This window comes from Actinomycetospora sp. TBRC 11914, assembly GCF_012933465.1.
Classification (GTDB): Bacteria; Actinomycetota; Actinomycetes; order Mycobacteriales; family Pseudonocardiaceae; genus Actinomycetospora.
Map to the genome: position 1 here is coordinate 168360 of NZ_JABBND010000002.1, position 54879 is coordinate 223238.

The 54879-nt window shown below is 74.8% G+C and carries 60 protein-coding genes and 1 tRNA gene (2 of these 61 running past the window's edge); 38 read left to right on the top strand and 23 right to left on the bottom strand.

Translation table 11 applies throughout. From position 1 onward, the window contains the following. Window positions 1-542, top strand: the 3' portion of a protein-coding gene (locus tag HH311_RS33160) for a helix-turn-helix transcriptional regulator (protein ID WP_169182857.1). The gene continues 487 nt to the left of window position 1, outside the view; the window shows 542 of its 1029 coding nt (coding positions 488-1029); its start codon lies beyond the left edge, outside the window; it ends in the stop codon at window positions 540-542. Window positions 543-547: 5 nt separating this feature from the next. Here the strand turns inward: HH311_RS33160 and HH311_RS06755 are convergent, their stop codons facing one another. Both HH311_RS06755 and HH311_RS33165 read right to left on the bottom strand, forming a co-directional pair. Continuing rightward, window positions 548-766 carry a three-helix bundle dimerization domain-containing protein gene (locus HH311_RS06755; protein ID WP_169182858.1) on the bottom strand — a complete coding sequence of 73 codons (219 nt, stop codon included), beginning with the start codon at window positions 764-766 and terminating at the stop codon, window positions 548-550. 111 nt (window positions 767-877) lie between these two features. Continuing rightward, window positions 878-1651 carry a helix-turn-helix transcriptional regulator gene (locus HH311_RS33165; RefSeq protein ID WP_169182859.1) on the bottom strand — a complete coding sequence of 258 codons (774 nt, stop codon included), beginning with the start codon at window positions 1649-1651 and terminating at the stop codon, window positions 878-880. A 334-nt stretch (window positions 1652-1985) separates the two neighbouring features. On the opposite strand from HH311_RS33165, the gene HH311_RS06765 reads away from it, so the two are divergent. Beyond that, on the top strand, window positions 1986-2513 hold the full coding sequence (locus tag HH311_RS06765) for a hypothetical protein (protein ID WP_169182860.1): 528 nt from the start codon (window positions 1986-1988) through the stop codon (window positions 2511-2513). 40 nt (window positions 2514-2553) lie between these two features. After that, the gene (locus HH311_RS06770) at window positions 2554-2760 is read left to right on the top strand and encodes a hypothetical protein (protein WP_169182861.1); all 207 of its coding nucleotides are present in this window, start codon (window positions 2554-2556) and stop codon (window positions 2758-2760) included. A gap of 19 nt (window positions 2761-2779) precedes the next feature. On the opposite strand, the gene HH311_RS06775 is transcribed toward HH311_RS06770, so the two are convergent. Genes HH311_RS06775 through HH311_RS06785 form a run of 3 tightly spaced genes read right to left on the bottom strand, consistent with a single transcriptional unit; the run spans window position 2780 to window position 5549 of the window. Further along, window positions 2780-3619 (bottom strand): NAD(P)-dependent oxidoreductase, encoded by an 840-nt coding sequence (locus HH311_RS06775; protein ID WP_169182862.1) that lies wholly within the window; start codon window positions 3617-3619, stop codon window positions 2780-2782. A gap of 27 nt (window positions 3620-3646) precedes the next feature. Further along, window positions 3647-4813, bottom strand: a complete 1167-nt coding sequence (locus HH311_RS06780; RefSeq protein ID WP_169182863.1) for a glycosyltransferase — start codon at window positions 4811-4813, stop codon at window positions 3647-3649. 16 nt (window positions 4814-4829) lie between these two features. Further along, window positions 4830-5549 carry a polysaccharide deacetylase family protein gene (locus tag HH311_RS06785; protein WP_169182864.1) on the bottom strand — a complete coding sequence of 240 codons (720 nt, stop codon included), beginning with the start codon at window positions 5547-5549 and terminating at the stop codon, window positions 4830-4832. A 265-nt stretch (window positions 5550-5814) separates the two neighbouring features. Here HH311_RS06785 and HH311_RS06790 point away from each other — a divergent pair, with 265 nt between their 5' ends. Then, window positions 5815-6621 (top strand): DUF2188 domain-containing protein, encoded by an 807-nt coding sequence (locus HH311_RS06790; RefSeq protein WP_169182865.1) that lies wholly within the window; start codon window positions 5815-5817, stop codon window positions 6619-6621. A gap of 52 nt (window positions 6622-6673) precedes the next feature. Then, entirely contained in the window at window positions 6674-7342 is a 669-nt protein-coding gene (locus HH311_RS06795) for a LysR substrate-binding domain-containing protein (protein ID WP_169182866.1), read from the top strand. A gap of 13 nt (window positions 7343-7355) precedes the next feature. Here HH311_RS06795 and HH311_RS06800 read toward each other — a convergent pair whose 3' ends face one another. Then, complete coding sequence (locus HH311_RS06800; RefSeq protein WP_169182867.1) at window positions 7356-8114, bottom strand: PaaI family thioesterase; 759 nt, start codon at window positions 8112-8114, stop codon at window positions 7356-7358. A gap of 217 nt (window positions 8115-8331) precedes the next feature. On the opposite strand from HH311_RS06800, the gene HH311_RS06805 reads away from it, so the two are divergent. Together HH311_RS06805 and HH311_RS06810 are read left to right on the top strand one after the other, a co-directional pair. After that, window positions 8332-9630: an MFS transporter gene (locus HH311_RS06805; protein ID WP_169182868.1), complete on the top strand. Its 1299-nt coding sequence runs from the start codon at window positions 8332-8334 to the stop codon at window positions 9628-9630. Between the two features lie 28 nt (window positions 9631-9658). Next, window positions 9659-10411, top strand: a complete 753-nt coding sequence (locus HH311_RS06810; RefSeq protein ID WP_169182869.1) for an enoyl-CoA hydratase/isomerase family protein — start codon at window positions 9659-9661, stop codon at window positions 10409-10411. Here the strand turns inward: HH311_RS06810 and HH311_RS06815 are convergent. Beyond that, window positions 10363-10914: a carboxymuconolactone decarboxylase family protein gene (locus tag HH311_RS06815; RefSeq protein WP_169182870.1), complete on the bottom strand. Its 552-nt coding sequence runs from the start codon at window positions 10912-10914 to the stop codon at window positions 10363-10365. The two genes, HH311_RS06810 and HH311_RS06815, sit on opposite strands and share 49 nt — an antisense overlap. Further along, window positions 10914-11717, bottom strand: a complete 804-nt coding sequence (locus HH311_RS06820; RefSeq protein WP_169182871.1) for an IclR family transcriptional regulator — start codon at window positions 11715-11717, stop codon at window positions 10914-10916. The genes HH311_RS06815 and HH311_RS06820 overlap by 1 nt, the downstream gene beginning before the upstream one ends. Before the next feature lie 286 nt (window positions 11718-12003). Here HH311_RS06820 and HH311_RS06825 point away from each other — a divergent pair, with 286 nt between their 5' ends. From HH311_RS06825 to HH311_RS06880, 12 genes are read left to right on the top strand one after another with little or no spacing between them, the layout of a single operon-like run. Further along, a complete protein-coding gene (locus HH311_RS06825; protein ID WP_169182872.1) occupies window positions 12004-12876 on the top strand; it encodes a xanthine dehydrogenase family protein subunit M in 873 nt (290 codons plus the stop codon). Continuing rightward, window positions 12873-13370, top strand: a complete 498-nt coding sequence (locus HH311_RS06830) for a (2Fe-2S)-binding protein (protein ID WP_169182873.1) — start codon at window positions 12873-12875, stop codon at window positions 13368-13370. The genes HH311_RS06825 and HH311_RS06830 overlap by 4 nt, the downstream gene beginning before the upstream one ends. After that, window positions 13367-15733, top strand: coding sequence for a xanthine dehydrogenase family protein molybdopterin-binding subunit (locus tag HH311_RS06835; protein WP_211189765.1), 2367 nt, complete (start codon window positions 13367-13369; stop codon window positions 15731-15733). Before HH311_RS06830 ends, HH311_RS06835 begins: the two co-directional genes overlap by 4 nt. A 16-nt stretch (window positions 15734-15749) precedes the next feature. Beyond that, on the top strand, window positions 15750-17255 hold the full coding sequence (locus HH311_RS06840) for a uracil-xanthine permease family protein (RefSeq protein ID WP_169182874.1): 1506 nt from the start codon (window positions 15750-15752) through the stop codon (window positions 17253-17255). Beyond that, window positions 17252-18001, top strand: coding sequence for an alpha/beta fold hydrolase (locus HH311_RS06845; protein WP_169182875.1), 750 nt, complete (start codon window positions 17252-17254; stop codon window positions 17999-18001). Before HH311_RS06840 ends, HH311_RS06845 begins: the two co-directional genes overlap by 4 nt. After that, window positions 17991-18758, top strand: coding sequence for an IclR family transcriptional regulator (locus HH311_RS06850; RefSeq protein ID WP_169182876.1), 768 nt, complete (start codon window positions 17991-17993; stop codon window positions 18756-18758). Before HH311_RS06845 ends, HH311_RS06850 begins: the two co-directional genes overlap by 11 nt. A gap of 25 nt (window positions 18759-18783) precedes the next feature. Next, the gene (locus HH311_RS06855) at window positions 18784-19968 is read left to right on the top strand and encodes a CaiB/BaiF CoA-transferase family protein (RefSeq protein ID WP_169182877.1); all 1185 of its coding nucleotides are present in this window, start codon (window positions 18784-18786) and stop codon (window positions 19966-19968) included. Beyond that, window positions 19965-20600 carry a UbiX family flavin prenyltransferase gene (locus tag HH311_RS06860; protein ID WP_169182878.1) on the top strand — a complete coding sequence of 212 codons (636 nt, stop codon included), beginning with the start codon at window positions 19965-19967 and terminating at the stop codon, window positions 20598-20600. Before HH311_RS06855 ends, HH311_RS06860 begins: the two co-directional genes overlap by 4 nt. Continuing rightward, entirely contained in the window at window positions 20587-21060 is a 474-nt protein-coding gene (locus HH311_RS06865) for a hypothetical protein (protein ID WP_169182879.1), read from the top strand. Before HH311_RS06860 ends, HH311_RS06865 begins: the two co-directional genes overlap by 14 nt. Continuing rightward, window positions 21057-22208 (top strand): thiolase C-terminal domain-containing protein, encoded by a 1152-nt coding sequence (locus HH311_RS06870; protein WP_169182880.1) that lies wholly within the window; start codon window positions 21057-21059, stop codon window positions 22206-22208. The genes HH311_RS06865 and HH311_RS06870 overlap by 4 nt, the downstream gene beginning before the upstream one ends. Next, the gene (locus HH311_RS06875) at window positions 22208-22627 is read left to right on the top strand and encodes a Zn-ribbon domain-containing OB-fold protein (RefSeq protein WP_169182881.1); all 420 of its coding nucleotides are present in this window, start codon (window positions 22208-22210) and stop codon (window positions 22625-22627) included. The genes HH311_RS06870 and HH311_RS06875 overlap by 1 nt, the downstream gene beginning before the upstream one ends. A 24-nt stretch (window positions 22628-22651) precedes the next feature. Next, window positions 22652-24118: a UbiD family decarboxylase gene (locus HH311_RS06880; RefSeq protein WP_169182882.1), complete on the top strand. Its 1467-nt coding sequence runs from the start codon at window positions 22652-22654 to the stop codon at window positions 24116-24118. 15 nt (window positions 24119-24133) lie between these two features. Here HH311_RS06880 and HH311_RS06885 read toward each other — a convergent pair whose 3' ends face one another. Then, on the bottom strand, window positions 24134-25351 hold the full coding sequence (locus HH311_RS06885) for a CdaR family transcriptional regulator (RefSeq protein WP_169182883.1): 1218 nt from the start codon (window positions 25349-25351) through the stop codon (window positions 24134-24136). 149 nt (window positions 25352-25500) lie between these two features. Between HH311_RS06885 and HH311_RS06890 the strand changes: the two genes are divergently transcribed. Next, window positions 25501-26838 (top strand): MFS transporter, encoded by a 1338-nt coding sequence (locus HH311_RS06890; protein ID WP_169182884.1) that lies wholly within the window; start codon window positions 25501-25503, stop codon window positions 26836-26838. Window positions 26839-26882: 44 nt separating this feature from the next. After that, window positions 26883-27677, top strand: coding sequence for an SDR family oxidoreductase (locus HH311_RS06895; RefSeq protein WP_169182885.1), 795 nt, complete (start codon window positions 26883-26885; stop codon window positions 27675-27677). 45 nt (window positions 27678-27722) lie between these two features. Here the strand turns inward: HH311_RS06895 and HH311_RS06900 are convergent, their stop codons facing one another. Genes HH311_RS06900 through HH311_RS06910 form a run of 3 tightly spaced genes read right to left on the bottom strand, consistent with a single transcriptional unit; the run spans window position 27723 to window position 29765 of the window. Beyond that, on the bottom strand, window positions 27723-28136 hold the full coding sequence (locus HH311_RS06900; RefSeq protein ID WP_169182886.1) for a hypothetical protein: 414 nt from the start codon (window positions 28134-28136) through the stop codon (window positions 27723-27725). A 37-nt stretch (window positions 28137-28173) separates the two neighbouring features. Continuing rightward, window positions 28174-28962, bottom strand: coding sequence for an SDR family oxidoreductase (locus HH311_RS06905; RefSeq protein WP_169182887.1), 789 nt, complete (start codon window positions 28960-28962; stop codon window positions 28174-28176). A gap of 5 nt (window positions 28963-28967) precedes the next feature. Then, window positions 28968-29765 (bottom strand): alpha/beta hydrolase, encoded by a 798-nt coding sequence (locus HH311_RS06910; RefSeq protein ID WP_169182888.1) that lies wholly within the window; start codon window positions 29763-29765, stop codon window positions 28968-28970. 141 nt (window positions 29766-29906) lie between these two features. Here HH311_RS06910 and HH311_RS06915 point away from each other — a divergent pair, with 141 nt between their 5' ends. From HH311_RS06915 to HH311_RS06925, 3 genes are all read left to right on the top strand, one after another. Beyond that, entirely contained in the window at window positions 29907-30425 is a 519-nt protein-coding gene (locus HH311_RS06915) for a TetR/AcrR family transcriptional regulator (protein WP_169182889.1), read from the top strand. Between the two features lie 35 nt (window positions 30426-30460). Further along, a complete protein-coding gene (locus HH311_RS06920) occupies window positions 30461-31204 on the top strand; it encodes an SDR family oxidoreductase (protein ID WP_169182890.1) in 744 nt (247 codons plus the stop codon). A 91-nt stretch (window positions 31205-31295) separates the two neighbouring features. Further along, the gene (locus HH311_RS06925; protein WP_169182891.1) at window positions 31296-32204 is read left to right on the top strand and encodes a slipin family protein; all 909 of its coding nucleotides are present in this window, start codon (window positions 31296-31298) and stop codon (window positions 32202-32204) included. Here HH311_RS06925 and HH311_RS06930 read toward each other — a convergent pair. The 3 genes from HH311_RS06930 to HH311_RS06940 all read right to left on the bottom strand — a co-directional run bounded on the left by HH311_RS06930 (window position 32149) and on the right by HH311_RS06940 (window position 34196). Then, window positions 32149-32343 carry a DUF1707 domain-containing protein gene (locus tag HH311_RS06930; protein ID WP_169182892.1) on the bottom strand — a complete coding sequence of 65 codons (195 nt, stop codon included), beginning with the start codon at window positions 32341-32343 and terminating at the stop codon, window positions 32149-32151. The genes HH311_RS06925 and HH311_RS06930 overlap by 56 nt on opposite strands. A gap of 106 nt (window positions 32344-32449) precedes the next feature. Then, window positions 32450-32605 (bottom strand): DUF6131 family protein, encoded by a 156-nt coding sequence (locus HH311_RS06935; protein ID WP_169182893.1) that lies wholly within the window; start codon window positions 32603-32605, stop codon window positions 32450-32452. 178 nt (window positions 32606-32783) lie between these two features. Continuing rightward, entirely contained in the window at window positions 32784-34196 is a 1413-nt protein-coding gene (locus HH311_RS06940; RefSeq protein ID WP_169182894.1) for a selenium-binding protein SBP56-related protein, read from the bottom strand. Window positions 34197-34416: 220 nt separating this feature from the next. Here HH311_RS06940 and HH311_RS06945 point away from each other — a divergent pair, with 220 nt between their 5' ends. Beyond that, complete coding sequence (locus tag HH311_RS06945; protein WP_211189766.1) at window positions 34417-35988, top strand: serine/threonine-protein kinase; 1572 nt, start codon at window positions 34417-34419, stop codon at window positions 35986-35988. Between the two features lie 11 nt (window positions 35989-35999). Here the strand turns inward: HH311_RS06945 and HH311_RS06950 are convergent, their stop codons facing one another. Continuing rightward, window positions 36000-36566 (bottom strand): hypothetical protein, encoded by a 567-nt coding sequence (locus tag HH311_RS06950; RefSeq protein ID WP_169182896.1) that lies wholly within the window; start codon window positions 36564-36566, stop codon window positions 36000-36002. 120 nt (window positions 36567-36686) lie between these two features. Here HH311_RS06950 and HH311_RS06955 point away from each other — a divergent pair, with 120 nt between their 5' ends. Together HH311_RS06955 and HH311_RS06960 are read left to right on the top strand one after the other, a co-directional pair. Beyond that, complete coding sequence (locus HH311_RS06955) at window positions 36687-37265, top strand: TetR/AcrR family transcriptional regulator (RefSeq protein WP_169182897.1); 579 nt, start codon at window positions 36687-36689, stop codon at window positions 37263-37265. A gap of 104 nt (window positions 37266-37369) precedes the next feature. Beyond that, window positions 37370-37669, top strand: coding sequence for a hypothetical protein (locus HH311_RS06960; RefSeq protein WP_169182898.1), 300 nt, complete (start codon window positions 37370-37372; stop codon window positions 37667-37669). Window positions 37670-37683: 14 nt separating this feature from the next. Here HH311_RS06960 and HH311_RS06965 read toward each other — a convergent pair whose 3' ends face one another. Next, window positions 37684-39657 carry a chloride channel protein gene (locus HH311_RS06965; RefSeq protein ID WP_169182899.1) on the bottom strand — a complete coding sequence of 658 codons (1974 nt, stop codon included), beginning with the start codon at window positions 39655-39657 and terminating at the stop codon, window positions 37684-37686. Next, complete coding sequence (locus tag HH311_RS06970; protein WP_169182900.1) at window positions 39654-40139, bottom strand: MarR family winged helix-turn-helix transcriptional regulator; 486 nt, start codon at window positions 40137-40139, stop codon at window positions 39654-39656. The genes HH311_RS06965 and HH311_RS06970 overlap by 4 nt, the downstream gene beginning before the upstream one ends. Before the next feature lie 134 nt (window positions 40140-40273). Between HH311_RS06970 and HH311_RS06975 the strand changes: the two genes are divergently transcribed. Continuing rightward, window positions 40274-41179 (top strand): universal stress protein, encoded by a 906-nt coding sequence (locus HH311_RS06975; RefSeq protein WP_169182901.1) that lies wholly within the window; start codon window positions 40274-40276, stop codon window positions 41177-41179. A 97-nt stretch (window positions 41180-41276) separates the two neighbouring features. Here HH311_RS06975 and HH311_RS06980 read toward each other — a convergent pair whose 3' ends face one another. Next, window positions 41277-41612, bottom strand: a complete 336-nt coding sequence (locus tag HH311_RS06980) for a hypothetical protein (RefSeq protein ID WP_169182902.1) — start codon at window positions 41610-41612, stop codon at window positions 41277-41279. Window positions 41613-41977: 365 nt separating this feature from the next. On the opposite strand from HH311_RS06980, the gene dhaK reads away from it, so the two are divergent. The 3 genes from dhaK to ptsP are packed head-to-tail and all read left to right on the top strand — an operon-like array spanning window position 41978 to window position 46064. Beyond that, window positions 41978-42979, top strand: coding sequence for a dihydroxyacetone kinase subunit DhaK (gene dhaK, locus HH311_RS06985; RefSeq protein WP_169182903.1), 1002 nt, complete (start codon window positions 41978-41980; stop codon window positions 42977-42979). Then, entirely contained in the window at window positions 42979-43626 is a 648-nt protein-coding gene (gene dhaL, locus HH311_RS06990) for a dihydroxyacetone kinase subunit DhaL (RefSeq protein ID WP_169182904.1), read from the top strand. The genes dhaK and dhaL overlap by 1 nt, the downstream gene beginning before the upstream one ends. Next, entirely contained in the window at window positions 43623-46064 is a 2442-nt protein-coding gene (gene ptsP / locus HH311_RS06995) for a phosphoenolpyruvate--protein phosphotransferase (RefSeq protein ID WP_169182905.1), read from the top strand. Before dhaL ends, ptsP begins: the two co-directional genes overlap by 4 nt. Window positions 46065-46105: 41 nt before the next feature. Here ptsP and HH311_RS07000 read toward each other — a convergent pair whose 3' ends face one another. Beyond that, window positions 46106-47359: a hypothetical protein gene (locus tag HH311_RS07000; RefSeq protein ID WP_169182906.1), complete on the bottom strand. Its 1254-nt coding sequence runs from the start codon at window positions 47357-47359 to the stop codon at window positions 46106-46108. 232 nt (window positions 47360-47591) lie between these two features. Here HH311_RS07000 and HH311_RS07005 point away from each other — a divergent pair, with 232 nt between their 5' ends. From HH311_RS07005 to HH311_RS07020, 4 genes are all read left to right on the top strand, one after another. Continuing rightward, window positions 47592-48587 carry a M12 family metallopeptidase gene (locus HH311_RS07005; RefSeq protein ID WP_169182907.1) on the top strand — a complete coding sequence of 332 codons (996 nt, stop codon included), beginning with the start codon at window positions 47592-47594 and terminating at the stop codon, window positions 48585-48587. A 15-nt stretch (window positions 48588-48602) separates the two neighbouring features. Beyond that, a complete protein-coding gene (locus HH311_RS07010; RefSeq protein ID WP_169182908.1) occupies window positions 48603-48917 on the top strand; it encodes a hypothetical protein in 315 nt (104 codons plus the stop codon). Window positions 48918-49024: 107 nt separating this feature from the next. Further along, window positions 49025-50221: a heme-binding protein gene (locus HH311_RS07015; protein ID WP_169182909.1), complete on the top strand. Its 1197-nt coding sequence runs from the start codon at window positions 49025-49027 to the stop codon at window positions 50219-50221. Window positions 50222-50355: 134 nt separating this feature from the next. Beyond that, window positions 50356-50778, top strand: a complete 423-nt coding sequence (locus HH311_RS07020) for a thioesterase family protein (protein ID WP_169182910.1) — start codon at window positions 50356-50358, stop codon at window positions 50776-50778. Window positions 50779-50802: 24 nt separating this feature from the next. Here HH311_RS07020 and HH311_RS07025 read toward each other — a convergent pair whose 3' ends face one another. The 3 genes from HH311_RS07025 to HH311_RS07035 form a co-directional block, all read right to left on the bottom strand. After that, window positions 50803-51465 (bottom strand): hypothetical protein, encoded by a 663-nt coding sequence (locus HH311_RS07025; protein WP_169182911.1) that lies wholly within the window; start codon window positions 51463-51465, stop codon window positions 50803-50805. 92 nt (window positions 51466-51557) lie between these two features. Continuing rightward, entirely contained in the window at window positions 51558-52061 is a 504-nt protein-coding gene (locus tag HH311_RS07030) for an N-acetyltransferase (protein WP_169182912.1), read from the bottom strand. Between the two features lie 224 nt (window positions 52062-52285). Then, window positions 52286-52359, bottom strand: a tRNA-Leu gene (locus HH311_RS07035). Window positions 52360-52449: 90 nt separating this feature from the next. On the opposite strand from HH311_RS07035, the gene HH311_RS07040 reads away from it, so the two are divergent. The 3 genes from HH311_RS07040 to HH311_RS07050 all read left to right on the top strand — a co-directional run. After that, entirely contained in the window at window positions 52450-53235 is a 786-nt protein-coding gene (locus HH311_RS07040) for a hypothetical protein (protein ID WP_211189767.1), read from the top strand. A gap of 180 nt (window positions 53236-53415) precedes the next feature. After that, window positions 53416-54060: an ANTAR domain-containing response regulator gene (locus HH311_RS07045; RefSeq protein WP_169182914.1), complete on the top strand. Its 645-nt coding sequence runs from the start codon at window positions 53416-53418 to the stop codon at window positions 54058-54060. 465 nt (window positions 54061-54525) lie between these two features. Continuing rightward, a protein-coding gene (locus tag HH311_RS07050; RefSeq protein ID WP_169182915.1) for a branched-chain amino acid ABC transporter substrate-binding protein crosses the window boundary here: on the top strand, window positions 54526-54879 show its 5' portion. The gene runs 855 nt beyond the window's last position; the window shows 354 of its 1209 coding nt (coding positions 1-354); the start codon lies at window positions 54526-54528; its stop codon lies off the right edge, out of view.

The following is a 54879-nucleotide window of genomic DNA, read 5'->3' on the forward strand; positions in this document are numbered from 1 at the left end:
ACGGCACCACGCCGGTCTCGGACCGGGTGGCCCGCCACTGGGCGTCGACCCTGCGCGACATCGCCCACGGCGTGCTGCTCGACGACGAGCTCCTCGGCCACCCGCTGGTCCGGGCCCAGACGATCCAGGCGGTGGCGCTCGCCGCGCTCGCCGTCTTCCCCAACACCGCCCTGGACGCGGCGACCGATCCGACGCGCGTCCCGGCCGGCCCCGCCGGCCCCACGCCGGTCCGCCGCGCGATCGCGTTCGTCGACGCCCACGCCCACGAGCCGGTCACCCTCAGCGACATCGCGAACGCCGCCCACGTCGGGCCGCGGGCGCTGCAGCTCGCCTTCCGCCGCCACCGCGACCAGACCCCGCTGGAGTACCTGCGCGAGGTCCGCCTGCACCGGGTCCGGAACGACCTGCACGACGGTGACCCGACGCAGGGGGACACCGTCGCCGCGATCGCCGCCCGCTGGGGCTTCACCCACCGCGGGCGGTTCTCCGTGGCCTACCGGCAGGCCTACGGGGAGAGCCCCGCACGCACACTGGACCGCTGAGCCCCTCAGCGCCGGGAGGCGTCCCGGCGCTCGAGGAGGCGCTGCCGCGCGAGACGCTCGACGAGCTCGGGGAGCGCGCCGGGCGGCGCGCCGGCCAGGTCCCGACGGCAGGCGGTGACCACGGGTTCGATCGGGGCGGGGGAGCGACCGGCGAACTCGGTGGTGAGCCGCTCGATCGCGGAGACCACGGACTCGTCGGTGACGGTGGGGGTGGCGGAAGGCATGGATCCTCGGGTCCTCGACGGCGTCTGCCGGCGAGCACCGTCGCCCGGCGGACGTGATCGCGACCAGGGCCGAACGTCCCGACGTGGCTCCCGGCGCCGGTGACGTCCGCGTCAGTCGGTCCCCCGCGGGGGCGGGGTGTCCAGGGTGTAGCGGGGGTGGCAGCCGAAGACCCGGCGGTACAGGCCGGCGAACCGGCCGGGGTGCGCGAACCCCCACCGGGCCGCGACCTCGGCCACCGTCCCTCCCTCCGCCGGGTCGGTGGCGGCCAGGTCGGCGTGGGCGCGTTCGAGCCGCACGCCGCGCAGGAAGCGGGTGGGGGTGGTGTCGCGCTCCGTCCGGAACACCTCCTGCAGCCGGCGGGCCCCCACGCCGGCCGCGGCACCGATGTCCTCGACGCCGATGTCCTCCGCGGCGTGGGCCACGACGAACGCGACGGCCCGTTCGACGACCTGCTCGGTCGAGGTCAGGGTGTCGTCCCCGTCCGCGTCGGGCCGCACGGACTCCTCTGCTCCTGACTCCGGCGCCGACGACGTCGAGGGCGTGCGGTCCGGGGGCCGGGCCCGCAGCTCGCGCGCCCGGCGCGCCATCGCGGCCGCCCGCGCCCGCACCTGGGTGAGCTCCTCGCGCAGTTCGCGGGCGCCGTGGGCGGCCAGCTGCGCGTAGGCGAGCCGGATCGCCCGGTTCTCCTCGGCACCCGCGGCGCTGCCCGCCAGGGCCGTGGTCGCCGCCCCGTCGACGTCGAGCACGTCCAGCGAGCGCTGGGCCTCGCGCAGCGCATCGCCGAGCTCCTCCAGGGCCGACTCGATGCCGCGCATCGGGTCGCCATGGGCGGTCCCGTCCGGCCGCGCGCCCGGAGCGGACGGCGGCGGATCGCCGGGCTGCACGATCGCACCCCTCCCGACCCGTTCGAGGAGCGTCGCCGACCTCGGCCGCGGGGTCGAGCCCGGCCGGCGCCGCGGCTCAGTCTCCGCCTCGGCCGGGTGGTGGGCAACGTCGGACGGTCGGCGGCGGATGACTGCCTCGTGACCATCGCGTCCGGTGCGCGGATTGGCTACCGTAGCCGTTCGCCGCGCAGTCGGGGAAAAGCGTGCCGGGGAGCGAGCGCCCGGTGCCGTGCGCGACCGGTCGGCGTCGGGGACATCGCGATCGGAGCGGGACGGTCATGCAGCAGGGCAGGCGTGCGGCGGGGCAGCCGCGCCGACGAGGGCCGGCACGGCGATGATCACGAGTCGTGACCTCGCCGTCGTCCCGCGGGAGGCGGCGCGCCGGCTCCTCGGCGCGGGTCGGCTCCTGCCGGACGGTCGGGTACGGGCCGACGCCGCCGACCGCTCCGCCGACACGTTGGTGCTCGTGCGGGAGGACCTGTCGCCGCGGCTCCGGCGGGTCGCCCACGAGCTCGTCGCGAACGGCCACGCGCTCGTCGTCGACGAGCGCGACGCGCCGCCGGTGTCCTGGGCGGTGGGCCACGGCCTGCGGCTGGGCGGCTACGCCGGGGCGCTGAACAGCAGCACGGTCCGCGCGGTCGTCGCGGCGGCCATCGACGACGGCTGCGCCGTCTTCCGGCTCGACGTCGAGCGGCTGGGCCTGTTCCTCGCCGGCTGGGTGGCCATCACCGCCGCCACCCACGTCTTCCGGCACGGCGGCGGCGTGCTGCAGGTGCAGGCGGGCCACCAGACCCGGGTGATGTCGCACGCCTGGGCCCCGGCCGTGCCCGATCAGCGCAACGTCGCCTTCGTCCCGGCGTGAGGTCGGCGTATCACCCGTCCGGGTGGCTCGTTATCGATCCGTGACCAACGAGGCCCGGCCGCGACACCCCGCACCGCAGCGACGGCCCGGGCCGGGCGTGCCGCGCATCGTCCTGACCGCGCTCGGTGTCTTCCTGCTCGCCCTGCTCCTGGTGACCGGCGCCGAGCTGGTGATCGGCCACCCGATGTCGGGCGGGCCCGTCGGGGAGACCACGATGACCGCCCTGTTCCTCGACCCCTCCAGCTGAGACCTCTCCCGCCGACAATCTAGGGACGGCGCCCCAGCTCGACGACCGCGGTGACGTCGGCGTCGGCCCAACCCTCGTCCGCGACGCGGCGGTAGGCGTCGCGCGCCCCCGCCGTGACCGGGAACGGGGCGCCGTCGGCGGCGAGCCCGAGCGCGTGCGTGAGGTCCTTCGCGCCGAGCGGGGTGGCGAACCAGCCGGCGTGCTCCGGGTCGACCAGGCCGTCGACCCGGTTGAGCAGTCCCGGCGGGAGCATGGGTGACCCGTGCAGCAGGTCGGTGAGCGCGTCGTCCCCGACGCCCGCCGCCCGTCCGAGGCGAACGGTCTCCGCCACCACGGCGAGCCCGGCGAGGAGCATCTGGTTGCTCAGCAGCTTGAGTACCGCCGCCCGCTCGGGGGCCGTGCCCGCGACCGTCGTCGTCGCGAACGCCGCCCACAGCGGGGTCAGCGCCTCGCGGGCGTCGTCGGGCCCTCCGACCATCCACCGCGCCTGCCCGGTCCGCACCGCCTGCGGCGCCCCGAGGATCGGCGCGGCCACGAAGCGGTCGCCGTAGGCCTCGGCGAGCTCGGCCTCGGTCGCCGGCGCCACGGTGGCGGTGTTGACGACGAGGCGGTCGGTCCAGGCCGCGCGCGGCCGACCGTCGGGTCGCGCGACCGCCGTGACGCTCGCGTCGTCGGCGAGGCTGAGGACGACGACGTCCGCCCCCACCGCGTCCGGGTCCCCGAGCACCCGCGCACGCGGCGCGAACGGCGCCGAGCGCTCCGTCGAGCGGTTCCAGACCTCGAGCTCGTGGCCCTCGTCGAGCAGCCGCTCGGCCAGGGCGCTGCCCATGCCGCCGAGCCCGATCACTGCGATGCGCATGCCTCCATCGTCCCCGCCGGACGGTGTTCACGACGGTGCCGTGCGGTCCTTCCACGGCGTGCCGCGCCCGAGGTGGTGGCGCCGCGCGGAGTCGACGGTCATGGCGGCGTAGAGCGCGGCGACCGCGGGCAGCGCGACGCCGCGCCAGCGGGAGAGCCCGTAGAGCCGCAGGACGGGGCCCTGCGTCACCGCCATGGCCGTCCACGCGCCGAGCCCGAGCAGCGCCGGCCGGGGCCGACGCCCGGCCAGCCCGGCGACCGCGGCGGCCGGCGGGACGAGGTAGACCAGACCGAGCCCGACGACGGTGCCCGCGAGCAGCGCCGGCGAGCGGCGCAGCTGCACGTAGGCGCTGCGGGCGACCATGTCCCAGAGGGAGCGGAGGTCGGGGTAGGCCCGGACGCTGCGCACCTCGGGGTCGGGACCGGCCACCCCGAGCCAGGTCCGTGCCCCGGCCCGCTTGACCAGCCGGCCGAGGGCGACGTCGTCGATCAAGGCTCCCCGGACGGCCGCCGGGCCGCCGGCGCGCTCGAGGGCGTCGCGGGCCACCAGCACGCACCCGCCCGCGGCCGCGGCGGTCCGCGACGACGGCCGCGCCACGCGCGGGAACGGGTAGAGCTGGGCGAAGAAGTAGACGAACGCCGGCACGAGCGCCCGCTCCCAGGCCGTCTCGGTGCGCAGCCGGGCCATCACCGACACCAGCTCGCGCCGGTCGGCCAGGGCGTGGGCCACCAGACGGCGCAGCGAGCCCGGGTGGTGGGCGATGTCGGCGTCGGTGAACAGCACCCACCCGCCGTCGTCGTGCCCCGGCGCCCGGAGGCCGTGGTGCAGGGCGTGGACCTTGCCGGCCCAGCCGGGCGGGGGCGGCGGCGCGGCGAGCAGGTGCAGCGGGACCCGGGCGGCGCACCCGTCCGCGACCGCCCGCGCCGTCGTCGTGGTGCCGTCGGTGCTGCCGTCGTCGACGAGCCACACCCCGAGCCGGCCGGGGTAGTCCTGGGCGAGCAGCGTCGGCAGCGTGCGGGGGAGCACCGCCGCCTCGTCGCGGGCGGGCACGACCACGGCCACCGGCGGCCACGCGCTCGGTTCCCGGGGGTGGGCGGGGAGCCGGCTGCCGAAGCGCCAGAAGCCCCCGTGCCCCGCCACCAGGTACGCCCACACGGCCGCCGCCCCCGCGGCCGCGACGTCGATTGCCCTCACCGGGGCAGTCCAGCACTCAGCCGGGGAGGACGAAGGAGTACCCCTGCGCGCGCAGCCACGGGATCAGTTGTGCGACCGCCTGCACGGTCTGGTCCCGGGGGCCGCCGCCGTCGTGGAGGAGGATGACCGACCCGGGACGCACGTGGGTCGCGACGGTGCGGACGATGGCCGCGGTCCCGGGGCGGCTCCAGTCGCGCGGGTCGACCGTCCAGCCGAGGGGCTGCATCCCGTCCCGGGCGGAGAGGCGCACGAGGTTCGGGGTCCAGTTGCCGTCGGGGGCGCGGAAGTAGTCGACGTCGGTCTTCCCCGCGGTGGCCAGGACGTCGCGGCTCGCCCGGAGCTGCTGGTCGATCACCGCCGGCGTGTGGGTCCCGACGGTCGGGTCGTGGGTGATGGTGTGGTCGCAGAGACGGTGCCCGCCGGCGACGACGCGGCGGACGAGCGCCGGTTGGGCGCGGGCCTGCTGGCCGATCTCGCAGAACGTCGCCGTGACGTGGTTGCGCGCGAGCAGCGCGAGGATCTGCGGGGTGTAGCGCGCCGTCGGGCCGTCGTCGAAGGTCAGCGCGACGACCTTCCCCGGGGCGCGGGTGGTGGTCAGCACGGTGGGGGTCACCCGGGGCCGGGCCGGCGCCGACCCCGTGCCGGCCCGCGCCGGGGGTGCGGCGACGCCGGCCGATGCTGCGCCCAGCCCCACGGTGAGGACGACGGCGACGGTCACCCCGAGCAGTACCCGCACTCCGGAGCGGGTGGACCCCACGCGCCGTCGGGGCCGGTCCGACCGCCGCTCGATGACTCCCCGTCGCGTCTCACCCGTCCCACCGGTCACAAGCGTCACACGGTAGGGCGAGCCGATCGCGGGGCAAGCGGGCGCGCCGGTCATCCGGCGCCGGGTGCGGGGCGCCGTGTCCCGCACCACCGAATCCGGGCGGAGACGGACGTGGAACCGGCGCCCGGGACGGGCAGCCCCCTCCGTTCCACCCCGACCGGCGAGGGAGCCCCCGATGTCCGACCGCCACGTGAAGCCCACCGACGAGGGCTGGGCCGTCACGGCCGCCGCCGACGACCACGTCACGGCGCGGACCGCCACCGAGGTCGAGGCGGTGGAGCGCGCGGTGAACATCGTGGCCGACCAGGGCGGTGGGCAGGTCGTCGTGCACGACGCCGAGGGTCAGGTCGTCGAGACCCACCACGTCGACGCCGGGACCGCCGACATCAGCCGCACCGCCGCCGAGATCGCGGAGAGCGCCGGTGTCGAGGGCGCCGTCGAGGCGGTGGAGGCCGTGGTCGGCGACGACGACGAGGGTGTCACCGACGCCGCCGAGGTCCTCGCCGCCGAGCAGGTCGGCCAGGCCCCGGAGTCCGAGACGGTCGGCGGGGCCGACCGGGCCCACGAGGCGGTGGGTGACACCGACGTGCCGGCCACGCTCGAGAACGCCTCCACCGCCCTCGCCGAGCGCACCGGCCACACCCCCGAGGCCGTCCACGCGGTGGGCGGGACCGACGACGCCGACGCGGTGCGCGAGGTCGGGGAGGACGTCGCGGCCGGGGCCGACCGGCTCGCCGGCGTCGGCGCGCGGATCGGTGACGAGGCCGAGGACGCGGCCGACGACCTCGGCCGCCGGGTCCACGACTACACCGAGGCGGCCGCCGCGCCGCTCGACCACCTCGCCCACGCGCTCAACCCGGTCCGCGTCTGCGGCCGTGTCGTCGGTGTCCTCGTCGCCGCCGGCACCTACCTGTTCGGCGTCGGCGCCTCCCGCGGCACCGCGGCCGCCCAGCAGGGCGCCCACCGCGTCGCCGGCCGTTGACCGACCCGTTCCCGACGATCCGATCCTCGTCCCGATCCCTAGGAGGGACCGCATGACCCGGCCCGACGCCACGTCGTACGCCTCGGCCACCGCCGTGGCGGTGGTGGCGAGCAGCATCCCCGGCGAGTTCCTGCTGCCCGACCTCGTCGAGGCGTTCACCGTCGAGCACCCGGAGCTGTCGGTCGACACCGTCGTCGCCGACTCGGCGGCGGTCTTCGCCGCCCTGCGCGACGGGAGCGCCGAGGTCGGGTTCTCGGGGGCGGAGCCCGACGGCGACGACCTCGACGCCGAGGTCGTCGCCGCCGACGAGATCGTCCTCGCGGTACCCCGCGGGCACGCGCTCGACGGACCGGGCCCCGTGACCGTCGACCAGCTGGCCGCGACGCCGCTGGTCGAGCGCGAGGAGGGCTCCGGCACCCGGCGCTCCTTCACCGACGCCCTCGCCGCGCGGGGCACCCCGTTGATCACCGACCAGGAGTGGACGGTCCGCGACTCCAACGAGGGGCTCATCGAGGCGGTGGCCGCGGGGGACGGGGTCGGCGTCGTCAGCTCGTGGGCCCTCGGGCGCCACGGGCGCGACGACGTCCGCGAGGTGCGGCTCGACGGCGACCCCCTCACCCGCTGCCTCTACCTCGTGCTCCGGCACGACGACTCCCTCGGCCCGGCGGCGACCACGTTCGTCGCGCTCGCGCGGGCCCGGGCGCGGCCCCATGGGGTCTGACGGGCCTGAACGGTCAGCGGAACGTCGACGCGGTGGCGCTGCAGCACAGCCGACCGTGCTCGTCCACCAGCTCGGCGCGCCCGACGCGGTGGCGCCGGCCGTCGTGGTCGACGGCGATGCGGCACAGGAGGGGCTCGTCGACCCGGGTCACCGGGCGGACGAAGCTGATCGCGAAGTCCTCGGGGACCATGTCGAAGGCGTAGGAGAGCCCGCGCGCCGCCAGGCCCGCCAGCGCTCCACCCTGGACGAAGCCGGCCGAGTTCAACGACGTCGAGTCGGGCCGGGCGAGCAGCGACGTGCCGCCGTGCGACGGCGGCTCACCGCGGTGGGGCATCAGCAGGCGCCACGGGATCGGGCGGGTGGTGCGGGTCGGGGTGCGTCGGGGGCGGACCTGCACCGCGTCGGCCCGCAGCCCGGCATGTCTCCCGACGCAGCGCGCGACCGGCCGGCCCTGCCGGTCGGTGACCATCGCCGAGCTCAGCCCGACGGCCGGTGAGGCCTGGTCGACCCGGGCGGTGGCGACGAGGTCCTCCCCGGACGAGGGCCGGCCGAGCAGGGCGACCCCCAGGCGCAGGGTCGCGACGTGGTCGCTGGCCGGCAGGGTGCTGAAGTAGGACAGCCCGAGCGCGAAGTCGGTGAGCACGAGCAGGGACTCGAGCAGGCCGTCGCCGCGCAGCGTCGGCATCCGGGCGGTGCAGCCGCCGTGCTCGACGGCGACGAGCTCGGCGTGCGTCGCGGCGTCGACCGGGGCGAGGGGGGTCCCGTCGCTCACGAGCCGGTCCATCACGGCGAGACCGCTCACCTCCTGCGTCACCACCGCGCGATCATCCCTCGCGCGACCAGATTGGGCGCTCCCGGGTGGGACCCTCGCGACCGCCCGACCGCTCCGGCTCCCTTGACGCGTGATCCGCGTGACACCTACCGTCTGTCCTCACAAGGGAACAACTGTTTCGTAGAACGGAACAGGTGCGGACGGCGAGGGAGCCGACATGACCGCCGAGGAACAACGCACACCACCCGTCACCACGGTCGCCGACGCCCCGCGGCCCGTCCCGGACCGCATGACCGGCTACCTGTGGCTGGTCCTCGCCTCGGCGTTCCTCGCCTGGATGTTCGACTCGATCGCGCTGAACGTCTTCAACCTGATCCTCACGCCCAGCATGTCGGAGCTGCTGCACACGCAGTCCCGGACCGTCATCGCGGGCGCCGGCGGGCTGATCGTCGCGATCAAGCTCGTGGCCTGGGGCATCGGCGGGACGTTCTTCGGGGTCCTCACCGACCGCTTCGGCCGGGCCCGGATCATGCTCGTCACGATCGTGATCTACGCGGTGTTCACCGGCCTGAGCGCCGCCGCCCAGAACTGGGGTCAGCTGGCCGTCTGCCAGGGACTCGCCGGCCTGGGGATCGGCGGTGAGTGGTCGGCGGGCGCGGCGCTCCTGGCCGAGAGCCTGCCCGAGCGGCTCCGCTCCCGCCTCATGATCGTCATGCAGCTGGCGTTCTCCGTCGGCTACTTCTTCGCCGCTCTGGTCAACCTCTGGGTCGGGGCGAACTGGCGCTGGGTGCTCGTCTGGTGCGCGGTGCCCGCCGTCGTCGTCATCGTCCTGCGACTGTTCGTCAAGGAGCCCGAGCGCTGGGTCCGGACGACGCGGGCCAGGACCCGGGCACTGGGCAGCTTGCGCCGGCTGTTCGAGCCCGACCTGCGGCGCCGCACCCTCGGCGGCCTGCTCAGCGCGATGTTCCTCATGGTCGGCTCCTTCGCCGCCACGACGTTCGGCCCGTCCTGGATCGTCGAGCTCCTCGGCCCGGGCGCGGCCGCGTCGGCCAGTCACTACGCGAGCTACTTCGCGATGCTGCTCAACGGCGGCGCCGCGCTCGGGTACGTCCTGCTGATCTGGATGACCGACGCGGTGGGGCGCCGCTGGTCCTACTTCGTGTTCGCCCTCGGCTCCCTCGTCACGGCGATCGCCATGTTCACGCTGGTGCACTCCGTCACGGCCGTGCTCGTCGTCGCGCCGATCGCGGGCTTCTTCATGCTGGGCGGCTTCGGGGTGTTCGCGGTCTACCTGCCAGAGCTCTTCCCGACCGAGGTCCGGGCGACCGGACAGGGGCTGTGCTTCAACTTCGCCCGCATCATCACCGGCGTCGGCACCCTGGCCACCGGGCTGCTGGTGGGCACGCTCGGCTCGTACCCCGCGGCGGGCCTCCTGGTCTCGCTCGCGTTCGGGATCGGGCTCTTCACCATCTGGATCGGCCCGGAGACCCGGGGGTGGGGGCTGCGGGACACGTGAGGACGACGACGAGGAGAGGCGGTAGTCGATGACGGGGCAGCTCGTGCGCTACGAGGTCGAGCAGCGGGTCGCGCGGATCCGGTTCACCCGGCCCGAGGAGGCCAACCGCATCACCAGCACGATGATGCGCGAGTTCGCCGACGCACTGGCCCGGGCGGGCGCCGACGGGGCCGATCTCCTGGTCCTCACCGCGGAGGGCCCGGACTTCTCGGTGGGGCGCGACCAGCACGAGGTGCTGCCCCCGGGCACGACCCCGATGGACAACATCGGCCTCATCGTGGAGGCGAACCGGCTCCTCACCGGTTTCCGGGGGGTGACGGTCTGTGCGGCGCAGGGGCGCGCGCTCGGCTTCGGGTGCGGGGTGGTGGTCCAGTGCGACCTCTCGCTGGTCGCCGACACCGCCCTGCTGGGGTTCGACGAGATCCACCACGGGCGGGCACCGTCGTTCGTGATGTCCTACCTCGAGGACTACGTCGGTCCGAAGCGGGCCCTCGACCTGGTCGTCACCGGGCGGCGCGTGTCGGCCGAGGAGGCGGAGCGCTGGGGCATGGTCTCTCGGATCGTGCCCGAGGACCTCCTCGCCGCCTCGACCGAGGCCCTCGTCGAGGGACTGCTGGGCTCACCGGGGGAACTGCTCGCACGCTGCAAGCGCTACCTGCGCGAGGTGCGCACGGTCGACCCGGCGGACCGCCTGGACCACGCGCTCGCGACGTTCCGGCCGCGCGTCGGGGGTCAGTCGGCCCAGCCGAACACCGCGAGCACGCCCGCCAGCAGCCGGTAGTAGCCGACCAGGACCACGAGCTCGAAGAGCTGGTCGGTGCCGAGCAGGCGCGTCGCGTCGTCCGCCACGTCGTCGGGCAGCGCGCCCTCGTCGAGCAGGGCGTGCGCGGCCCGGACGACGACCCGGTCCGCCGCGTCGGCGAGGCGGGGGCTCGGGGTGCGCAGGGAGTCGATCTCCTCCTGGGTCAGCCCGGCGGCCCGGCCGTGGCCGCTGTGGGTCCGCCATTCGTAGGCGCTGTCGCAGCGGTGGGCGACCGTCAACGTGGCGATCTCGCGCCGGCGCGCCGGGAGCACGCCGCGGTAGCGCAGCGCCGCGCCGAGCTCCTGCAGCGGGGTCCCGACGGCGGGCGCGAGGAGCATGGCGTCGAAGGGGCCCCGCAGCGACCCGTCGGGTCCGGCGAGCGCGCCGGAGGCGGCGCGCGGCCCGGAGACGACGGCGTCGTAGAGGCGGCGCTGCGCTTCATCGAGGTCCTCGCGGGTCAGCCGGGGGCGGGACGCCGCCATCAGCGCTCCCCGGCCGGTCCGCCGAGGCGGTAGCCGGCCGAGGTGAGCAGCCCTGACAGGTCCTCGGCGGCCGAGCGGAGTGCCTTGGCGTAGCGGTGCTCGTCGGCCTCGCGGAACCGGTTGTCGGGCATGGTCAGGCAGAGGTCGCCGGCGACGCGCCCGTCGGCGTCGTGGACGGGGACCGCCATGCCCACCGCGCCCGGCGTCCGTTGCCCGTGGGTCAGCGCGTACCCCTGCTCGCGCGCCCGGGCGCAGAACCCCTCGATCGCGTCGACGGTCGTCAGCGTGCCCGGCGTGACGGCGCGCAGTTCGGTGGCCGCGAGGAGCCGCGCGCGTTCCTCGGCGTCGAGGAAGGCGAGGATGCCGAGCCCGACCGCGCCGGCGACGAGCGGGCGCCACGTGTCGAGCTCGACGACGTAGCGCACCGGGTGCGTCGTCTGGACGGCGTCGGTCACCATGACCTCGCCGCGTGTCGGGTCGTAGATCCCCAGCATCGAGGTCTCGTCGACCTCGGCGGCGAGTCGCTCGAGCACCGGGCGCGCCGTGGAGCCGACGGAGAACCGCCCGGCCAGCCGGCCGAGGCGTACGAGCTCGAGGCCGCCGCGATAGGCCCCGTGCTCGTCGCGCCGGACCAGCGCCCGCTCCTCGAAGGTCTGCAGGAGCCGGTGCACGCTGCTCGGGGGCAGTCCTGTCGACCGCGCGATCTCCCGCACGCCGAGCGCGCGTCCGCCGCCGTGCTCGGCCAGCCAGGAGAGCAGGTCGAGCGCGCGGCCGACCGGGTCGCGGGCCTTGCTGGCGGTCATGGAGCCCCGTCCACGTCATCGGATCCCGGACTGGGTGTCCCGCCCAGCGGCTCACCTGTTCGGCTCAAGGAACGCTAGGCCGGGGTCGGGAATCGGTCAAGGACACCACGCCGCCGGCGTGGACGTGGGGATTCCGTGCTTGACACGGGTCACAACGGCGGACGAGCATCGGTTGCGTCAGCGAAACAGGTGTTTCGCTCGACGGAACACCGCTCTCGGCGGTGTCCGCCATCCACCAGGACGACCGGGCGCGGCGCGACGCTCCGCCCGCCCTCGGGAGGCACGTGTGAAGCCACCGGCGTTCGCGTACCACCGGCCGGAGACGGTCGGGGAGGCGCTGGACCTGCTCGCCGAGCTCGGGGAGGAGGCGAAGATCCTGGCGGGCGGGCAGAGCCTCGTCCCGCTGATGAACTTCCGGCTGGCCGTGCCGGCCCACGTCGTCGACGTCAACGGACTGACCGAGCTCACGCTGTCCGCCCAGAGGGGCGGGGTGCTGCGCCTCGGCGCCCTCACCCGCCACCGCGAGCTGGAGCGCTCGCCGCTGGTGGCCGGAGCCGCCCCGCTCCTGGCGGCCGCGGCGCCCTTCATCGGCCACCCGCAGATCCGCTCGATGGGCACCCTCGGCGGGAGCCTCTCGCACGCCGACCCGTCCGCGGAGCTCCCCGGCTGCGTCCTCGCCCTCGACGCGACCGTCGTCGCGGCCAGCGCCCGGGGCGAGCGCCGCATCCCCGCCGGCGAGTTCTTCGCGTCGCACTTCACGACCACCCTCGAGAGCGACGAGCTCCTGGTCGCCGTCGAGGTGCCGGTGCCGGCGGGGCGCGTCGGGTGCGCGTTCACCGAGGTGGCCGCCCGGCACGGCGACTTCGCGCTCGCCGGCGCCGCGGCCGTGGTCACGCTGGACGACGCCGGCGTGGTCACGGACGCCCGGGTGGTGTGTGCGGCCGTCGCCCCCACCCCGGTGCGCGTCGCCGCGGCGGAGAAGCTCCTGACGGCGGGCCTGCCCGGCGGGCTGACCGAGGTGGAGACGGCGGTGCAGGACTCCCTCGACCCGACCCCCGAGCTCAAGGTCTCGGCCCGGTACAAGCGGCGGACCGCGGGCGTGCTGGCCCGCCGGGCCGTCGAGGCCGCCCTGGCGGACGCGGAAGGACGCGCGGCATGACGACGAGCACCACGACCCACACCATCGACCTCACCGTCAACGGCATCCCGCGGCAGGTGACCGTCGAACCCCGCACCCTGCTGGCGGACACGTTGCGCACCCAGCTGCGGCTCACCGGCACCCACCTCGGCTGCGAGCACGGGGTCTGCGGCGCGTGCACCGTCCTGGTCGACGGCGAGCCCGCCCGCTCGTGCCTGCTGTTCACCGTCTCCCTCGTGGGGCGGTCGGTGGAGACGGTGGAGTCGCTCGAGGAGCCCGGCGGCCGGCTCAACCCCCTGCAGCAGAGCTTCCAGGACCACCACGGCCTGCAGTGCGGCTTCTGCACCCCCGGCATCCTCATGTCGCTGACCGCGCTGCTCCGCGACGAGCCGCACCCCGACGAGGGCCGGGTGCGCGACCAGGTGCAGGGCCACATCTGCCGCTGCACCGGCTACCAGCAGCTCGTCGACGCGGCGCTGGCCGTCTCCGACGAGGACGCGGAGGTGGCCCCGTGATCGGCCAGAGCACGAAGCGCCGGGAGGACCTGCGCCTGCTGCGGGGCCGCGGGCAGTACGTCGACGACCTCGACCTGCCCGGTGTGGCGTCCATGGCGGTGGTGCGGAGCACCCAGCCCCACGCCCGCATCCTCGGCATCGACACCGCCGAGGCGGCGGCCGCGCCCGGTGTCGTCGGGGTCTTCACCGCGGCGGACCTGGCCGAGATCAACCAGCCGTGGCCGGTGCACCTGTCCAACGCGGCGCTGCGCCCGAACGAGCAGCGGACCCTGCCGGTGGACAAGGTGCGCTACGTCGGCGAGCTGGTGGCCGTGGTCGTCGCGGAGACCCGCTACCAGGCCGAGGACGCGTGCGAGCTGGTCGCCGTCGACTACGAGCCGCTGCCGGGCTCCGGGCACCTGTCGGTGTCCCGCGACCTCCCGGTGCCCATCCACGAGGACCTCGGCGACAACGTGGCGGCGCACGCCGTGCAGACCACCGGCGACGTCGACGCCGCGCTGGCCGGGGCGCCCCGGGTGCTGCGCGAGACCTTCTCGATCAACCGGGGCGGCGGGCACTCGATGGAGGGCCGGGCCGTCGCCGCACGCTACGACCGCGCCCTGGGCCAGTTCCTCGTCTGGGACGCCACCCAGGTCCCGCACCAGGCGCGGGCGCTCATGGCCGAGCTCTACGGCGTGCCCCAGGACCGGGTCCGGGTGATCGCCCCGCCCGACGTCGGCGGTGGTTTCGGGCCGAAGGCGGGCAAGTACCCCGAGGAGATCCTCGTCCCCTGGCTCGCCAAGCTGCTCGACCGGCCGGTGAAGTTCGTCGAGGACCGCTACGAGCACTTCGTGTCCTGCACCCAGGAGCACCTCCAGCTCCACCGCGTCGAGGTCGCCTACGACGACGACGGGATGCTGCTGGGCCTGCGGGACGTCTTCGAGCACGACACCGGCGCCTACGCGAGCTCGTTGATCGTCCCGCTCATCGCCGGGACCACCGTGCCCGGCCCCTACCGCATCCCGGCCCTGCACATCGAGTTCACCTCGTGGTTCACGAACAAGGTGCCCTCCAGCGCCGTCCGCGGAGCGGGCCGCCCCCAGGGGGTGTTCGTGATGGAGCGGGTGATGGACCGCATCGCCGACGACCTCGGCCTCGACCCCGCCGAGGTCCGGGCCCGCAACCTCATCCCGGCCGACGCCTTCCCCTACCCGGTCGGGCTGACCTTCCGCGACGGGAGCCCGCTGACCTACGACAGCGGCAACTACCCGGGCCTGCTCGAGAAGGGCATGGCGGAGATCGACTACGCCGGCCAGCGCGAGCGGCAGGCGCAGCGCCGGCGCGAGGGCGCGCTGCGGGGGATCGGCGTCTCGGTCGCGGTGGAGGGCGTCGGGCTGGGCCCGTTCGAGGGCGCCACCGTCCGCATGGAGTCGACCGGGCGGGTGACCGTCGTCCTCGGCGCCCCGCCGCAGGGGCAGGGCTTCGAGACCACCTACGCGCAGATCTGCGCCGACGCCCTGGGCGTCGACCAGGACACCGTCGACGTCGTCACCGGCGACACCGGGACGATCGCCTACGGCGTGGGGACGTTCGCCAGCCGGGTGATGGCCACGGCCGGGCCGGCCACCGCCGCCGGGGCCCGGGAGGTGCGCGACAAGCTGTTCCGCTCGGTGGCCGCGGTGCTGGAGGCCTCGCCGGAGGACCTCGAGATCCGCGACGGCGCCGTGGCGGTCCGCGGCACCGACGTCGCGATGCCCCTCGCGCAGGCGGCGCGGATGTCGAACGTCGGTGCGCCTGGGGTCACCATGCCGGCCGGCACGGTCGCCGGGCTGACCGCCACCGCGTACTTCAACCCCGCGAGCGCGGGCTACTCCAGCAGCGTCCAGATCTGCGTGGTCGAGGTCGACGCGGAGACCGGCGAGGTCGAGATCGTCGACTGGGTGGTCGGCCACGACTGCGGCACCGTCATCAACCCGCTCCTCGTGGAGGGCCAGGTCCTCGGGGGCGTCGCCCACGGCCTGAGCAACGCGCTGTACGAGGAGTCGCTCTACACCGACGAGGGCGTCCCGGTCACCACGTCGTTCCTCGACTACCCGATCCCGTCGGCCCGCGAGCTGCCACGGATCCGGCTCTACGACCAGCAGACCCCGAGCCCGCTGAACCCGCTGGGGGTCAAGGGCGCCGGCGAGGCCGGGACGCTCGGGGTGCCCGCGGTGATCGTCTCGGCGGTCGAGGACGCGCTGCGGCCGCACGGCGTCCGGATCGACACCTGCCCCCTCTCGCCCGGGCTGCTGGGCGACCTGATCTCCGATGCACAGACCGATGCACAGAACGAGGCACGGACCGAGGCACGAACCGACACCGCCGCGACGGCGGGGATCTGAGCGGGAGGCGGACGCCATGGTGCACAGCGACGACACCAGCGGTCCGACGCGGACCCCGGGACCGGCGGCGGACCCGCCGGGCCCGGGCGGCGCGACGGCGACGGAGCCGACGGGGCCGACGGAGCCGGCGGGGGAGACCGTCCCGCCCTCCGTGCTCGAGGTGCCCTTCGACGGCCGCGTCGGTCCGGTGCAGACCGGCGTCATGGCGATCCAGAACGTGTTCGCCATCGTCGGGATGTTCCTGTTCCCCGCGGTGCTCGGCACCAGCCTGGGACTGCGTCCCGACGCGATCGCCGCACTCTACGGCGCGACGTTCGTCGTCACGGGGCTCGGTACCGTGCTCCAGGCGGTGATGGGGCTGCGGCTCCCGATCGTGCTGGGCCCCTGGGCCGCGACGCTCGCCGGCCTCGTCGCCGCGGGGAAGGTCGCCGGGCCCGGCGCGGCGTTCGGCTCGCTCTTCGTCGCGGCGCTGGTCTGGGTGGTGCTCTCCCTGCCGGTGCGGGGCATCTCGGTCGTCGGCTACCTGGGCCGGTCGTTCCGCGACCCGATGCTCTACGGCGGCGTCGTGCTCATCGCGATGACCAGCCTGACCACGGTCACCGTCACCAACTGGCTGGGCACCCCGGGGCGGCCCGGCTTCGGGCCGGCGGCCTGGGTCGGCGGCGCGGTCGCCCTGCTCGTCAGCTTCGCGATCCTCGCGCTGGTCCGCGGGCCGTTGCGGTCGATGGCGATGCTGTGCGGGATCGCGCTCGGCACGATCGTCTACGCGTTCTTCACCCCGATCTCGTTCGCCCGCGTCGCCTCCTCCCCGTGGGTGTTCACCCCGCACCTGTTCCCGTTCGGGCTCTCGGTGAGCCCGCTGCTCGTGGTGCTGTTCTTCCTCCTGCTGATGACCGGCGTGACCAACTCGCTGGCCCTCTACAACGTCGCCGCGGAGTGGGGCGGGGTGGCGCTGCGCGGTCGGCGGATGGCCTGGGGCATCTTCGGCCAGAGCATCGCCACGGCCGTCGGCGCCGTCCTGGGCACCTTCTCCACGACCGTCTACCCGGACAACCTCGCCATCGTGCGGACCAGCCGGATCGGCAGCCGGTGGGTGACGTTCTGGGCCGGGCTGATCCTCCTCGTCGGCGGCTTCGTCTCGAAGTTCGACGAGATCTTCGTCAGCCTCCCGAGCAACGTCATCGCGGCCGCCGCGGTCGTCCTGTTCGGTGTCATCGCCGCCTCGGGGCTGGAGTCGATGAGCCGCGTGCGGTGGGACCAGCTCAACTTCCTCGTGTTCGGGCCCGCGTTCCTGCTCTCGATCGGCGGGCTGTTCATCAGCGAGCCGACCCTCGCCGCGTTCCCGCTGGTGGTGCGCCAGATCCTCACCCAGCCGCTGTTCACCGGGCCGGTGCTGCTGTTCGCGTCGTACCTGCTGGTCGAGAAGCTGATCCGCCCGCGTCAGGCCGCCCGTGCGGCCCGCCGCGCCGGCCGGCCGGAGGTCACCGTGCCCGCCGGCGAGGAGAGGATGACCCCGGCGTGAGCACCCTCTACCTCCACGCCGTCGGCCTCGACGGCCACGTGTGGGACGACGTCACCGCCGCCCTGGCCGACCACGACGCGCTCGTGCCGGACCTCCCCGGGCACGGTGCGGAACCGGCCCTGCCCGGGCCGGTCACGCTCGCCGCGCTCGTCGACCACCTCGCCGCGCTGGTGGACGCGCACGGCGACGGTCCGGTCGACGTCGTCGGGCTCTCGCTGGGCAGCATGCTCGCCCAGCAGCTCGCCGTGCACCGCCCGGACCGTGTCCGTTCCCTCGTGCTGGCCTGCGGCGGCATGGCCACCGATCCGGAGGTCTCGCGGGGGCGGGCGGCCACCACCCGCGAGGAGGGGATGGCGCCGACGGTGCCCACGACGCTGCGGCGGTGGTTCAGCCCCGAGGCGCTGGCCACCCCCGACCATCCCGGGGTGGCCTACGCGCGGCGGCGGCTGCTGACCGACGACCCCCGCGTGGTCGCGGAGTGCTGGGACGCCATGGCCTCCCACGACCTGCGGGAGGCCCTCGGCGGCATCCACGCCCCCACCACCGTCGTCGCCGCGTCCGGCGACGCCTCCGTGCCCCCGGCCGCGATGCGGGCGGTCGCGGAGCGCGTCCCCGACGCCCGGTACGTCGAGATCGCGGGCCCGCACATCGTCGTCCTCGAGAACGCCGCCGCCTTCGCCCGGGTGCTCGAGGAGCACCGGTCGCGGGTCGGGGCGCGGGTGGGGTCGGGCCGCCATGGATCGTGATCCCGTCGGTAAGGCGCTGACGGTGCTGCTCGCGCTCGCCGACCGGCCCACCGCGCCGTGGAGCGTCCGGCAGTTCGCCCGCGAGCTCGACACGTCGCCCGCGACGATCCACCGGATCTTCTCGACGTTCGAGACGCGCGACCTGCTGGCCCGCGACGACGACGGCGCCTACCGGCCCGGCGCGGGGCTCTTCCGGCTGTGTCGCGCGGTGCAGGACAACCTGTCGCCGGTGGGCCTCGCCCACCGGCACCTCGAGGCGCTGGCGCGCGACTCCGGGGAGGCCGCGCTGTTCGGCGCCTACGAGCCGACCCGGCACGAGATGATGTTCGTCGACGTCGTGCAGTCGACGCATCCCCTGCACTACGACGTCGGGGTCTACCGCTGGATCCCCGTCCACGCGGGCGCGACGGGGCTCGCGATCCTGGCGTTCCTGCCCGAGGCCGAGCGGGCCGAGGTGTACCGCCATGGGCTGCCGTCGGTCACGGCGGCCACGCTGACCTCCGAGGAGGCCGTGGAGCGGGAGTGCGCCCGCATCCGCGAGCGCGGCTACGCGATCTCGGCGGGCCAGCGTCTCGGCGGGGCCGTCGGGATCGCCGCGCCGGTCTTCGAGGGCCCCGGCCGGGTCCTCGGCGACATCGCCGTCACCGTCCCGGACCAGCGCTTCGAGCCCTCGTGGGAGGAACCGCTGGCCGAGGCGGTGCTGGCGACGGCGAGCCGGGTCGGCGAGGAGCTGCAGAGGGGCGACGACCGTGGTTGAGCGTCCGCACACGTCGGGAGGACACGTGGTCGATCCATCAGCCGGTCCGGAGGGCTCCGGTCCGCTCCGGGGCATCGTCGTGGTCGACCTGACCCAGCACCTGGCCGGGCCGTTCGCCACCCAGATCCTCGGTGACCTCGGGGCCCGCGTCATCAAGGTCGAGCCGCCCTCCGGCGACCCGACCCGGTTCATCGGGCCGCACTTCGTCGACGGCGACAGCGCCTACTACCTCAGCGTCAACCGCAACAAGGAGAGCGTCGTCATCGACCTCAAGACCGAGGCGGGCCGGGACTCCCTGCTCCGCCTGGTCGACGCGGCCGACGCGGTGGTGGAGAACTTCCGGCCCGGCACGCTCGAGAAGCTCGGCGTCGGCGCCGACCTGCTGCGCGCCCGCAACCCGCGGTTGGTCGTCACCTCGCTGACCGGGTTCGGGCTCGACGGCCCGTACCGCGACCGGCCCGCGTTCGACATGATCGTGCAGGCGCTCGGCGGCGGCATGTCGCTCACCGGCGAGATCGGGGGCAGCCCGGTGCGCTCCGGGCTCCCCATCGGCGACCTGTGCGCCGGCATGAACGCCGCGCTGGTCACCCTGGCCGGTCTGCTGCGTGCCGAGCGGGCGGACGAGGGCTCGCGCGCGGACGTCGCCATGCTCGACACCCAGGTCTCCCTGCTGAGCTACGTGGCCAGCTACTACCTGGCCGGCGGGGAGGTCCCCGGCCTCCAGGGTCGCCAGCACATGAGCATCCCGACCTACCGGGCCCTGCAGTGCGCCGACCGCGACATCGTCATCACCGCCAACACCCCGCGCATGTGGGTCGGGCTGTGCCGGGCGCTGGACCTCCCCGCCCTGCCCGACGACCCCCGGTTCGCCACCAACGACGACCGACGGGCACACCGCGTCGAGCTGGCGGCCCTCCTGGAGCCCGCCGCCCGGCGACTCACCGCCGCGGAGCTGCTGGCACGACTGGCGGCAGAGGGCGTCCCGTCGGCGCCGATCAACACCGTCGACGCCACCCTCGCCGACCCCCAGGTCCGGGCCCGCGGCATGGTCGTCGAGCAGCCCCGGGGCGACGCGACCCTGCGTGCCGTGGGGAACCCACTCAAGATCTCCGACGGACGTCGGGAGCACCGGGCGCCGCCGCGCCTCGGCGAGGACACCGACGAGGTCCTCGGCACGCTCGCGGGACGACCCGCGCGGAGCGCGTCGTGAGCGGACCGGCGACGAACGGCCGGCCCGAGCGGCTCGTCGTCGGCATCTCCGGGTCCAGCGCGCCCCAGCTCGGGGCCACTGTGCTCCGCGCCCTGCAGGCCGTCCCCTCGGTCGAGACCCACCTGGTGCTCTCGGCCGGCGCGCGCCGCAGCATCCCCGCCGAGATGGGCGTGGGCCCGGAGGCCCTCGAGGCCATGGCCGACGTCGTCCACCGCCCGGAGGACCTGGGTGCGGCCGTCTCCTCCGGGTCGTTCCGGACGCTCGGGATGGTCATCGTGCCCTGCTCGATGCGCACCCTGGCGGCGGTCGCGACCGGCAACACGACCGACCTGCTCACCCGGGCCGCCGACGTCTGCCTCAAGGAGCGCCGCCGGCTGGTGCTGGTCACCCGGGAGACGCCGCTGAACCTCGTGCACCTGCGCAACATGGAGACCGTCACGCTCGCGGGCGGGGTCGTGCTGCCGCCCGTCCCCGCGTTCTACCACCAGCCGCGGACGATCCAGGACCTCCTGGACCACACCGCCGGCAAGGTCCTCGACCTGTTCGACCTGCCCCACGTCCTCTACCGCCGGTGGACCGGCACGCCGGAATCGGCGGAGGTCCGGGAAGGCGTGGCGGATGCTCCCCGATGAGGTCCTCGCGCTGCTCGCCGGCCGACCGGTCCCCGGCCGGTGGGACCCGGTGATCCCGCTGCTCACCACCGACCCCGACGGCGTCCCCCGGATCTGTCTGCTGTCCCGCGCCGAGCTCGACGTGGGACGGCACGTCGTGCGGTGCGCGGTCCGGAGCCGGCGGACCTCGGCGAACCTGCGGCGCGGCGGCCCCGCGGTGCTGCTGGTGGTGGGCGCGACGACGAGCTTCTCGGTGCGGGCCCGCGTGGGGCGCACCGTCCACGACGACGGCGGTCTCGGTGCCGAGCTCGTCGTCACCGAGGTCGAGGCGGACAGCCTCGGCATCCCCCTGAGGTCCATGGGCTTCCAGGTCGACGAGGGCCTCGCCCGCGCCGAGCGCTGGGACGACAACGAGGCGCTGTTCGCGCGGCTGGCCACCCCGGAGGCGGCCGCGCTCGGCGGAGAGGAGACGTCGGCATGAGCACCACCACGGAGTCCCCGACGCGCGGCGCGGTCGCCGTCGTCGGGGTCGGCAGCACCGCGCAGGGACAGTTCCCCGGCCGGTCGGCCAACGAGATCGCCGTCGAGGCGATCGAGCTGGCGCTCGCCGACGCCGGCCTCGAGAAGTCCGACGTCGACGGTCTGATCACGTGCCAGAACCTGCGGTCGCGGGCCGGTACGGACGAGCAGATCGGCCTGCTCGCCGGCCTGAACCCCGCCTTCAGCGCCACCCTCGACTACGGGACCGGCAACTTCTCGCTCCACCTCGCCGTCATGGCCGTGACCTCGGGTCTCGCCTCGACGATCGTGCTCTGCTACGGGACCAACCAGCGCTCGGCGAAGGCCGACTTCGGCGTGGCGGTCGGCGGCGGCGCCGACTTCGCCACGCTCAGCGGCCTGGTGCACGTGGCCGGGCCGGCCGCGATGGCCTTCCGGCGCCACCAGCACCTCTACGGCACGACCGAGGAGCAGCTGGCCCACGTGGCCGTCGCGCAGCGGGAGTGGGCGCAGCGCAACCCGGCGGCCATCTTCCGGGACCCGCTGACCGTCGAGGACTACCTGGCCTCGCCCTACCTGGTCGCGCCGCTGCGGCGGCCCGACCTCACGATGATCTCCGACGGCGGTGCCGCCCTCGTCGTAACCAGTGCCGACCGGGCCCGCGACCGTCCGAAGTCCCCCGTCTACGTGCTCGGCATGGCCGAGCAGACGGCGCTGCGCGGGGACGCGAACCCGGACAACCTGACGCGGCCGTGGCTGGGCGACGTGGCGGGTCGGCTGTGGTCGTCCTCGGGCGTGCGGCCCGACGACGTCGACCTCCTCTACATCCAGGACGCCACGTCGGTCTGGGTGCTGCAGATGCTCGAGTGGTACGGCTTCTGCAAGCTCGGGGAGGGCGGCCCGTTCCTGGCCGAGGGCCGCACGCGCCCGGGTGGCTCCCTGCCCGTCAACACCAACGGCGGCCAGCTCTCGGAGAGCTACATGTGGGGGTGGCTGCACCTCTGCGAGGCAGTCCGTCAGCTGCGCGGCGAGTGCGGCGACCGGCAGGTCGCGTCGCCGAGCATCGCCGTCGACTGCTCGTCCCACGACTTCCTGAAGGGAGCGGCGTCGATCCTCTCGACGCACCAGTGATGACCACCGACTACGCCGGGCCCCTGCCCGACACCACCGATCCCCTCACCGGCCCGCACTGGGCAGCCGCGCGCGACGGCCGGCTCGCCGCCCAGTGCTGCGCCCGCTGCGGCGCCCTGCGCTGGCAGCCGGCCCCGATCTGCCCCGAGTGCCTCCAGGCCGGTGGCGACTGGGTCGACCTCGCGGGCACCGGCACGATCTGGAGCTTCGCGGTCTACCACCGGGCAATGGGCCCGGCCTTCCGTGACGCGGTGCCCTACACCGTCGCCATGGTCGAGCTCGACGAGGGCCCGCGCATGGTCGGCATGCTCACCGACGCCGCCGACGACGGCTCGGACGTCACCATCGGCCAGCGGGTCCGGGCCTCCTACGAGCCGGTCACCGACGACGTCACCCTGGTGCGCTGGGTGCGCGCCTGACCCTGCGGCGAGGAGGCCGAGAGCATGGAGTTCCGCGACTACCGCGCCTATCTCGACGAGGTCGAGCGGGCCGGCGAGCTGCGCGTCGTGCGCGGCGCCGATCTCAAGACCGACGTCGGCGGCATCACGGAGATCACGGCGTGGTCGCCCGAGCACCCGGTGGTCCTGTTCGACGAGATCGACGGCTACCCGGCGGGCAGGCGCATCGCCGTCCACTCCTTCGACTCCTACCGGCGCATGCAGCTCGTCTACGGCTTCCCGGACGGGCTGCGCGGCCGCGCCCTCACCGAGTGGTGGGCCGACCGGCTCGACGTCGCGGCGTCGTCCCCGCCGGTCACGCCGGTCGAGGTGGAGACCGGGCCGGTCATGGAGAACGTCCTCACCGGCGACGACGTCGACCTGCACCTGTTCCCCGCCCCGATGTGGCACGAGCTCGACGGCGGGCCCTACCTCGCCACCGGCGGTGCCTCGGTGCTGCGCGATCCCGACACCGGGGCCCTCAACGCCGGGTGCTACCGCGGCATGGTCTACGACCGCCACACCATCGGGCACCACCTCGCCGGCGGGCACCACGGGCAGGTCATCCGCGACAAGTACTTCGAGCGCGGCGAGAACTGCCCGATCGTCATCAGCCTGGGCAACGATCCGTCGTTCACCCTCGCGGCCGCCGAGAACGTCGGGTTCGGGCAGGACGAGCTGGAGTTCGGGGGCTTCCTGCGGGGCGCGCCCTACGAGGTGGTCCGCGGCCCGCTGACCGGCCTGCCGTTCCCGGCCGGCGCCGAGGCCGTCCTCGAGGGCGAGATCCTCCACCCGGACGCGGAGCCGAAGCGCTCCGAGGGCCCGTGGGGGGAGGGCCTGGGGTACTACGCCGCCGCGTTCGACCAGCCCGCCGTCCGCGTGCACGCGATCTACCACCGCGACGATCCGATCGTCCTCGGCGAGCCGACCCTGCGGTTCCGGAACCGGGGTGGGGCCGGAGGCTTCGCCCAGACCGCGCGCCGCCTGCACATGCTGCGCCGCTCCGGCCTCGAGGGAATCCGGGGCGTGGGGCAGGTCGGCCCCTTCCTCGTCATCTCGCTCAAGCAGCACTATGCGGGGCACGTCATGCGCGTGGCCGACTACGCCATGGCGGGCCTCGCCGACCGGCCGCCGCGCTACCTGGTCATGGTCGACGACGACATCGACCCGACGAACCCCACGCTGGTCAACTGGGCGATCTCCACGCGCGTCGACCCCGCCGCCCAGATCCACATCGAGCGGGAGAGGTGGTGCAACGTCATCAACCCCGCCGGGCTCACCCCGGAGAAGCGCCGCATCGAGGACTACACCCTCGGCACCACGATCATCGACGCCTGCAAGCCCTTCCGGTGGCGCCGGCACTGGGACGCCATGTTCCACCGCAGCGACATCGACGAGGACCTGCGCGTCCGCCTCGCGACCCGGTGGGAGAGCGAGCTCGGGGACCTCGTCACCGCGCCCCGACCGATCTGAGTCTCCCGGAGGGGGTCAGAGCTCGGCGTCGTCCGCGGGCGCGACGAGGGCCAGGGCCAGCAGCAGGCGGTCGCGGGCGTCGGCGAGACGGCGGCCGGTGAGGGACTCGAGGCGGGAGAGCCGGTACATCACGGTGTTGCGGTGGCAGAAGAGGACGCCGGCCGCGCGCGACGGCGAGCCGTCGGCGTCGAGCACCGCCCGCAGCGTCGCCAGCAGGGTGTCGCGCTCGGGCTCCGGCAGGTCGAGCAGGCCACCCAGCGCCGCGCGGCGCAGCCGGGGCACGAGGTCCGGCGCCTCGGCGAGGAGGGCCTCGGGGAGCCGGTCGTCGAGCCCGGCCGCCCCGCCGGTCCCGGCCGGCAGCGTCCGGGCCGCCAGGCGGGCCCACCGGTGCGCGACGTGCAGCCGGGCCAGCCCGCGGACCGGCGGCGACACCCCGACCGGCACCGAGGTCCGCCGGGCGAGGGCGTCGACGACGGCCGGGAGGGCCGCGGCGGCGTCCTCGGGGGGCACGACCACGCCGACGACCTCGGCCGAGCGCACGTGCCACAGCGACGGGGCGATCCCCGCGAGCGCCTCGGCGGGACCCGGGAGCGGGTCGTCGACGGTCTCGCCGGTCGGCGCGACGACGCAGAGCAGCTCGGCGTCCTCGGGCACGTCGAGCAGGCGGGCGGCGTCGCGGGCGAGCGCCGGCTCGTGACCCCGCCCGGCGAGCAGCGCCTCGAGCACCGACCAGCGGCGGCCGAGCTCGAGCCCGCGCAGGCGTGTCTCCTCGCGGCGGTAGGAGTCGACGAGGCGGTCGGAGCTGGCGTCGAGGATCCGCCACACGTCGTCGGCCACCACCAGCAGCGCCGCGTCGTGGGCCCCGGCGAACCGGGTGCGCGAGACCTCCCGCATCCGCTCCCACACCAGCCGCCCGCACTGGCGGTAGGCGCGCAGCACCACCTCGAGGGGCACGCCCTGGCGGGCCCGGCGCCGACCGGTGTCGACGGTGAGGGCCGCGGCGTCGGCGCCGGCCGGCAGGTCGCCGGCGAGCTGGGTGAGCAGCCGCTCGAGGCTCGCCCGGCAGGTGGCCCGGAGATCGTCGCGGACGTCGAGCAGCTCGTAGACGTCCTCGCGCTCCAGGATGCGCGCGGCCAGCCGGTCGGCGAGGTCGTCGACGTCCTCCAGGAGCGCCCGGCACAGGACCGTCAGCGCCTGCCGGGGAGAGCCCGTCGGGACGGTCGGGACGGCCATCCGGGAAGCATGCCGTGCTACGCGCTGTGCGGTCCACGTCACATGTTGTGCTCCGCGCCCATACCGCGGGCGGGCTCCTCCGACGAGGCTGGGCGGGTCCCGATCGGCCCACCAGGGCCCCGCAGCGCCGCGGGGGGAAGGAACCGGACATGGCAACGACCAGAGCGGGGACCGACGGGGCGGAGGCGGTGCTCGACCGCCGGGAGGTGCGCCGGACCTCGCTGGTGAGCCTGCTCGGCTCGACGATCGAGTGGTACGACTTCTTCATCTACGGGACCGCCGCCGCGCTGGTCCTCAACACCGCGTTCTTCCCGACCGCCGACCCGTTCGTCGGCACGCTCGCGGCGTTCAGCTCGTTCGCGGTCGGGTTCATCGCGCGCCCCGTCGGCGGGATCATCTGGGGCCACTACGGCGACCGCATCGGCCGCAAGAAGGCCCTGGTCTCCGCGCTGTTCCTCATGGGCGCCTCGACGACGCTGGTGGGTCTGCTCCCCAGCTACGCGACCATCGGGGTCGCCGCCCCGGTGCTGCTGTTCGTCCTGCGCATCGTGCAGGGCCTCGCGGTGGGCGGGCAGTGGGGCGGCGCCGTCCTCATCGCCACCGAGTACGCGCCGCCGCACCGCAAGGGCTGGTACGGCAGCTTCCCGCAGCTGGGCGTGCCCATCGCCGTCATCGTCTCCAACGGGATCTTCCTCGGCCTCGAGGCCGGGCTCGGCGAGGAGGCGTTCACCTCCTGGGGCTGGCGGGTGCCGTTCCTGCTGTCGGTCCTGCTCATCGGGGTCGCGCTCTACGCCCAGCTGCGCCTCGAGGACACCCCGGCCTTCCGGCAGGTCCAGGCGCAGGCCGGGGCGCGGCGGCGCTCGCCGGTGATCGAGGTGCTCCGCTCGCACCCGAAGCAGGTGCTGCTCGCCGCGGGCTCGTTCATCGCCGTCAACGGCGGCTTCTACATCTACGTCGTCTACGTGCTCTCCTACGGCGCGAAGGCGCTCCACCTGCCCGAGTCGGTCCTGCTGATCGGCATCCTGGGGTCGAGCGCGGTCAACCTGGCGGCGATCCCGCTGTTCGCGCTGCTCTCCGACCGTGTCGGGCGCCGGCCGGTCTACCTCGCGGGCGCGATCGGGACGGTGGTCGCGGCGTTCCCGGTGTTCTGGCTGATCGACACCCGGTCGACGTTCCTGATCTTCCTCGGGCTGCTGATCGGCGGGGTCGCGAACTCGGCGATGTACGGCCCGCAGGCCGCGTTCTTCGCGGAGCTCTTCAGTGCCGAGGTTCGCTACTCGGGGGCGTCGCTGGGCTACCAGATCGGCGCCGTCCTGGGCGGCGGGCTCGCCCCGCTCATCGCCGCGTCGCTCTACCAGGCCACCGGGACCTCGGCGTCGACCTCGGCGTACCTGCTGGTGATGGGGGTCGTGACGGCGGTCTGTGCGTGGTTGCTGCACGAGACGCACCGGGGCGCTCGGGCTCGTGAGCAGGAGGTGTCGCCCTAGCGCCACGTTCTGCTCAGCGGCGCGGAGCGCACCAGGATGACCCCGTGGATCTGGAGCTGACCGGGCGGGTCGCGCTGGTGACCGGTGGGAGCCGCGGGCTGGGCCTGGCGACGGCCCGCCGCCTGCGCGACGAGGGCGCGACGGTGCACCTGTGCGGGCGCGACGCCGGGGCCGGCCGCGCCGCGCTCGACGAGCTGGGCGCGGGCACCGGCTGGAGCACCTGCGACGTCGCCGACGACGCGGCCGTGGCCGCGATGGTCTCCGACGTCCTCGGCCGGCACGGCCGGCTCGACGTCGTGGTCAACAACGCCGGGCGCTTCGGCGGCGGTCCGCTGGCCGGGATCGACGACGCCGGCTGGCGCGACGGCTTCGACACCAAGGTCCTCGGCGCGACCCACACCGTGCGCCACGCCCGGGACGCGCTCATCGCCTCCGGCCGGGGCCGCGTCGTGAACGTCTCCGGCGTGACCGCGGCTCTGGCGGTGCCGAACGTGGCCGTCACCGGGGTGGCGAACGCGGCGCTGATCGCGCTCACCGCGTACCAGGCCCAGGACCTGCGGGCGCACGGCGCGACGGTCAACTGCGTCGTGCCCGGCTACACCACGAGCGGGGTGTGGCAGGACCGCATCGACGCCCGGGCGGCGGCCGACGGCACCGACGGGCCGACCGCCCGCGCGGCGATCCTCGCCGAGCGTGGGTTCGGGGCGGGAGCCCGCTGGGGGACCCCCGACGAGCTCGCCGCGGTGGTCGCCTTCCTCGCCTCCGGCCCGGCGAGCTACGTCAGCGGCGCCACCCTCCGGGTCGACGGGGCGCAGCTCCCCGCCGTCTCCCACCCCTGACCGGCCCGGCTCACCGCCGGGAACGGCACGTGTCGTCGGCGCCGGTCAGGAGAGGGTCAGGTGCGGGAGCGGGAGGCGCTGCGACGGTCCGGCGGCGGGGTCGGGGAGCAGGCGCGGCGGGGCCCACGAGAGCGGGCCGACCGTCGGGTCGGTGAAGGTGAGCTCCAGGTCGACGGCGAGCGCGGGGACCCCCACCCCGTCCTGGGTGAGGTGCAGGACGAGCTCCCCGGCGAGCTCCCGGGCGGGGAACGCGACGACCTCGAGGGCGTAGGCCGCGGCCTCCCCGGGCCGCCACGCCTGGTCGGCGCCGAACTCCCCGCCGCTGGCCACGACGACCGGGATCCGCTCGAAGACCGTTGACGTCAGCGAGACCGACACCGTCGGCCCGGAGGGCTTGGCGGCGTCACCGACGACGGTGAAGGTGACGCGGCCGGCCGTGAGGACGCTCGCGTCCGACATGGGAGACCTCCGAACGGGGCGGCGCGGTGCTCGCGGCTCACAGCGACTGGGTCAGGCCGCCGTCGATGATGACCTCGGTGCCCGTCAGGTTGGGCAGCGTCCCGCCCGCGAGGAGGGCGACGAGGTCGGCGACCTCCTCGGGGCGGGTGAACCGCCGGGTCGCGGTCCCGGCGACGGCCTGGTCGGCCACGGCCTCGGGGTCGGCGCCGACCGCGCCGCCCACCACCTCGGCCACGCCGCCGCCGCCGAGCCACAGATCGGTGGCGACCGGGCCGGGGCTCACCGTCGTGACCCGGACGCCGCGGGGACCGAACTCCTTCGACAGCGACTTGCCGCAGTTGGTCAGGGCGGCCTTCGCCGCGCTGTAGTCGACGACGAGCGGATCGGGCAGCGACGCGTTGACCGAGCTGACGGTGACGACGGCGGAGGACTCGTGCTCCAGCAGGTGGGGCAGGGCCGCGCGGCATGTCCGGACCGCAACCATCAGATTGGTCTGCCAGGCCGCCTCCCAGTCGGCGTCGGTGACGGCCAGGAAGCCGTCGACCCGGGGCCGGACCGCGCCGACGTTGTTGACCACCACGTCGATCCCGCCGAACGCGGCGACGGCCTCGGCGACCAGCTCGGCGGGCGCCTGGGGCCCCGACAGGTCGACCGCGACGGGGTGGACGGGGTACTCGCCGGCGAGGGCCTCGAGCTCCTTGCTGATCGTGCGGGAGCCGGCCACCACCGAGGCTCCCTCGCGGGCGAGCGCCGTGGAGACCGCGAGCCCGATGCCGCGCCCGGCGCCGGTGACGACGGCGACCTTCCCGGACAGTCCGAGGTCCACGGCGCTCAGAGCCCCTGCTCGGCGAGCCACGACAGGGACGCGTCGGCGACGTCGCGCCAGCCGTGGTCGATGGTCAGGGAGTGCCCGCGGTCGGGGAACTCCCGGAGCTCGGTCACGGCGTCGCTGTGGCGGTACTGCTTGAGCGTCGCCTTCGTGACCGCCTCCGGGACCGTGTGGTCCTGCCCGCCCGTGATCAGCAGGAGCGGGCCGCGCGACGCGTTGCGGGTGTCGACGGCGGCGGGGGACCGGGGGCTGAAGTTCGCCGCGGCGGCCTCGAAGAGCGGCTTGCCCGGCGCCGGGATGGTCCAGCGCTCGTACAGCGCGTCGGACTCCTCGGGGGCCAGCGTGTTGCCGAAGGCGTACCGGAACTGGTCGGGGGTCAGGGAGACGGCCCGGTGCCGGTTGGCGGGGTTCTTGAAGACCGGCAACGTCGAGCGCAGCGCCGAGAGGGGCAGCGGCAGCACGCCCTTGATCTGGGCGGCGTCGATCGCGACGGCGCCGGCGGCGAGGTCGAGCCCGAGCAGCTTCTGGGCGATCATGCCGCCGAAGGAGTGCCCGACGACCACCGGCCGGGTGTCGAGGCCCGCGATGATCTCGGCGTAGTGGTCGACGACGTCGTCGATGCCGTGGTCGGCGATGCGCTCGGGGGCGGCCCGCGCCTCCTCGACGGTGTCGGGGTCGCCGGGCCACCCCGGCGCCGAGGCGGTGTAGCCCTTCTCGGAGAAGAGCTCGATCCACGGGGCCCACGAGGTGGCGTGCAGCCAGAGGCCGTGGATGAACAGGACGGGGGGTGCGCTGGGCATGAGGGGCTCCTGGGTGAACCGACCGTTCTACCTACCTCGGTGGGAACATAGCGACGACGCGGAGGGAGGGCAACGATGGCGGGGCACGGAGCGGGGTCGACGACTCGTCCGTCGGCCGCGAGGGAACGCATCCTCGCTGCGGTGGACCGGTTGTTCTACCGCGAGGGCATCCACGCGGTCGGGATCCACCGGATCCTCGACGAGGCCCGGGTGACCCGGGTGACGCTCTACCGGCACTTCCCCTCGAAGGACGACCTCATCGTCGCCTATCTCGACCAGCGGGCCCTCCGCGGCGAGGAGCAGCTCGAGGAACTGGCCGGCCGCTACGACGACCCGGTCCAGGCGCTGCTCGCGATCGGCAGGCTGCTCGCCGAGGAAGGGCTCGACGCCGAGTACCGGGGCTGCGCCTTCATCAACGCCGCCGCCGAGTTCGGCGACCCCTCCCACCCGGCCCTCGCGATCGTCAGCCGCCACCGCGCGTGGGTGCGCCGGCAGACCGCGGGGCTCCTCGTCCGCGCGGGACGCCCGGAGCCCGAGCGGACGGCCGAGGCCCTGTTGATGGTGCGCACCGGCGCCGTCGTGGGGAACTCCCTCGACCACTCCCCGGACATCGACCAGACGTTCCTGCGCCTGTGGCACGACGTGGTCACCGCGGCCTGACACCGTGCGCGAGCCGGAACCGGGACGATGGCGCGATGGGACGCCACGACGGCCGGGCGGTGCTGATCACCGGCGGGACGAGCGGCATCGGCCTGGCCACCGCGCGACTGCTGGGCGACGAGGGGGCGCGGGTCGTCGTCACCGGCCACCGGCCCGACTCGCTCGGGGCCGCCCGGGAGGCGCTGGGCCCGGACGCCACGGTGCTGGCCGCCGACGTGGCCGACCCCGCCGCGCTCGACGCCCTCGCCGTCGCGGTGCGCGACGCCGTGGGCCCGCTCGACCTGCTCTTCCTCAACGCCGGGATCACCGGGTTCGGCGGGGTCGCCGAGGTGACCGCGCAGGAGTACGACCACCTGTTCGCCGTGAACGTCGGCGGTGTGTACTTCGGAGCGCAGAAGCTCGCGCCGCTGCTGCGCGACGGGGGCGCGATCGTGGTCACCACCTCGATCGCGGACGTCGAGGGCATCGCCGGCTTCAGCGTGTACGCCGCGACGAAGGCCGCCGTGCGGTCGATGGTGCGCTCGCTGGCCCGCGAGCTGCTGCCCCGGGGCATCCGGGTCAACGCGGTGAGCCCCGGCCCCGTCGACACCGGCATCATCGAGCGCACCCTGCCCGCCGACGCGGCCGCGGCCACCCGCGACCAGCTCCGGGCGGGCAACCCGATGCAGCGGTTCGGGCGGCCCGAGGAGGTCGCGGCCGCCGTCGCGTTCCTCGGGTTCGACGCCACGTTCACCACCGGCGCCGAGCTGGCCGTCGACGGCGGGGCGTCCCAGCTCTGATGCCTCGCGCGCCGGGCGCGTCGGGCGCACGATGGGGGCGGGAGCGCGGCCCCGGTGGGGAGCCCGCCCCACCCGCGAGGGGAAGCCTCCGATGAACGTCGTCGTGATCATCGTCGTCGTGGCCGTCCTGCTGGCGATCATCGTGTCGTCCATGACGTTCCGCCTGGTCCAGCAGTACGAGCGCGGGGTCGTCCTGCGCTTCGGCCGGCTGTTGCCCGCCGTCCGCCAGCCGGGACTGCGGGCGATCGTCCCCGTGGCCGACCGGATGCGGAAGGTGTCGATCCAGACCGTGGTGCTCGACGTGCCCTCGCAGGGCACGATCACCCGGGACAACGTGACGATCGGGGTCGACGCCGTCGTCTACTTCCGCGTCGACGACCCGGTCCGCGCCGTGATCAACGTGGAGAGCTACGTGCAGGCGACCTCGCAGGTCGCCCAGACCTCGCTGCGGTCGGTGATCGGCCGCTCCGACCTGGACACCCTGCTCTCCGACCGGGCGCGGATCAACGCGGAGCTGCGGGACGTCATCGACGCCCCGACCGAGGACTGGGGCATCGTCGTCGAGCGCGTGGAGATCAAGGACATCTCGCTGCCCGAGGGCATGCGCCGCTCGATGTCGCGTCAGGCCGAGGCGGAGCGGGACCGGCGGGCGCGGGTCATCGCCGCGGACGGCGAGCTGCAGGCCTCGAGCAAGCTCTCCGAGGCCGCGGAGACGATGAGCGGGACGCCGGGGGCGCTGCAGCTGCGGTTGCTGCAGACCGTGACCGACGTGGCCGCGGAGAAGAACAGCACCCTGGTCATGCCGTTCCCCGTCGAGCTGCTGCGCTTCTTCGAGCGGGTCACCGACCGCACCCCGGACCGCGCCGTGCCGGCGGCGGACCAGGTGCCGGAGAGGGCGCCGGGGGAAGCGATCGGGGAGGCGCCGGAGGTCGGGGAACCGTCGCTCACCACAGCCGACCCGGCAGATCGTCGATCAGCTCCGCCAATTCCTCCCGGCTGATCGCGGAATAGGTCGCGGCCACCCGCTCGTCGTACTCGGCGAGGCTCAGGCGGCCGTGCTCGAGGGCGCGGGTCAGCCGTGCGATCACCAGCGCACGCTCCCGATCGGAAGCGCGGACCCCGCGGCGTTCCGCGTCCACCCTGCTCGCCGTCCCGTCGTCGGCCCGACACCACCTGCCGGACAGCCTACGAGCCGGGCCGTGCTCCCCGGGGCCGCCGGACGACCGGCGGCCCCGGGGTCACGGGTCAGAAGTACGTCTTGCGCCCGATCGGCCGACCGACCGCGCCGAGCAGGGTGAGGATCAGGCCGACGATCAGCAGGATCCACCCGATGGTCACGATGATGCTGGGCACGGGCGCGACATAGCCCAGGACGATGAGGATGATTCCGAGGACGATCACGGGTTCTTGCCTCCGAACGGTCGGGGGAGCGGTTTCCGGTGCCGGCCCGAATCGTTCTCCCGGGCCGGCCCCGTCACCCCGGAGAACGAGATCGGGGGCGCCGCGGTGCGAGCCGCGGCCTGTTCTCGGCGCGATTGCGCCACTCGCGCCGACCCGGCCCGCACCCGGCCGAACGAGTTCAGGACCGGTAGCAGTACGAGTCGGACGACGCGTCCCCGCCCTGCAGTCGCACCTGGTGCACCCGGCGGCCGCGGAACTCGTCGCCGTGGGGGAAGAAGCGGGCGTCGGGGGTCAGCCCGCCCTGCGGCCCGACGTCGAGCTTGGCCATCCACGCGCCGACGCCGTCGGGGTAGAACTGGTCGTCCCAGGCGCCGTAGAGCGAGTTGGTCACGTAGACCCGCCGTCCGTCGCGGCTGACCTCCACCATCTGCGGGCCCCCCGCCAGTGGCAGGTCGGGTGCGGCCGGGTGCGGCCGGCGGCCGACGATGCCGCCCAGGCGCACCGACCCCACCTCGCGGGGGTGCGCCGGGTCGGTGACGTCGAACTGCTTGAGCTCGCCGGTGCCCCAGCAGGAGACGTAGAGGAAGCGGTCGTCGACGGAGAGGTCGATGTCCGAGACCAGCGGGGGGACCGCGCCGAACGGCGCGAGGGCCGGCGGGAGGGCCGTGGCGTCCGCAGGCTCGGCGGGGATGGTGATGACCTTCTCCACCTCGAAGGGCGCGTCCGGGCGCGGCCGGTGCCACCGCCACACCGACGCGGACAGGTCGGCCGTGGAGATGACGACGCCGACGAAGCCCCACGTCGCCTCCGGGTCGTGCGACGGCCGGACCTCGAGGACCATCTGCTGCTCGGCGCCGAGGTCGACGCTCTGCTGGTGCACGCCCTTCGCGAGGTCCCAGAAGTGCAGGTGGTGGCCGTAGCGGCCGCCGAGGAGCAGGTCCGGGACGAGCCCGTCCTCGATCATCGACGGGCTGCCCCACTCGCTGGAGACGAGGACGTTCTGGGCGAGGTGCCACCAGGCGTCGTAGGCGAAGTGCTGCGGGCCGCGGTCGGTCTCCCAGGGGTGCAGGACGTCGAAGGTCGAGTGGTCGAGCACGGCGATCCCGCCGGGACCGTCGGGGTCGTCGAGCGGCCCGCCGAGGCAGGTGAGGAAGACGCCGTCGGGTCCGCAGTGCAGCGTGTGCGGACGGGAGTAGCCGGCCTGGGAGGAGAGCTCCGCCGCGCTGATCGTCTTGACCAGCCGGGGCACGCGCGGGTCGGGGACGGTGTCGAGGACGGCGACGTCGGAGGAGCGCAGCCCCGGCACCAGGAGGTACCGGCGCGCCAGCCCCGTCATGTCGTGGCCCTCGTGCAGGAGGGCGCTGCTGCAGGCGTTCCAGCCGAAGTGGTGGAGCTCGGCGCCGGTGCCGACGTCGGTCCACCCGACGACCCGCCCGTACTGCCCCGACCCGGGGTCGACGTCGACGACGGTCATGGCGTCGGGCGCCCGGCCGGCCCGGTCGAAGGCCACCACGTACGCGAGGGTCTCCGCCGGGGCCGCCGCCGCCTCGGCGGGCGAGCGGTAGAACGTCGGGTCGATGGTCGAGGTCATGAGGGTCTCCTCGGGCGGCGACGGAGGTGTCCTCAGCGTCACATTCGTCCCGAGATCAGGGACAGGGGTCGCGCGTCCCTACCGCCGGGCCCCTCCGGTCCTTGCGCCCACGGTGGGCCGTCCGTGGCCGATCACGCTCGGCGAGGTCCCTCTTCGGAGTATGCCCCGGTCCCCGGATGGGCAGATCTGCGGCGACACGGGCGAGGGGGAGGAGTACGGGGTGGCGCAGGACGACCAGCTCATCGCCGGGCGCTACCGACTCGGCGTCCAGGTCGGCAGCGGCGCGATGGGCGTGGTGTGGCGGGCCGAGGACGAGGTGCTGCGCCGCACGGTGGCCCTCAAACAGGTCCGGCTGCCCGGCGGCATCGACGACGAGTCCCGGGAGAAGGCCCGTCGGCGGGTGATGCGCGAGGGCCGGCTCTCCGCGCGCCTGCACCATCCCCACGCGATCGCGGTGTTCGACGTCGTCGACCACGACGAGCAGCCGTGGCTGGTCATGGAGTACCTGCCCTCGGAGAGCCTGGCCGAGGTCGTCGCCACCCGCGGGGTGCTGACGCCCCACGCCGTCGCCGGGGTCGGCCACCAGGTCGCCGCGGCGCTGACCGCCGCCCACACCGCCGGGATCGTGCACCGCGACGTCAAGCCCGGGAACGTCCTGCTCGGGGACGACGGCGTGGTCAAGGTGACCGACTTCGGCGTCTCCCGGGCGATCGACGAGGCCACCATCACCTCCTCGGGGATGATGGCCGGGACGCCCGCGTACCTCGCCCCCGAGGTCGCGCGCGGCGCCGAGGCCGACTTCCGCTCGGACGTGTACTCGCTGGGGTCGACGATCTACGCCGCGCTCGAGGGCCGGCCGCCGTTCGGCCGGGACGAGAACGCCCTCGCGCAGCTGCACCGGGTGGCCACCGGCGACTACGTGCCCCCGCGCCACGCGGGCCCGCTGGCCTCCCTGCTGGAGCGCGTGCTCGCCGCGGACCCGGCGCGGCGCCCGGAGATGCACCAGGTGCGCGACGAGCTCGGGCGCCTCGCGGCGGTCGAGGCCGAGACCGACGAGTGGACCGGGGACCACCGCGAGCCGACCGGCCCGACAGCGCCGGTCACGCCGGTCGTGCCGGTCGCCGTCCGGGCACCGTCGGAGCCGACGCTGGTCTCGACGACGGCCCCGGTGGCGCCCGAGGCCGGTGTGCCCGACGCCGAGGCGGCGCCGGGACCCGGTGCCGGCCGCCGTCGTCGCCACCTCGTCGGGGCCGGTGTCGCCGTGCTGCTGGTGGGCGCCGTCGTCGTCGCCGCGCTCGTCCTGGCGACGAGGAGCGGCAGCCAGGCCGGAGTCGCCTCGAGCCCGGCGCCCACCTCCACGGGGCAGCCCGGCGGCAGCGGGTCCGCGTCCGACGGCGACCAGGCGACGGCGTCCGGTGGGGGAGCGGCGGCGTCCGGCGGGGGAGCGGCGGCGGCCCCCGTCCAGGGCTCGCCGGACCAGGTCGCCCAGCAGCAGGCGGTCATCGACTACTACCGCCTCATCCCCGACGACCTGTCGCAGGGCTGGCAGCACCTCACGCCCTCCTACCAGCGCGGCACCGCCGGCGGGTTCGCCGGCTACAGCGGTTTCTGGAGCGCGATCCGCCGGGTCGACGTCCGCGGGGTGTCGCCCGGCGCCGGCGACACCGTCGACGCCACCGTCACCTACGTGCACCCGAATGGCAGCACCAGCGAGGAGCGGACGCTGTTCCGGATGGTCCAGCAGGACGGGACCTGGAAGATCGACGGGAGCCAGGTCCTCTCGAGCCGCTGACGACGCCGCGGTCAGCGCCGCGTCCCGCGACCGAGACGCAGCGCCGAGATCCCGAAGAAGACGCCGCCGAGCAGGGCGTAGCCGGCCAGGGCCCGCAGCGACGGGTCCGGCCCGGCGGCCTGGAGGACGAACGCGACCCCGGCGAACACCGAGATGCCGCCGCTCGCGATCATCGCCCACTGACCACCGAGCGCCCGCCGCCGCAGGGCCACGACCAGTTGGACGAGCCCGGCCACCGCCGCCCAGACGCCCCACACCCGCAGCACGGCCGGCGTGCCGGAGCCCACGGCGAGCACCAGGCCGACGGCGGCGAGCGTGCTGATCGCGATGTTCGCGGCGAGGGCCGGCGCCCAGGCACGAGCCCGGGACGTGCCGGCGTCGACCACGGCGGCCGCGACGTCGAACAGCGGGTAGAGCACGAGCAGGACCGCGGCGAGCGGACCCACGGCCGGCCCGCTGAGGAACAGCGCCACCGCCCACACCAGGGCGAACCCGAACCGGACGAGGTAGAGCCGGCGGAGCGCGGACGCGAGCGGCGCCCCGGTGGACTCGGTGGAGGTCGTGGAGTCGGTGGTCATGGTGGTTCCCTTCGAGGAGTCGCTCAGGGAGAAAGACCGTTCTCTCTGTTGCGGGAGGCAGCGTCGCACGGTGCGGCCCACGGCCGCAAGACCGATCGTTCTTTCTTGTATGGTGGACGCATGGCGACGACGTCCGGGGCGCGGGAGCGGCTGCTGACCACCGCCAGCGAGCTGTTCTACCGGGACGGCATCCGCGCGGTCGGGGTCGAGCGGATCCTCGCCGAGGCCCCCGCGACGCGGGCGACGTTCTACCGGCACTTCCCCTCGAAGGAAGACCTCGTGGTGGCCTACCTGCGGGGCGTCGACGCCACGACGCGCGCCGACGTGCAGGCCGTCACCGAGGCCGCGTCGTCACCCGCCGACGCGGTGCGCGCGGTCGGCGCCGCCCTCGTCGACGGCCTGTCCTCGCCGGGGTTCCACGGCTGCGCGTTCCTCAAGGCCGCGGCCGAGTACCCCGGTCCCGACGACCCCGTGCGCCGGGCGGTCGTGGAGCACCGGGCCTGGTACCTCGCCACGCTGACCGACCTGTTCGCGCAGGTCGTCGGCTCCGAGGAGTCGCCGGAGCCACCGCGCGCGGCGGCGCACTTCCTCATGATGCGCGACGGCGCGATGTCGGGCGCCCACCTCGACGGCCCCGAGCACGTCGGTGAGGCGTTCCGGCGCGGCGTCGAGGGGCTGCTCACCGCCGTCCACGGGTGAGGTCGTCGCCGTGCCCCGACGACGGGTCATCCGCGCCAGGTGATGTGCGACCCCGCGCCGGCCGCGCATCGTGGGGCGGCCACAACCGGAACGGAGGTCGGCGGATGTCGGAGAACTCCTCGGACCGCAGGTTCGACACACGGCTCTTCCTCGGCGGGGCGGTGCTCACCGCCCTGGGGAGCCTGCTCGCCACGCTGGGTGTCGCCCTGGGCAGCGTCGCGGTGGTCCAGGCCGGGCGGCGGTGGCAGCAGGGCACGGAGATGACCCCGGCGCAGCTCGCCCGGCACGCCCTCGGCAGTGCCCAGGCCGCGACCACCGCGGGCGCGCAGGCCTGGCGGGCACCGAGGGACGGGGCCAGGCTCGGGGTCGCCTCGCCGGACGGCCGGCCGCAGCCCGTGCCGTGACGCCCCGCGGTGCCTCACCCCCGCGGGATGAGGCGCCGGCCGGTCAGGAGTCCCGGGGTGCCCTCCGCGGCCGCGTCCCGCCCGCCGACGGACGTGCGGATGCGGGTGCGGTGGTGCTCCTCGGCGAGGTCGGCGAGCCGCCCGTCGAGCAGGTGCTCCACGGTCACGATCCCGACCAGCCGTGGCGGCCCGTCCGGGCACGCGGTCACCACCGGGGCCGCCGTGATGGCGTAGGCGGCGAACCGCTCCCGGACGGTCCGGAGCGTGTCGTCGGGCCCGACGGTGACGGGGGACGGGGTGAGCAGGTCGGCGACGGTGCCGGCGTCGGCCCGCACGAGCTGGTCGCGGCTCACGATCCCGCGGAACGTGCCCACGGCGTCGACGACGGGGAACAGGCGCTGGCGCACGACGATCCCGCTCGGTGCGTCGTCCGGCCCGCCGGCGCCGGCCGAGGGCACCGCGACCGGGAAGACCGGGTCGCGCCCGGCGCGGGGGACGACCGACGCGAGGACCTCCGCGGGGACCGGCAGGGCGTCGCCCGGGGCGAGCACGGTCGGCCCGGCGTGCATGACCTCGTCGACGAAGACCACCTCGAGCGGGTCGACGTCGTACTCCCGCGAGAGGTGGTGGCCGCGTCGGGCGATCTTCTCGGTGAGCACCGAGCGCCGCAGCAGCAGCGCCGACACCAGGTAGGCGGCGCTCGACGCGATGAGCAGGGGCAGCAGCGCGGGCCAGGCGTGGGTGAGCTCGAGGGAGAACACCACCCCGGTCAGCGGGGAGCGCATCACCCCGCCGACCACGGCGGCGAGCCCGACGAGCGCCCAGAACCCGGCGCCCACGCCCGGCAGGACGTGCGCCTCGAGGCCCCCGAGGGCCGCACCGATCATGAACACCGGGGCGAGGACGCCGCCCGAGGTGCCCGAGCCCAGCGAGAGCCCCCAGACGAGGCTCTTGACCACGAGGATGCCGACGATCAGCGCGAGGGTGGCGCGACCGGTCAGCAGCTGGTCGATGACGTCGTACCCGACGCCGAGCGCCCGGGGCTCCACCAGCCCGCCCAGGCCGATGACCACGCCGCCGAGGGCGGGCCACCACATCCAGTGCAGACCGAGCCGTCGTCCCCGGAACCGGAAGGACCCGAGCCGGGTGAAGCCGTCCTCCGAGAGATAGACCAGCGCCGTGACCACGATGGCGAGCAGGCCCCCGACGGCGCCCGCGAGCACGCACAGCACCTCGGCCCCGGCGCCGATGTGCCACGAGCCGGTGTCGACGGGGAAGATCGGGTCGCCCCCGAGCAGCGGGACGCGGACCAGGGTGGCGACGGCGACCGCGGTCGCGACGGGCAGGAAGCTGCGGGGCCGCCACTCGAAGAGCAGCAGCTCGACGGCGAGCAGCACCGACGCCAGGGGCGCGTTGAAGGTCGCCGACATGCCCGCGGCGGCCCCGGCGACCATGAGCGCCTTGCGCTCGTCGGCCGACAGACGCAGGTGCTGGGCGAGGATCGACCCGAGTGCGCCGCCGGTCATGATGATCGGGCCCTCGGCGCCGAACGGCCCGCCGGTCCCGATGCTGACGGCGGCGGACACCGGCTTCAGCACCGCCACCTTCGGCTCGACCCGGCTGCCCCGGGTCAGGATCGCCTCGATGGCCTCGGGCATCCCGTGGCCGCGGATCCTCTCCGAGCCGTAGCGGGCCATGACCCCGACGACGAGGCCGCCCGCCACCGGCGCGCCGAGGACCAGCCACCAGGGATGGGGCGCGGCCCCGGGGGAGACCAGCTCGGCGGAGAACCGGCCGAAGAAGACGACCTGGGTGATCAGGCCGATCAGGCGCAGCAGCACCCACGCGGCGCCCGCGCCGACGACCCCGACCGGGACGGCCCACGCGCAGATCAGCAGGACCCGCAGGGTGACGGTGAAGTCTCCCAGCCGGCCGGGGCGGCGCCTCGGGGACCCGGGCTCATCGGCCGGCGCCTGCTCGTCGGTCACAGCGCCTGCAGCTCGATCGGCCCGGCGTGCCCGTACTCGGCCCCGGCGGCGTCGCCGAGGGCCTCGAGCGCGCGGGCGACGTCGGGGACGACGTCCGCGGCGAGGCGGTCCACCAGCGCGGTGAGCTCCCGACGGCGGCCCTCCTCGACCCGGGTGACGAGGTCGTGCCCGGCCGGCGTGAGCTCGAGACGGACCACGCTCCGGTTGGGGCGCTCGCGGCGGCGCACCAGGTGCCCGGAGTCCTCGAGCCTGTCGGCGAGGCGGGTGACCGAGGACGCCGCGGACCCGAGGCGCTCGGCCACCACCGCGCTGGGGCTCTCGCCCAGCTCGGCGAGGACGCGCAGCAGGCGGAACTGGGTCAGGGAGACCTCGGCGCCGAGGGCTTCCAGGGCTCGCGAGGCCACGCCGACCAGCACTGGGGTGGCGGCGAGCAGGGCCTCGACGGCGCGCGACGCGGCGTCGCCGTCCGGTCTACTCTTCACATGCGCAAGTCTTGCACAACGCAGGACTTGCTGCCTGACGCGCGACGACCTGACGGCGGCCGCACAGCCGGAGGGGTCACGTGGGGGCCGCCGGTGGACGGGCGACCGCGCCGGGAGATTCGGGAGGAGAACAGGTGACCCAGCACGACGCACAGACCGCCGCCGAGGTCCTCGGGACGGCGACGGAGACCGCAACGGAGACCGCGACGGCGACCGGGGTGGTGGTCGGGGTGGACGACTCGGCCAGCGCCCGGGCCGCGGTGGCCTGGGCGGCGGCGGCCGCCGTCCGTCGGGACGTGGCCCTGCACCTGGTGGAGGTGCTGCCGGGCCCCGCCGACCCGGCGGACGCGGTCGGCGGAGCCGGGCCCGCCGCGCCGCGCGGGCGCGCCCGGGCCCTGCTGTCCCGCGCCCGGGACATCGCCCTGGCGACCTCCCCGGGGCTCACCGTCACCATGCACACGCGCTCCGGGCGCGTCGGCACCGCGCTCGTCGAGCACGCCGCCGACGCCGCCCTGCTGGTGCTCGGCTCCAACGGGCCCGGCGGCCCCATCCCGCTCTCGCTCGGCTCGGTGCTGGCGGAGACGACCCGGCACTGCTCCTGCCCCGTGGTGCTGGTGCCGCCCGCGACCCGTCGCCGGGCCCCGTCGGGGGAGGAGCCCGTGCTCGTGGCCCTCGAGGACAGCCCGGACGGCGAGAAGGCCCTGGCCTTCGCGGCCGACGTGGCGGCGCGGCGCGGCGCGGCGCTGACCGTCCTGGGCGGGCCGGCCGAGGCCGGCACCGCGGGCGAACCCGCGGCGCTGGGCCGTCTCCGCGAGCGCCGCCCCGACCTCACGATCCGGTACCGGACGATCAGCGCGCCCCTGGCGGACGCCCTGCTCGCCGCCGACACCGACGCCGGGCTGCTCGTCACCCCGCCGCTGCGGCGGCGCGCGAGCCGCGAGCACCCGGTGGCCGGGTGGACGGCGCACTTCCTGCCGGTGCTGAGCACCTGCCCGGTCGCGGTCGTGTCGGCCCACAGCCGGTGGTCGACGGCCCTGTAGGTGTCGGTGGCCTGCGGCCTCGTGAGCAGAAAGTGCCGCTATAGCGACACTTTGTGCTCACGGGGCCGGAGGCCACCTCACGAGGCCGGAGGCCACCTCACCGGGCCGGAGGCCGCTTCGAGGGCGTGCACCGCGCCGTCCGCCGGGAGTCGGCGTAGCGCTGGGCGATGCGGGCCGCGTGCGACCGGTCGATCGGGCGCGGCAGGCCGGCCTGCTGGGGGTCGTTCCACCCGCCCAGGCCGCCGTCGGGGTCGGCGGCCCGGTAGCGGGTGAACCACACCTCCCGGCCGGGCAGATATGCGACCTCGTGCTGTCCCAGCCGCGTGAACCATTGCCAGCGCCACGACGTGGCCGAGTGCGCCGCCTGGAGATCGTTCTTCGTCGCCGTTCCCGGCGGATCCGCCGGCTCGGTGCCGGCGCGGATGTCGGTCATGATCGGTACTTCTTCCCGGCGCGGACCACACGGTGCGCCTCTCCCTGGATGGGCGCTGCCGGTGCCTCGTCAATCAGGGCAGAAGGCCGCATTCGAGCACCTGCTCGGCCTAGTGGCCCTCGCCGATCTGTGAGCACTGCTGACCTGCGACGACGAGGCCGAGGGGATTTACGGCGCCCATGCGACCGAGCGGCTTTCCGGGCCTCCGCCGTTCGGCGTCACGGCGTCCGCGCAGACGGGCGGAGGAATGGGCAGGATCCGTCGACGGTGTCCGTGGCGCGCACATTCGTTGACCCCGCTCCACCTGCCGGAGCGACAATCGGCGACGGCTGACCCACACGCCCGGAAAGACCCAGGAGCGGATCATGAAGAAGCTTCTCAACGACCCGGCCGACCTCGTCGCGGAATCGTTGCGCGGGGTGGAGCGCGCCCACCCCGAGCTGCGCGTCGACCACGAGCAGCGGATCCTCTACCGCGCCGACGCCCCCGTGCGCGGCAAGGTGGGTCTGCTCTCGGGCGGCGGCTCCGGCCACGAGCCCGCGCACGCCGGCTTCATCGGCCCCGGGATGCTCGACGCGGTCTGTGCCGGCGAGGTCTTCACCTCGCCCGTGCCCGACCAGATGGCGGAGGCCACCAAGCAGATCGACGGCGGCGCCGGCGTCCTGCACCTCGTGTGGAACTACACCGGCGACGTCATGAACTTCGACATGGCCGCCGAGCTCGCCGCCGCGGAGACCGACACGACGGTCGAGGCCGTCGTCATGAACGACGACGTCGCGGTCGAGGACAGCCTGTTCACCGCCGGGCGCCGGGGGACCGGCGCCGCGATCGCCGTCGAGAAGATCGTCGGCGCCGCCGCCGAGCAGGGCCGCGGCCTGTCCGAGCTGGCCGACCTGGCCCGCCGGGTCAACGACGCCTCCCGCAGCATGGGGATGGCGCTGACCTCCTGCACGGTGCCGGCCAAGGGCAGCCCGACCTTCGACCTGCCCGACGACGAGATCGAGATCGGGATCGGCATCCACGGCGAGCCGGGGCGGCGCCGGGTCCCGCTGGCCTCCGCCCACGACATCGCCGGGATGCTCGTCGACCCGATCCTGGCCGACCGCGACTTCACCGGCGGCGAGGGCGTGCTCGTGTTCGTCAACGGCATGGGCGCGACCCCCGCGCTCGAGCTGTACCTGATGTACAACGAGGTCGCCGCCCTCCTCGACAAGGCGGGCGTCGTCCCGGTCCGCACCCTGGTCGGGCCCTACGTCACCAGCCTGGACATGGCGGGGTGCTCGGTCAGCATCACGCGGCTCGACGACGAGCTGCTGCGGCTCTGGGACGCCCCGGTCGCCACCTCCGCCCTGCGCTGGGGCATGTGATGGCGGATGTCGACGTCCTCGACCTCACCGTCCTCGACCGCTGGCTGCGGCTCTTCGCCGCTTCCGTGGCCGAGCAGAAGGACACCCTGACCGCGCTGGACGCCGCGATCGGGGACGCCGACCACGGGGCGAACATGCACCGCGGCATGACCGCGGTCGTCGAGGCCCTGGACGCCACGCCCCCGGCCGACCCCGCAGCGCTGTTCAAGCAGACCGGCATGGTGCTCGTCCGATCCGTCGGCGGGGCGAGCGGTCCGCTGTACGGCACCTTCTTCCTGCGGATGGCGCCGGCGACGGGCGGGGCCGGTGCGCTCGAGCCCGAGACGTTCGCGAAGGCCCTGCGCGCCGGGGTCGAGGGCGTGGTCGCCCGCGGGAAGGCCGAGCCCGGCGACAAGACGATGCTCGACGCCCTGGCCCCCGCCCTCGACGCGCTCGACGCGGCCCTGGCCGCCGGCGAGTCCCTGGCGGCCGCATTGCGGCAGGCGTCGACGGCGGCCGACGAGGGCCGCGACGCCACGACCCCGCTGGTCGCGCGCAAGGGCCGCGCGAGCTACCTCGGCGAGCGCAGCGCCGACCACCAGGACCCGGGCGCGACGTCCGCCGCCCTGCTCGTCGGCGCGGCGGCCGCCGCCGTCGCGGGACCGTGACCGTCGGGATCGTCGTCGTCTCCCACAGCCGGGCCCTCGCCGACGCGGCCGTGGGCCTGGCGGGGGAGATGGTCCGGGACGGCGGTCCCGTCGAGGTCGCCGCCGGCCTCGACGACGGCGGCTTCGGCACCGACGCGGTCGCCATCGCCGACGCGCTCGCCCGCGCCGAGCAGGGCGACGGGGTCGTGGTCCTGATGGACCTGGGCAGCGCCGTCCTCTCGGCCGAGCTCGCCCTCGAGCTGCTCGACGACGCCGCCGCCGAGCGGGTCGTGCTCTGCCCCGCCCCGCTGGTCGAAGGGCTGGTCGTCGCCGCGGTGAGCGCCGCCGGGGGCGCCCCGGCCGCGGAGGTGGCCGCCGAGGCGGCCGACGCGCTGGAGGCCAAGACGACGCACCTGGCCCCGCCCGGCACCGGGCCCGGGCCCGCACCCGAGGCGGCGACCGGCGACGAGGAGCGGGGGGTGTTCACGGTCCGCACCGCGCACGGGGTGCACGCCCGGCCGGCGGCCCGGCTCGTCGGGGCGCTGCGGGGCCTCGACGCCGACGTCCGGCTGCGCAACCTGACCCTCGACGGCCCCGAGGTGTCCGCCGCGAGCATGTCGAAGGTCGCGACCCTCGGCGCCCTCGAGGGCCACGAGGTCGCCGTCCGGGCCCGCGGCGCCGAGGCGGGCGAGGCCGTCCGCCGCCTGCTCGCCGTCGCCGACGACGACTTCGGCGAGGCCCCCGAGGCCACCGCCGCCGCCGCGCCGTCGCCGCCCGCGGCCGCCCCCGCGGGCGGCCCGCTCCCGGCCTCGCCGGGCATCGGGGTCGGGCCGGTCCGCGCCGTGCGCGCCGTGCCGGTGGACGTGCCCCCGGCCCGGCCCGGCACGCCGGCCGAGCAGCGTGCTCGCCTGGACGGCGCCCGGGCCGCGGTGCGCGACGACCTGCGGGCCGTGCGCGACCGGGCGGCCCGCGAGATCGGCGAGGCCGAGGCCGCCGTCTTCGACGCCCAGCTGCTGCTGCTCGACGACCCGGACGTGCTCACCGACGCGACTGCACGCACCGACGCGGGCGCCGACGCCGCCCGGGCCTGGGCCGACGTCCTCGACGAGGTCGAGGCCCGGTTCGCGGGCGCCGCGGACGAGTACCTGCGGGCCCGTGCCCGCGACGTGCGGGACGTCCGCGACCGGGTGCTGCGCGCCCTCGGCGGCGTCGAGCACCCCGGGGCGGGCGGCGAGGGGATCCTCGTCGCCGACGACCTCACCCCCGCCGACGCCGCGGCCCTCGACCCGGCCCGCACACCCGCGGTGGTCCTCGCGGGCAGCAGCCCCACCGCCCACGCCGCGATCCTGCTGCGGGCACGCGGTGTCCCCGCGGTGGTCGGGGCCGGTGCCGCCCTGATCACCCGGGCCCGGCAGGCCGCCGTCGTCGCCGTCGACGGGACGACCGGCGAGGTCGTCGTCGACCCCGACCCGGCGACCCTGGCGGCCTTCCGGGACCGGGCAGGAGCCCTGGAGCGGCGGCGGGAGGCCGCGCGGCGACGCGCCCACGAGCCCGCCGTCACCCGCGACGGGACCCGGGTGCTCGTCGGCGCGAACGTCGGCGGGCCCGGCGACGCGCGGGCCGCGGTCGGGGCCGACCTGGCGGGTCTGGTCCGCACCGAGTTCTGCTTCCTCGACCGGCACCGCGCCCCGGACGTCGACGAGCAGGAGACGGCCTACCGCGCGATCGCCGAGGCCATGGGCGGGCGGGTCACCCTGCGCACCCTCGACGTCGGCGGCGACAAGCCGCTGGACTACCTGCCGCTGCCCCCGGAGCCCAACCCGTTCCTGGGGGTGCGCGGCATCCGGCTCGCCCTCGCCCGCCCGCGGCTGCTCGCCGACCAGCTCGAGGCGATCGTGCGGGTCGCCCACGACCACCCGGTCGACGTCATGTTCCCGATGGTCGCGACCGTCGACGAGCTCGTCGCCGCCCGCCGCGCGCTCGACGACGCCGTCGGGGCCGTCGGTCGGGGGCGGCCCCCCGACCTGCGGGTCGGGATCATGGTCGAGATCCCGGCGACCGCGCTCAAGGCGGCGGCCTTCGCGCCGCTGGTGGACTTCCTCTCGATCGGCACCAACGACCTCACCCAGTACGCGCTGGCCGCCGAGCGCGGGAACGACGCCGTCGCCGCGCTCGGCGACGCCCTCGACCCCGGGGTCCTCGCGCTGGTCGCCGCCACCGCCGACGGCGCCCGATCCGGCGACGACGTGCTGGTCGCGGTGTGCGGGGAGCTGGCCGGCGACGAGCAGGCCGCGGCGCTGCTGGTCGGCCTCGGGGTCCGCGAGCTCAGCGTCGCTCCCACCGCCGTGGCCGCCGTCAAGCAGGCGGTCCGGGACGTCGACCTGGCATCCGCGCGGGAGCTCGCCGCGGCGGCGTTGCGGTGCCCGGACGCCGAGGCGGTCCGCGGGCTCCTGCGCTGACCGACCGGGAGCTCAGTCCCCTCCGGTCACCGCGGATTCGATCAGAGCGTGGCGCCGCAGGCGATCGCGGCGGCGAGGGCGTGACCGATCTCCGGCCCGCGGACGTCGCCGTGGTCGTGGACGAAGGCGTCGGCGAGGAGGTTGTGCACCCGCCGGGGGACGAGGTGGTACGGCTCGCCGACGGGGCGCAGCCGCGGCTCGTCGGGTGTCACCTCGGGGGTGAGCTGCGCGCCGTTGCTGCCCAGCCCGCCGTAGGGGTCGCCCGGGCCGCCGAGCGCCGACCCGATCTGGTCGCGGAACCGCGATGCGAGCGCGTAGGCGAGGCCCACCGCCTCGTCGTTGCGGGTGTGGCTGACCAGCATCGGCCCGACCAGGCCCCCCTGGGTCAGCAGGCCCCGGAAGCTGCCCGCCTGTCCCGGGTCGCCCCACTTCTCGGCGAAGGCGTAGTGGGAGAACGCCGCCTGGAGGAGGGAGAGGGAGTGGGTGACCGCGGAGGACCGGTGACCCGGTGCGGACAGCGCGGCCGCGGTGACGAGCCGGGCGCCGAAGCTGTGCCCCACGAGGTGCAGGCGTGGACCGTCGGCGGGGAGTCGCTCGGCCAGGAACGGCCCCACGCCCTGCTCGCCCACCACCCCTGCCCGGTCCTTCATGACGTAGAACGTGGCGAGGTTCGCGAGCTGCACCGCGCCCCCGAGCAGCGAGTCGGCGCCGAAGAGCCCGGCCGCCGCCGCCTCGGGCACCGTCGCGACGGCACCGTGCGGCACGCCCTCCGGGGGTGGATCGAGGTCCGTGGGCCGGACCCCCGCCGCGGTCCGCAACGTCGACCCCTCGGCCAGCAGCGGCACGGCCGGCTCGTCGAGGCCCGTGCGCGCGCCGATGACGTCGACGAGGCGGGAGGCGAAGGCGTCCCGCCCGTCGGCGGTGTCCAGGGCCGGCACCTGGGCCCCCGCTGCCGCCAGCGCGTCGCGGTCGGCGGGTGCCGCCGTGGCGGCGACGGCGCCCAGGTGCTCCTGCAGCTGCTGCGGCGTCGTCGTCGCGGGCAGCGCGAACTGCTGGGACGGCCAGATGACCCCCAGGGTCGCGACCCGCCGGACGGTCGGGGCAGGGACCGCGTCCAGCGCGTCGGCGAGGCGCGCGCGCCACGCCTCGAAGAGCGAGCGGGCCGCGGCCGCATCGTTGTTCCAGCCGTGGGCCATGACGACGACGTCGCTCGTGCCCGCCGGGACGATCTCGGGAGGCGCGGTCTCGACGGCGCCGTCCGCCCGGAACACGATCTCGGCGTGGTCGATCTCCATGGCCGTCTCCTCGCGCTGGGGGCCGGGTGTGCTTCGCGAAACGAATCCTCAGCGTGATCCCGACGCGGAGTCAGAGGCCATTCGGGTCGTCGTGGGTTCTGCCCCCGAGATGTACGTAGAACTACGTACGCGATCTGCGCACCATTGCTCGGAAGGCTCATTGTGTCCGGCGGGTGGAGCGGCCACGGTGGAGATCGCACCGATTCGGTCGACGCTCCAGGGGGAACCGAACATGGCCGACGAGGACGACCTGAGATCCACATTGCTCGCCGTCGCCGATCTGGCGAGGTCCGCCGCGGAGAAGCTGGACGGTGGTCGGGGCGCGACGGGGAACGGTCACCGTCCCGAGGAGCCCCTGACGTGCACGCCGCGGGCGCTCCCGGACCGGCTGCTGGTCGCGGCGGCGCAGACGGCGGCCCGGGTCAACCCCATGAACAGCCCGGTCGTGAGCGGCTCGGCGTCCGCCGTCGGCGCCTCGACCGACGCCGTCGAGCCGCTGCGGATCGCGGTCATGACCTCGAAGTACTGGAGGCCGGTGCCGCGCACCCTGACCGTCAGCTTCCTCGAGGCGGCGGACGCGGATCTGCGGGCCCGCATCCTCGAGCACATGAACGCGTGGGCGACCCGCGGATGCATCCGTTTCGCCGAGACCGCCGTCGACGGCGAGGTGCGCATCTCCCGGGAAGGCGACGGATTCTGGTCGTTCCTCGGGACCGACATCCTCCACGTCCCGGCCGGACGGCCCACGCTCAACCTCGAAGGGTTCACGATGGCGACCCCGGAGAGCGAGTACAAGCGGGTTGTCCGCCACGAGGCCGGGCACACCCTCGGATTCCCGCACGAGCACATGCGGCGGGAACTGATCGCGCGCATCGACCGGGAGAAGGCCTACCTGTTCTTCGCGCGCACCCAGGGCTGGAGCCGGGCCATGGTCGACGCCCAGGTCCTCACACCGCTCGACGACGCCGACCTCATCGCGACGCGGTCCGACGAGAACTCGATCATGTGTTACCAGCTGCCGGGATCCATCACCCTCGACGGGCGTCCGATCCTCGGCGGCCTCGACATCGACGAGACCGACTTCTCCTTCGTCGAGATGGTCTACCCGCCGACGCCCGCCCCGGGCTCGGTGGCGGTCCTGTCGACGCTGCCGACGCCCCGGGCGGCGGCGCCGGCCGACGAGCTGTGGCCGACGACGGAGGACGTGCTCGTCCCGATGTCCTCCTGACGGCAGGCTGACCGGGTGCCGCTGCTCGTCGACCTCCCCGCGTCCGCCGAGCTGCCCGCCGCGGTGAGCGCCACGGTCGGCGACGTGATCGGCCTCGCCGCGACGGGCGTGCTCGTGCCGGACGGCGGTGTCGTCGAGGTCCTCGGGCCGTTCCTCCCGGGGGCGCTCGACCACGACGGCCGGCTCACCGGCGCCCAGGGCGTCCCGGGCCGGGCGCTGCTCGTCGCCCGCGGGCCCGGCACCGCCGTCGTCGAGGTCATCCGCTCCCGGGGGCTGGCGGGGCCGTCGACGACCACGTCCCTCGTCGTGGAGGTGGCGGCGGCCGGGTGAGGCCCCGGCCGCGTGCCGCCCGCGCGCCCGGACACCGCCCCGCCGCGGGGCCGGTCCCTCTCCTGTTCCACCGCACCGTCCGCACGACCACCACTCTGGGAGCAACCATGACGAACGCCGTCCCCGGCACCCGTACCGCCGACCTGACGAGCGACTTCACCTGGGGGCAGGTGCCGCCGCAGCCGGCACCGGGCGCCGTCGGCGCGCTCGCCACGCCCCAGCCCCTGCCGCCGCTCGGTCCCCTCACCGAGCTCGCCGGCACCACGTTCCGGGGCCGGGGCTTCAACACCATCTTCCGGCCGCAGAACTTCGCGAAGACCCCGACGCCGTTGCCGGTCCCGCCCGACCGCAACGCCAACCCCGACGACAACATCCTGGAGCTCAACATCACCGAGGAGACCCTGGAGTTCTCCTCACCGCTCGGGTCGGTCCCCAACCGCGGGTTCGTCCAGGGCGACATCGCCCTCAACGGCCTGCCCTATGTCCAGAAGATCAACGACGTCACCATCCCGGGCCGGACCGTCGGCATCCACTTCGAGCCCGGGGTCTTCCTGAACGTCCCGGCGACCGACGACCCGGCCGAAGGTCCGACGGTGGTGCGGATGGGGTCGATCCCGCACGGCACCACGATCGAGGCCCAGGGACCGTCCTTCACCGCGCCGGCCCCGAGGATCGACCCGGTCGACATCACCCCGTTCCCGATCGGCCAGCCCACGCAGAGGATCCCGTTCCCGAGCCAGGACCCCAGCAACAACGCGACGTTCCGCATCCCGCAGGACCTGGCGCCGTTCGTGGCGAACGGCTCGATCACCAAGGCGATCCTGGACGATCCGAGCAGCATCCTCCGCGACCGCATCGCGGCCCAGGACATCACCGGCACCACCGTGATCGTCCTGAACTCGGACGCGAACACCCCCCTGCTCGGCACCCCCGCCGACGCCGCGCTGGTGGGCGGGGGCACGGACAACATCGCGTTCCTGGAGGGCGCCCAGTCCGGACCCAACGCCGACGCCGCGCGGATGAGCTCGATCTTCTGGGTGGAGACGGTGGCCGACCACATCACCGTGCCCGCCCTGCAGCCCGGCGAGTCGGTCACCGTGGCGGGCACCGACAGCGCCGCCGACGGCCTGGTCCCCAGCTTCACGGTGACCGCGACGGCGGCCATCGCGGACGGCACCGTCCTCGACGTCTCCTACGTCCAGGTCCAGTACACGCAGCTCGTGCACCTGAACTTCAACGGCCTGACATGGCCGCACGTCTCGGTGGCGACGCTGATCCCGGCCGACCCGATCGCGGTCGGGTGACACCGCCGGCCCGCCGGACGAGGTGACGGGGGTCGGACGCCGACCGAGCGAGTGGTGGCGTCCGACCCGGTCCGCGGCCTCGAGCCGTCGTCCGTGGGTTTGCCGGCCCGGCGCGATCGCCGAACACCGCCGGCGTGAGCGACGACGACTACGTGCACTGGCAGGACGTCACGACCCGCTGGAACGACGACGACATCTACGGGCACCTCAACAACGTGGTGCACCACGACATCATGGACAGCGTCGTGAACCGCTGGATGATCGAGCACGGGTGCCTCGACCCGCACCACGGCGACACCGTCGGTCTGGTGAAGCAGGTGCACTGCGAGTACCGGGCGCAGGCCGGGTTCCCCGACGTCGTGTCGGTGGGCCTGCGGGTCGGCGAGCTCGGGCGCACGAGCGTGCGCTTCGAGCTCGGGATGCGCCGCGGCGACGGCGAGCTGTTCTTCGAGGGCACTTTCACCCAGGCGTTCGTCGACCGCGCGAGCGAGGAGACGGTGCCGATCGAGGGGGAGCGCCGCGCCGCCCTGGAGACCCTCCTGGTCAGCCCCTCGTAGGGCGCGCCGGACGAGATCCCCCGGTCACGTGGAGGCCGGCTCGTACGGCGGGCCGAATTCCAGGTCCTGGTGCGCGCGCCACATCTCGACCACGGACGCGTGCCGGGGAGATCCCACGACCCAGTCGACGAACGACGAGAGCGGCGGGTCCAGCGCTTCGTTCTCGCTCGGGATGATGGCGGACCTCCACCAGAGCGCATGCCTCCCGAGCAACTGGAAGAGCAGACGCTCGTCCGTGACGCCGGCCGTCCGCATCGCCTCGACCCGTTCGAAGAGCCGGAAGATGGTGTTGACGTCCTCGATGGGCGTGTGCCCCTCGTCCCCGGAATAGGAGGCGAGGTCGCCGGTGCGCAGATCGCGGAAACGGGAGCGCGCACACTCGGGTCGGCCCACGGTCGGCTTGAGGTGCGTCCACAACCGGATCCGCGCTTCGTGGACGGGCCCGTCGATCAGCTCCCGGTGGAGTCCGATCGTCCGATCCACCCGGCGGTCGCGGGTGTCGGAGCGCACGGCGGCGACGGCGGCGAGGAGAGCCAGCACCACGCCGAAGGCCTGGACCGCACTTCCGTAGCCCTGGTACTGGTCCGCCGTGAGGAACGTGGCCGGCCCGACCAGGGCGAGGAGCAGGAGCGCCGTGACCGTACCGATGATGACGGCGTAGAGCCGGGAGACATTGGATCGGTCCACACGAGGTCCCTCGGCTCGCAGGCGGGCAGTACCTCCGCCGTCATCGGCGGTCCGTGCGGACGCGTTACGCGGCCCGGACGGCGGCGCAGAAGTCAGCGAACCGTCGGCTCGGCGAGGGCCACCCGCGGATCGATCTCGAAGTGGACCGTCGACCACGGATCCGTCGGGCGGCCGTCGAAGATCTCGGCCGCGCCCGGGAAAGCGCGCCAGAACGCGAGCGCTCCGGGGATCGAGGCGTTCGTGTGGAGGCAGACGGGGGAGTAGCCGTACTCGGTCGCCCAGCGGACTCCGGCGAGGGCCAGGGCACGGCCCACCCCCCGTCGGCGGTGGTGCGGATCGACCCAGACCCGGCCGATCTGTCCTGTCGGCGCCTCCTCGTAGCGCTGCCACAACCATCGCGGCACCCACTCGGCCGCCGGGCCTCCCGGCCGCACGGTCGCCGTGCCGAGCACCACCGTGCCGGCGTCCGGATCGTGATCGGCACAGACGAGCAGCGCTCGCCCCGGCGTCTCGAGGTAGTACCCCCGGAGATCGTCCACGTCGGCGTGGAGCGCGGGGTCGTACCCGCCGAGCTCCCCGGCGAGCATCCTGCGCATGTGCGCCTCGATCGCCGGGAGGTCGGCCTCCGACGCAGGCCGGGCGACCGGACGACCGATCGGTGGCCGGGTCGGTCGGGGCTGGCCGGTCACCCCGACACCCTCGCAACCAGGTCCTGGGCCCGCAACGAGGGGCGGGTGCGCGTGGGCCGTCTCGCGACGCCGGGTTCCCGGATGTGGTCGAGCGGTGACGTCGAAAATCGTCGCGGGGGATTCCCAGAATGTGCCCCCGGTGGGATTCGAACCCACACTGTACGGATTTTGAGTCCGCTGTCTCTGCCGATTGGACTACGGGGGCTTAGTCCTTCTGGACTCGACCTACACGGCGAGTCTAGCCAACCGCCGAACCACGAGCGTGACCGGTCGGTCGACTCCGGGAAGGATGTCGGTGGCCGGTTGCACACTGCGGCTCGTGCACACCGAGGCCACCGTCGACACCGCGCTGGAGCTCGCGGCTGCCGGGCTCCACGCGACGGAGATCGGTCGCAGGCTGGGGGTCCCGAAGAGCACGGTGCAGTACTGGTGTCGCGGTGGCCGGCGCCTCGAGCCGGCCGCGGACCGTTGCCGGCCGTGCCCGAGGTGCCACGGGGCACCGCTCGCGGCGGCTGCGTACGCGTACCTCCTCGGTACGTACCTCGGGGACGGGCACATCACGGAGCCGAGCGCGACCACCGAGGTCCTGGCGATCTACTGCTCCGACGACTGGCCCGGCATCTCGGCGGAGTCCGAGCACGCGATGCGGGCCGTCCTGCCCCGGAGCAACGTGTCGCGCGCGCCGCGGTCCGGCTCCCACGCCCTGCGGAGCCATTCGCGGCACTGGCTCTGCCTGTTCCCCCAGCACGGTCCGGGGACCAAGCACACGCGATCGATCGTGCTGGAACCGTGGCAACGCAGCATCGTCGGTGAGAATCCCGGCCTGCTTCTCCGCGGGCTGTTCCATTCCGACGGGTGCCGCAACCTCAACTGGACGCAGAAACGAACCGAGAAGGGGGTCGTCCGCTACGAATATGCCCGCTACCTGTTCTCCAACAAGTCCGAGGACATCCTCGCGATCTGCGAGGCCGCACTGGACAGCCTCGACATCGCCCATCGGCGGGCCCGGTGGGACGTCGTCTCCGTCGCGCGCCGTGCTGCCGTCGCCCGGCTCGACGAGTTCGTCGGTCCGAAGTACTGAGCCGGCCGGCTGTTAGCTCGTGCACACCGTGGCGCTCGTCGCCGCCGGTTCCGCAGGTCAGCCCGGTAGGGTCACGACTGAATCGAACCGGCCCGGTGCGGGGACCGGCGGGTGCCGGGCCGTGACCCGGTCGGCACCGGCTGTACGGCCGGACGCAGCGACGCGCACAGGAGGACCGGCATGAGCCAGCAGGCCGAGGAGATCGCCCTGGCGGCCGACCAGGCCGTCGCGGTGCCCGAGGAGCCGGCGCCCCGCGAGCCGTTGCGGGTGCTGGTGGCCGAGGACGAGGCCCTGATCCGGATGGACCTCGTGGAGATGCTCCGCGAGGAGGGCTACGAGGTCGTCGGCGAGGCCGGCGACGGCGCGCAGGCCGTCGAGCTGGCCCGCGAGCTCAAGCCCGGCCTCGTGATGATGGACATCAAGATGCCCGGCACCGACGGGCTCGAGGCCGCGACCACCATCGCGCGGGAGCGCATCGCCCCCGTCGTCATGCTCACCGCGTTCAGCCAGCGCGAGCTCGTCGACTCCGCGCGCGACGCGGGCGCCATGGCCTACCTGGTCAAGCCCTTCAGCAAGACCGACGTCGTCCCCGCCATCGAGGTGGCCGCGAGCCGGTTCTCGGAGATCACCGCGCTCGAGGACGAGGTCGCCGGGCTGACCGAGCGCCTCGAGACCCGCAAGGCCGTCGAGCGGGCCAAGGGCCTGCTGATGAGCAAGAAGAAGATGACCGAGCCGGACGCGTTCCGCTGGATCCAGCGCACCGCCATGGACCGCCGCACGACGATGAAGGTCGTCGCCGACGCCGTCGTCGAGACCTTCGGGTGAGCCGCGCAGCACGTTGATCACGAGCACGGCGCGCACCCGGAGAGCCGGCGGACGTGCCGGATGTGCTGGTGATCAGCCGCGGCCGGGTCGCGACGCAGGCCCGCACCCCGGTCCCACCACCCCGGGGCACGCGGCGCACCTCGTCGGGGCCGGGCCGCCCCGTCCGGCGTCCTCCTGATCACCGACGGGCGGCCACCGTTCCCCACCCGCCACCGGTCCGTCCCACCCCGGATCACCTGTTCGCTCCTGTCGCTCACCGAGACGACTACCGTGACGGTGCGTGAGGCGGCCGCGTGGGGGAACGCGTCGCTGACCAGCACCGACGGACCCACCCGCTGAAAGACGTCACGCGATCGTGACCTACGGTCGATCCGCTCGATGTCGTCGGTGGGTCCGGAGGTCGCGGTGGGTGGTGGGCGGGTCAGCGCGCGGGTGGGCGATCGGCGCCGCGCGACCGGCGCAGGCATGGCCTCCGCGCGCCGGACGACGGGCCTCCTGACGGTCGCCGTCGTCGCCGCCGCGCTCGCCCTCGCCGGGTGCTCCTCGGCGGGCGGCGCGGGCGGTGACTGCGACACCGACAAGGGCACCCTCGCCGTCGGGCTCATCGCCCCGCTGTCCGGTCCGCTGGCCAACATCGGCCTCGGCATGCGCGACTCCGCCGACCTCGCCGTGCGCCAGGCCAACGAGCGGTGCGCCATCCCGGGCTACCGCCTCGAGCTGCAGAGCCGCGACGACCGCGGCGACCCGCCCACCGGGGCCGCCGCCGCGAAGGACCTCGTCGCGGACCCCGACCTGATCGGCGTCGTCGGGACCTACAAC

Coding starts and splice junctions, on each gene's coding strand:
- HH311_RS06960 (WP_169182898.1), top strand. CDS start 37,370: ATGTCGGAGAACTCCTCGGACCGCAGGTTCGACACACGGCTCTTCCTC.
- HH311_RS06820 (WP_169182871.1), bottom strand. CDS start 11,717: ATGACCGCCAGCAAGGCCCGCGACCCGGTCGGCCGCGCGCTCGACCTG.
- HH311_RS07030 (WP_169182912.1), bottom strand. CDS start 52,061: ATGCGCAGGATGCTCGCCGGGGAGCTCGGCGGGTACGACCCCGCGCTC.
- HH311_RS06900 (WP_169182886.1), bottom strand. CDS start 28,136: ATGTCGGACGCGAGCGTCCTCACGGCCGGCCGCGTCACCTTCACCGTC.
- HH311_RS06870 (WP_169182880.1), top strand. CDS start 21,057: ATGAGCACCACCACGGAGTCCCCGACGCGCGGCGCGGTCGCCGTCGTC.
- dhaL (WP_169182904.1), top strand. CDS start 42,979: ATGGCGGATGTCGACGTCCTCGACCTCACCGTCCTCGACCGCTGGCTG.
- HH311_RS06765 (WP_169182860.1), top strand. CDS start 1,986: ATGATCACGAGTCGTGACCTCGCCGTCGTCCCGCGGGAGGCGGCGCGC.
- HH311_RS06890 (WP_169182884.1), top strand. CDS start 25,501: ATGGCAACGACCAGAGCGGGGACCGACGGGGCGGAGGCGGTGCTCGAC.
- HH311_RS06850 (WP_169182876.1), top strand. CDS start 17,991: ATGGATCGTGATCCCGTCGGTAAGGCGCTGACGGTGCTGCTCGCGCTC.
- HH311_RS06925 (WP_169182891.1), top strand. CDS start 31,296: ATGAACGTCGTCGTGATCATCGTCGTCGTGGCCGTCCTGCTGGCGATC.
- HH311_RS06790 (WP_169182865.1), top strand. CDS start 5,815: ATGTCCGACCGCCACGTGAAGCCCACCGACGAGGGCTGGGCCGTCACG.
- HH311_RS06910 (WP_169182888.1), bottom strand. CDS start 29,765: ATGCCCAGCGCACCCCCCGTCCTGTTCATCCACGGCCTCTGGCTGCAC.
- HH311_RS06920 (WP_169182890.1), top strand. CDS start 30,461: ATGGGACGCCACGACGGCCGGGCGGTGCTGATCACCGGCGGGACGAGC.
- HH311_RS06795 (WP_169182866.1), top strand. CDS start 6,674: ATGACCCGGCCCGACGCCACGTCGTACGCCTCGGCCACCGCCGTGGCG.
- HH311_RS06880 (WP_169182882.1), top strand. CDS start 22,652: ATGGAGTTCCGCGACTACCGCGCCTATCTCGACGAGGTCGAGCGGGCC.
- HH311_RS07045 (WP_169182914.1), top strand. CDS start 53,416: ATGAGCCAGCAGGCCGAGGAGATCGCCCTGGCGGCCGACCAGGCCGTC.
- HH311_RS06865 (WP_169182879.1), top strand. CDS start 20,587: ATGCTCCCCGATGAGGTCCTCGCGCTGCTCGCCGGCCGACCGGTCCCC.
- HH311_RS06805 (WP_169182868.1), top strand. CDS start 8,332: ATGACCGCCGAGGAACAACGCACACCACCCGTCACCACGGTCGCCGAC.
- HH311_RS07015 (WP_169182909.1), top strand. CDS start 49,025: ATGACGAACGCCGTCCCCGGCACCCGTACCGCCGACCTGACGAGCGAC.
- HH311_RS06755 (WP_169182858.1), bottom strand. CDS start 766: ATGCCTTCCGCCACCCCCACCGTCACCGACGAGTCCGTGGTCTCCGCG.
- HH311_RS06815 (WP_169182870.1), bottom strand. CDS start 10,914: ATGGCGGCGTCCCGCCCCCGGCTGACCCGCGAGGACCTCGATGAAGCG.
- HH311_RS06980 (WP_169182902.1), bottom strand. CDS start 41,612: ATGACCGACATCCGCGCCGGCACCGAGCCGGCGGATCCGCCGGGAACG.
- HH311_RS07000 (WP_169182906.1), bottom strand. CDS start 47,359: ATGGAGATCGACCACGCCGAGATCGTGTTCCGGGCGGACGGCGCCGTC.
- dhaK (WP_169182903.1), top strand. CDS start 41,978: ATGAAGAAGCTTCTCAACGACCCGGCCGACCTCGTCGCGGAATCGTTG.
- HH311_RS06885 (WP_169182883.1), bottom strand. CDS start 25,351: ATGGCCGTCCCGACCGTCCCGACGGGCTCTCCCCGGCAGGCGCTGACG.
- HH311_RS06810 (WP_169182869.1), top strand. CDS start 9,659: ATGACGGGGCAGCTCGTGCGCTACGAGGTCGAGCAGCGGGTCGCGCGG.
- HH311_RS06840 (WP_169182874.1), top strand. CDS start 15,750: ATGGTGCACAGCGACGACACCAGCGGTCCGACGCGGACCCCGGGACCG.
- HH311_RS06955 (WP_169182897.1), top strand. CDS start 36,687: ATGGCGACGACGTCCGGGGCGCGGGAGCGGCTGCTGACCACCGCCAGC.
- HH311_RS06875 (WP_169182881.1), top strand. CDS start 22,208: ATGACCACCGACTACGCCGGGCCCCTGCCCGACACCACCGATCCCCTC.
- HH311_RS06940 (WP_169182894.1), bottom strand. CDS start 34,196: ATGACCTCGACCATCGACCCGACGTTCTACCGCTCGCCCGCCGAGGCG.
- HH311_RS06830 (WP_169182873.1), top strand. CDS start 12,873: ATGACGACGAGCACCACGACCCACACCATCGACCTCACCGTCAACGGC.
- HH311_RS06950 (WP_169182896.1), bottom strand. CDS start 36,566: ATGACCACCGACTCCACGACCTCCACCGAGTCCACCGGGGCGCCGCTC.
- HH311_RS06775 (WP_169182862.1), bottom strand. CDS start 3,619: ATGCGCATCGCAGTGATCGGGCTCGGCGGCATGGGCAGCGCCCTGGCC.
- HH311_RS07005 (WP_169182907.1), top strand. CDS start 47,592: ATGGCCGACGAGGACGACCTGAGATCCACATTGCTCGCCGTCGCCGAT.